Raw genomic sequence first — 57,671 nt, forward strand, 5'->3', positions numbered from 1 at the left:
GAAGCCCCCTTCTTTAAATATCAGATAGTGAAATCCTAAAATTAACGATGTGGTAATTATAGCTACTATAACTGATGGTTCAGTTTCAGGTAAATATACTCTAAACAACATTATAAAAGCAAATCCTACTCCCATCGATGTTAATATAACTGACTTATCTGTCCTGAATCCGAATATTGTTAGTAATAATACTGGGACTACTATACCTGTATAAAAACTTGCAAATTTTTTAACAATATCTAATAAACTAGTTTCGATTAAAGCAATCCTTAATGCTATTAATCCAATTAAAAATGAAAAGGATTTTGCAACAAACAATTGGTATTTAGGATTTTTACTAGGCCATAAATCATTAGCAAAAGTTACTGCTGCTGTATTAATCCAAGAGTCAGCTGTAGACATTGACATTGCTATCACTCCTACTATTAATATTCCTGCTATTCCGGAGAAAATTGAATACTTCTTCACTATAACAGTTACCAAATTATTGGCATCTAAATTAGTATCAATCATAAAAAGTGCAATAGGAATAATAGATGTTAATGCCAGGGCTACCAGTAATACTATCACTGAAAGTATCACTGCTTGCCTAATTTTGGTTAAATCGCTTGCCATGAGTATCCTATGGGCTGTAGGTGGGTTTATAAGGTTTGCAACTAGAAAAAAACATGATAAATTTACTGTTTGCCAAAATGAAACATCTTGTGTATCAAACATTTCTTTAAAATTAAACTGTTTGTGTTTAGTTAATTTTAGTATTTTAGCTTCAGAAACATCAGCAGCGTACAAAATAATCAGACCTATAATAATAATAGCAATACTAAATGTAAGAAATTGTATAATATCTGTATATACGACAGCTTTTATTCCTCCTATAGTAGAATATATTGTAACCAATAATGCTGAAAATACTATAGACATATCCGGGCTGATAGTAGTAAAATACTCAAATATCTTACCAAACGCTTTAAATTGTACGGCTATCATCCCAACTGCATTAATAATAATAGCAAGCGAGATAGTGTATCTAATGCCAACACCATATATTCTACTCATAGCCTCAGCTATTGATATGTTGCCTAGAAAATCTTGCATCCTTGGCACTATGAAAAATGCTAATATTATTAATGCTAGATAAATACTAGAAGTTCTAACTATATCGTATAAACCACTAGTATATTTATTTGATAATCCTATAAAAAAACCACTTCCACTCATATAGGTAGCGACAATAGTAGCAACTAGCGCTCCTGTAGAGAAATTTCTATTACCAAGAGCAAAGAATTTAAATGTCTTCACTGTGAAGATATTCTTTAGTCCTGTCCAGCAGATTATACCGATAAATGCTATTATTATTAATTTATCTGCAAACTCTAATGAGATTTTAACCGATTCCACTATATTATTTCCCTTTTATTAGTAACTTCACCCAGTAAATTATCTATCGTTTTAATATCCATTACAACAATAGTTTTAATTACTACAAAATATTTGTTTCAAATTAATTGTAAAAAAGTAACAATAAAAAATTAATAAGTGTAGAACCTCATAACACTAAGCAAATAAGCAGTAATATGAAGTACTGAAATAAAATTAGGATACACCTAAATTTAATAATAGACTTGAAAGCAGAAAATTTAAATAAGTTACACATCAAATTATTAAAACACTTAATCAACTAATTCTTAATAGTTTAAAATCTGATATTACTCAAGATCAATTTCTAGGTTCAAATCAAAAAAAATATATTCTGATACAGATCAATATGATATAAGTAAAAATTAATAATAGACCAAAATTATATATTTGACTTGACTTTTACCAATGTTATGAAGTACTTACTTGTATTAGTATGTATGAATGTTATTGGGGCTTATCAGTAAATTCATACAGGTTTTATTAAATATTCAATATTTTGATTTATTCAAAATAGAACTGTAATATTTATGATATAGATTGTATTGTATATATAATAAATTGTAAACTTAACCACATATTACCGATAAAATTTATGACAGGATATGTACCTATTGTAGTAGAACAAACATCTAAAGGTGATAGATCATACGATATTTATTCTAGGCTATTAAAGGAAAGAATAGTTTTTGTATGCGGTTCAATTGAAGACCATATGGCTAACTCAGTAGTAGCACAGCTTCTGTTTTTAGAAGCAGAAGACCCAAATAAGGAAATATATATGTACATTAATTCCCCTGGAGGTGTAGTAACTTCAGGTCTCGCTATATATGATACGATGCAATATGTTAAACCTAAAATTGCTACTTTATGCATAGGGCAAGCATGTTCTATGGGTGCTACGTTATTACTTGCAGGGGATCAAAATATGAGATTTGCACTCCCAAACAGTAGAGTCATGATACATCAGCCGTTAGGAGGTTATCAAGGGCAAGCAACTGACATAGCAATACATGCTGAAGAAACTTTAAAGATAAAAGATCTGATTACTCAAATCTACTCAAAACATACCGGGAAAGATACCTCCGAAATAAAGATGCGTATTGAAAGAGATTGTTTTATGTCTCCAGAGCAAGCTAAAGAATTCGGAATTATAGATCAGATAATGTCAAGTAGAGATTTATTTGTAGTATCAAGTTAAATATTAAAGATTTTTTTTGTTGAGTATAGATTAATTTGATTCATTTAAAAGTTAAAAGTTTGTGTTTTTTATTAATTTTATTTGCACTATTAGGCATTTATATTTAGCTTGCAATCACTATGTAATGCAATTACTATTAAACTTAGTGGGTTATTATTTAGTAATGAATAATCCAAACATATTAGTAAATAGGATATGAATAGAAAACCTTCACAAACTACTTTGAGCTGTTCTTTTTGTGAAAAAAATCAGTATGAAGTAAAAAAATTAATAGCAGGCCCTGGGGTTTTCATCTGCAATGAGTGCATTGAGGTGTGCCTCGATATCATGGATGAAAATTCAGATGCTCCAAGGCAAGAATTAATTAATACACTATCTCCCATTGAACTGTCTAATTTACTAGATAAATATATAGTAGAACAAGAAGCTACAAAAAAAACTTTGTCAGTTGCAGTGTACAACCACTATAAACGTTTAGACTATATCAGTAATAATCCTAATAGTGATGTTGAGTTAAATAAATCTAATATCTTACTAATAGGTTCAACTGGTTCAGGTAAAACATTCTTTGCTCAAACATTAGCTAAAATACTTAGAGTACCTTTTACTATAGCAGATGCTACTTCTTTAACTGAGGCAGGATATGTTGGTGAAGATGTTGAAAACATATTATTAAGATTATTGCAGTCAGCTAATTTTAATCTTGAACTAGCCCAACAAGGCATAATATATATAGATGAAATAGATAAAATTGCTAGAAAATCAGAGAATATGTCAATTACAAGGGATGTTTCTGGAGAAGGTGTACAACAAGCATTACTAAAAATTATTGAAGGAACTGTAGCGTACGTGCCTCCTCAAGGAGGAAGAAAACACCCACAACAAGAATGTATTCCTGTTGATACTTCTAATATATTATTTATATGTGGAGGGGCATTCTTAGGGATTGAAGAAATTATAGCTAAACGTAAAAGCAACTCGTCTATAGGGTTTTCAGCAAATCTTGTATCCAATACTGACCCTCATTATAATGCTCTATTAGAAGATTTATCAGTTGAAGATCTAATAAAATTTGGTATGATCCCTGAGTTTATAGGACGTTTACCAGTGATTTCAAGGTTAATGGAACTCGATAAAAATGCTTTGGTGGATATCTTAACTAAGCCTAAAAATGCTATAGTAAAACAATATCAGAAATTATTTGAATTGAATAATGTTAAATTAGTATTTACCCATGAAGCTATTGAGTCCGTAGCTAACAAGGCATTACTAAGAAAAACCGGTGCTAGAGGTTTGAGAGCAATTATTGAATCTTTATTGCTTGATACTATGTATAATATTTCAGATATTGAAGGTAAACAAGTAGTAATCGGAAAAGATGTAATCGAAAATAATGCACAACCGGCTATAAATTCAATTCCTAAAAAAACTGAATCTAGGATAAAGAGTGTTTAACATTTATATTTAATATTAATACTTGTTGTAACTGAACCTTATTTTGTTTTGTGTCTAACACTGAAGAATTACTATTGTTTAGTATTACTGAGTTTATTGTGACTTAATAAAAAATTGCAATAGTTTTATCTGATGTTTGTATTTTCTAATTTATGTTTCAGATATTATTTATAAAAGATGTATAAAATAAAGTTTCACCATATATTATCTGTCATTGAAAGATATGATATTTTATTACTAGATATCTGGGGAGTAATATTTGAAGATAGCAGCGTATATCATGAAGTAATTGAATTTGTAAACCATATAATAAAACAAAAACAAGTATTTTTTATATCTAATGCTCCTAGAATAAAGTCTGCAATAATCTCGGTACTACATAATGTAGGTTTAACAGGAATAAGAGATAGCATGGTAATTACTTCTGGTGAGATAGCACGAAAAAAAATATTGGATATTAAGCAATCCAAAAATATTAAAAACATTAGAATTTATCATTTAGGCAATAATTTACATACAGATTTATTAAATAATATTGATTATACAGCATCTAACAAATTGAGCGATACAGATATTTTATTACTTACATTATCAAAAAACAGCAATGACAATCTTACAGAATTTGATAATTTACTAAAAGAGGCAGCCTTGATGCCTAATATAGTTAATATTTGTGCTAATCCAGATATTGTATCACCTCATCCTGATAGAATAAATTACTGCTCTGGGTATTTTGCAAATATATTAGAACAGCACGGAGGAAAAGTAATTTATACGGGTAAACCTAAACAAGATATATATCTTGAAATACTAAATAATATTCAAAACATAGAACCACAGAAAATTTTAATGATAGGTGATACGTTAGAAACAGACATATTAGGAGCGATGGGATCCAAAATAGATTCTGCAATTGTGATGACTGGAAATATAGAAAAAATACATAAGTCATATAAATCTTTTGAAGAAAAATTGCAGGCAATAAACTCTCATATAGATAAAATTGGTATCTACCCGAACTTTATTACAAAATTAGGACTGCATTCCTAAAAAAAATGTTACAAGAATTTATAATAGATAATTATAAAAATTTTCTAGAAATAACAAAAAATATTGCTATCTCTATTACTAATAATACCGTTATCACGTTTGATGGAGAATTAGGCTCTGGCAAAACATCTTTTTGTCGTGAAATCATAAACCATCTGAGTAAAGATCCAGTACATGTTACCAGCCCCAGTTTTAATATCATTCAAATATACAAACTGCAACAATTTGATATTTATCACTTAGACTTATATAGGTTAAATTCCATTAATGAATTATATGAGATTGGTATAGAAAATATGATCTATACCAATAATGTCCTATTTATAGAATGGCCACAGATAATCAGAAATTTTCTTCCAGAAACTAATAGAATTGAGATAAAAATTCAAATACTTGGATTAAATAAAAGAAAATATATAATTCAAAAAATTTACTGATAATAAATAAAGGTAAATAATTTTTATTATATGTCAGTTTTTTTTACTAAAGCAAGTGACTTTGTAATAAATATTTCTAAATTGCCATCTAAAACTGAATTAGCGTTTGATGTTTCATAATTAGTTCTTAAATCCTTTACCATTTGATATGGCTGCAGTATATATGACCTAATTTGGTTTCCCCAAGATATTTCACCTTTTTCTTTATGTTTTTTGATAGAATCTTCATTCATCTTTTTTTGTTCTATATCAAATAATCTAGATCTCAAAATTTTCATAGCTTCAAGTTTATTTCTGTGCTGAGACCTTTGATTTTGACACTGTACAACTATATTAGACGGAAGGTAAGTAATACGCACTGCTGAATCAGTAGTGTTTACATGTTGGCCACCTGCACCTGAAGAACGATAGGTATCTATCCGTAAATCTTTCTCATCTATATTAATCTTAATATCTTGATCAATCTCCGGATATGCCCAAAAACTTGCAAAGCTCGTCATGCGTTTACCAACAGCATTAAACGGAGAAATACGTACCAATCTATGTACCCCTGTTTCTGTTTTAAACCATCCATATGACATATCACCTACAATCTTTATACAACAAGACTTAATGCCAGCATCTTCACCTTTTACTATATTAAGTATTTCAGATTTGAATCCTTTTTTCTCAGCGAATCTTAAATACATTCTCATCATCATCATAGCCCAGTCGTGGCTTTCTGTTCCACCAGCGCCGGCATTAATCTCTATAAAACAATTATTATGATCATTTATATCATAAAACAGAGAATTCATTTTAAGCATTTCTGCTACCGAATCAAGCTTGCTCATATCAGATACTAAATTATCCATTTCTGCATCATCAATCCCATAATCATCTTCAATAATCTGATATAACTCAACATTATCTTTTAACTGGTTATCAATTTTTTTAAATGAACCAATATTTTTTTCTATAAATATTTTTTCTTTCAGCAAATTACTAGAAGATTTACGGTCTAGCCATAAATCTTCATCGTTTAATTTAGAGTTAATTTCTGATAATCTATTGTAAGATCTCTCTATCTCAAAGAGACCTCTTGATAATATTCAAAGAAGCTTCAATTTTATTTTTTAATATCTCAAAATCCTTTTTCATAACACATGATTATTTTCTGTTTATTATATTAATCTATATAGAAGATAACATCATATCTAAAATATATCTAGTATATGATGTTACCTTAAACTAAAAATTCCTAATTTGCGCTAGCAGAAACATATCTAACTTGGGCATCTGATATACTATGATTGGCTAGCATAGTAGCAAACATAACATCAATTGCTGCTCGATTATCACGTATATTTTCCATTTCTTGTACTGGATTCGATTTTAAATATCCATTTGCAGTATCATTTGTTATATGAACATTTTCAGATAAAATATTTCTATTAGCAGCCAGGTTGGCATTTTCATTACCTACATCTGCCTGAAACTCAAGTACAGTGTTTATAGTATTCGTTAATATTTCTTTTGCCTCTTGCATCTTTACATCAGTTGAAAAATCAAATGCTGTTACAGGTGTAGGAGCAGGTGTAGGAGCAGGAGGAGTAGTCCCAGGAGCAGCAGGAGCAGTAGGTGGTAAAAATATTGAATTCTTAACATCTAAAAGTGTAAATGTATGCTTACTACTGAGCCCTGTAGAGTAATTAATAGTACTACCAAAAATTACTGTATCCTTGAATTTGGTATTATCAATAAGAGCATTAATAGTTGATATCGAATTATTAGCAGCTTTTTCAAAAATTTCTTTACTTACATTATCAGTTGTATTTTCTGCTGCTGTTAATATATTCTTTGACTCCTGTAATAGAATAAGTATTTGTTTAACAGAAGAATCAGCTTGATCTAGCAGATTTTGTGGTAATATCAGTTGATTACTCTGCTCTTGTAATGTTCCAGCATTAATAGCCAAAGCTTTTCCTGTAAACTGGTTACTAGGGGTAGCATCTGTCTTCATTCCACCAGTCGCATTGGTTGTAGATGTTTTATTTCGTTTTAGTACCACATCTATACTGTTAATCAATTGATTCTTCATAGGAGTACTTACTACAGATTCCATAATATACCTCATAATAAATTAATTCTTAAATAGAAAGATATTTATAATAAATATCTTTCTATTGTACTAATGTTAGCTAATTGAATATTAGTTAACAATTAATGCTAATTTAATGATAGCAAGAATCTTAATTTAACACTAATTAATTAATTAATTAGTAGCTTATTAATTATTATATATTGTTTTAAAGAAACAATTAAACAATATACTTCTCAAGTAAATAAATAGAAATATATTTTAAACTGTACTGTAAACAGATTGGTTGAGATACGATCACAAAAATTAGATCTATTAAAGAAATCTCAATGCCAATAACCAAAGGCTAGTTCCACAACCAATCTGGAATATTATAAGATATAAAATTACTTAATATTTCAGTGAAATCAGATACGGTAGATTCTACTTCTACAACAACCACTGCATTATTAATGATTGACCTTACTGCTTTGTCTTCTACAAGATTATGTTTATAATGCTCTAATATCTATACCTAGTATATGATGTAATCCTAAACTAAAAATTCCTAATAAACTGCACTAGCAGAAATATACCTAACTTGGGCATCTGATATACCATGATTGGCTAGCATAGTAGCAAACATAACATCAATTGCTGCTCGATTATCACGTATATTTTCCATTTCTTGTACTGGATTCGATTTTAAATATCCATTTGCAGTATCATTTGTTATATGAACATTTTCAGATAAAATATTTCTATTAGCAGCTAGGTTGTTATTTTCATTACCTATATCTGCCTGAAACCCAAGTACAGTGTTTATAGTATTCTTTAATATTTCTTTTGCATCTTGAATTTTGGCATCAGTTGAAAAATCAATTGCTGTTAAAGGACGAGGAGTTCTACCGCTTGTTGGTAAGAATATTGAATTCTTAATATTTAAAAGTGTAAATGTATGCTTACTACTTAGCCCTGTAGAGTAATTAATAGTGCTACCAAAAATTACTGTATCCTTGAATTTAGTATTATCAATAAGATCATTAATAGTTGATATCGAATTATCAACAGCTTTTTTAAAAATTGCTCTATCTGTAACGTCAGTTGAATTTTCTGCTGCTGTTACTATATTCTTTGACTCCTGTAATATAGAAAGTATTTGTCCAATAGAAGAAGTAGCTTTATCTATCAAATTTTGCGGTAGTATCAGTTGATTACTCTGCTCTCGTAATGTTCCAGCATTAATAGATAAAGCTTTTCCTGTAAATTGGTTGGTAGGAGTAGCATCTGTTTTCACTCCACTAACTATATTGGATGTAGATATTTTATTTTGCTTTAGTACTACATCTATATTGTTAATCACTTGATCCTTCATAGGAGTACTTACTACAGATTCCATAATATACCTCATAATAAATTAATTCTTAAATAAAAAGATATTAATAATAAACACCTTTTTGATGTACTAATATTACTTAACTAATATAGTTAACAATTAAGTACTAATTTAATTATAACAAAAATCTTAATTTAATACTAATTAATTTTTCATGCGTTACTTTAAAGACACAATTTAATAATTAAACAATTAATTAATTAACCAATATATTATAAATATTCAATATAATGTTCAACTCAATAAATAGAAATATATTTTAAACTGCACTGTAAGCAGATTGGTTGAGGTACGATCACAAAAATGAGATTTATTTAAGAAGTTTCAATACCAATAACCAAAGGCTAATCCAACAACTAATCTGGAATGTTATAAGATATTAAAATTACTTAGTATTTCAGTGAGATCAGATACGGTAGATTCTACTTCTACAACAACTATTGCATTATTAATGATTGACCTCACTGCCTTGTCTTCTACAAGATTATGTTTTAAAGACTGCATAGCAGCTCCATTATGTTTATAATGCTCTAATACCTGCTTTTCCATTCCAGGGAATTTCTTGACCTCTTCTAGTAAAGCATTAGAAATATCAGATTTTTCTAACAACATATTGTTCACTTTCAGATATTCTGAAAGCATTAAAGCTATTCTGACCCTACGATAAGCTAATTTCATATACTCTTTATTTGGTTCTTCTTCAGACAGATTTTCTAATTTTTCAATTGAATTTTGAGCAATGTTTTGTGCAACAAATATACTATTAACATCTTTAGCTTGCTTGGTAGTATAAAATATTGATTCCAATCTTTTCTTATTATTTTCTATATCAGTTTGTCTTTGTTTGGTAATTTTTAGTAACTCATTCTGTAAAATTGAGTTTGGAACTAAAAACTTTAATTCTTCATCTAACTTATTAAAAAGATCGACTTTCATTACTAAATAGGATACATCTTGAGCTACTGTCTCCATATTTTTCACAAGTAATTTTCTAAAATTTTCTAAATTATCATATCCCAATTTTTGTACAAACTCATTATCTAGATTAGGTATATTAGCTTTATATAATTTTAATACTTCAACTTCATGACGTACAAATTTCCCAGCTAATTCTGCTACGGGATGGTCCTCAGCAATTTGTAGTTTTAGATCAATTTTATTACCTGCCTTAAGATTCAATAAAGCATTGTCAAACTCTTCAGGAAAACTGTTATCTCCAATAACAATCTCTTGTTCTTTTAATACGGCAGATTCAATTAAAACACCATTATCAGACAAATAAGGAAAATCATTGACGATAATTTTATCAAATTTGCTTGAAGTATCTTCTGACAGTGTATATGTAGCATAGTAACGACTGATTAAATTCATCTGCTCCTGAATATCCTCATCATTGAATTTTACTAGATGTTTTTTTAATGTAATTTGCTTAAAATCAGGCATCAAAACCTCTGGTAATAATTCAAACTGAATTCTAAATTCCAGATCTTGGCCTTCATTATTAACTAAATCCAAAATCTCAGGAGATTTAGTAATTTGAATATTTCTTGCATCAACAATATCTTTAACGGCTTGCTGCACGGTATTATTAATCACATCTGCCCTTAGAGATGTAAGGTATCTCCTTTTTAATATTTCAATGGGCACTTTACCAGCTCTAAAGCCATCTATTTTAGATTTTTTTGCTAATTTACTCAATTCGATATCCAATTTTTTCTGTATTTCTGAACTGGGTATTACAACTTTTAAGTCTAGCTCTAATTCATGATTCTTTAATTCTAAGACATTCATATTTAAGTTACCACTCAAGGAATAAAATGAGGAGAAATCAATTGTACAATTACGAACGTGCGGATAGAGGGATTCGAACCCTCACGTCTCACGACACTAGAACCTAAATCTAGCATGTATACCAGTTTCATCACATCCGCTTAGGCAAGAGCAATTATATTTTAAACAAAATATTTTGTCCATATAATTAATGCCCTTCATAATAAAAGAATTCACATTTACTGTCAAAAATACTTAAATCATTCAATTTACTGTATGAATTTATTATTAATCAAGCTAGCGTAGGTAAAACTAAATAATAATCAATTTAGGTATAAAAATCAATTTTATATTAGTGCATAACTGCGTAGTAGTAGGGTATGATAAATGTTGTATTATACATACACGTGTAGATAGGTAGTGGTGGTACTATTTTTTGCTTTGAGGTATTACTATTATTTCTCCATCAAAGAATTCTAGATGTAAGATATCATATTTTATTGCCTCTAAGGCTGAAAAGATACGGGTTCCTTCAGGGGTCTTTAATAATGTAAATCCTCTACTTAGTAGCTTTCGTATATCAAAATTTTCTAATAACACTTCGGTTAATTTAATTTCATTTAGTGAATCATTTACTACCTTATCTACAGAATGTAGTATAAATTTTATATTTTGGTTAAATACAGCAACTTTATTATTGATTATATTTAATGGTATAGATGCTAAAAGATTAATATTTTTTAATACAAAAGATTGATTTTGAATAATATTTCTAACATAAGTGTAAACAATATCATTAATATGATCTATCATCTGTATATGATTCTCTATAATAGAAACTGGATATTTTGATAATACGATATATGAATCAATGATTTGTTGTTTATAATTCATGTTAAGTTTTACAGCACTATTGATAGAACCATATAATTCACGTATATTATCTTTTAAATTTTGAATTAAGGGTACAGCTAACTCTGCAGCTGCTGTAGGGGTAGGGGCTCTAAGATCTGCCACTAAATCTAATAAACTATGATCAGTTTCATGACCTATAGCTGATATAATAGGTATTTCAGAATGAAACGCAGCTCTAACTACTGATTCACTACTAAAAGATATCAAATCCTCTATTGTACCTCCTCCCCTTGCTATAATAATCAGATCTGGCCTATCTTGAATTTTATTAAAGCCATTAATAGCATTTGTGATATCTGATTCTGATGTATCCCCTTGAACTGCAATGTGCCACACTAATAAACATAGAGGACATCTTGCATTGATCCTATGTACTATATCCTTAATCACAGATCCTTTAATTGAAGTAATAATACCGATTTTCTTTGGTAAAAATGGTATTTTCTTTTTATGTATCTTATCGAACAATCCTTCTTTTTCTAGCCTTTTTTTTCGTTCTGCAATCAGCTTTATAAAATCTCCTATCCCTGCTAGTTGTACTGATTTTGCATATAACTGATATTTGGATTGACCCGAGTAAGATGAGATCTTACCGTATACTATTACTTCTAGGCCATCACTGAGCTCAAAACGTGTTTGAAGCAAATGACTTTTCCAAAAAATAACTGACAATATAGAAAGATTGTCTTTAAGATGAAAATAACAATGCCCAGATGAAGCAAAATGTATTCCAGAAATTTCTCCTTTCACTTGCACTTCAGAAAAATTATTCTCCAAAAGCCACTTGATTTGATTGGAAACTTCTGTTACAGACAAAGTCTTAACAGCATTATCTTCTGGTATATTTAACATTATTTTTTTATTGATTGTTTGTAGGAATAATACAATAGTTATAGAATATTCTACCTAATATGTATAATAACCCATGTAGACATGAATTTTTTTGTTCAATGCTATCGCCATAACACGGATATTTTATACTATACACTAAAGATTACAATATATTTGTATCTACTATTTACGGTAATAAATTTTGAAATAACTGCTGTAGCAACGTCTGATAATAATATAATAAAATTGCAAGATAAGAAATCATCTCTAAAAGCCGATGTTATTGAAATGAATAATAAACTCAACTCAATAGAGGCATCAGGTAATGTTACTATTAGATATAATGGATTCAATATCCATTGTGATAAAATTTCTTATGATATTACCAATGATATCTTAACTGCTAAAGGCAATATATCAATAAGCGACGCTTCAGAGAAAAAAATTCTCGGTTCACATGCAATATTTAAAAATAAACTAAAGAATGTAATAATCAAAGAATTTCAATTATATTTTGGAAACAACATATCATTGGATTCCAATACAGCTGTCATATCAGATACTGATAAAATACAGTTAACTGATAGTGTATTTACTGCATGTCATACTGATGGCAAATGCTCCCCCATATGGTCAATAGAAGCATCAAAAACCAATATAGATCTTCTAACTCATCAAATAACACATAAAAATATGTTTTTTAAATTATATAATATACCTATTTTATATATACCGTACCTAGTACATTATACACCTAATTCTCCTGCTAAATCCGGATTGTTAATACCTTATATTAAAAATGGATCATTTATATTACCTATATATTGGAGAGCAAAGAATAATTTAGACTTTACTCTAAACTTAGGTATAGCAAGAAAATCTCGTTCAATATCACTTGAGACTAGAAATCAATTAAAATTAGGAATCTACACAATATTATTAGATTACAGCCACATTAAGCATAAAAAATCAGAATCTTATCAAGATATTCAATATTATAAGGCTTTTGGGTACAAAAAAGATAACTATTATTTTAAGTTATCAGGAATTTTTCATAATCAGAATCATATATTCGGGTTAGATATTAATGCAACCTCAAGTAGACATTACCTTGAAAAATATCATAACATTAAAGATAAATACCTAGCATCCAAAATATATAGTGAAAGAATTTATAATCTAAATGATTTCTACAGTTTAAATTGTTATATATTTGATAACTTAAGAATAGATTATATGGAACAAAAAAAATCTCAAATTCTACCAGAGTTAATGTTATCAAAGATAATATATCTAAATAAAGAACATGATCTATATTTAAAATTAAATTACGCTAGTAGGTTTAACATAGATAAAATAAAAAATTTATTCCAATCCAACGCTGAATTAACACTAAATAAGCAATTCATAGCACAGCATGGTAGCATAATTGACTTATCCCTGAAATATAAAAATATAATGCAATATATTCATAATAAACAACAAAACACCCACAACAATAAAACTAATTTTAGTAATATACCTGAAGCAAACTTATCATGGAAATTACCACTGATAAAAATGATGAATTCATGTAATAAAAAAGATTCTCATGTTAAAATTGAACCCATGATATCTTTAATTATTAGTAATAAACTGTCTAAAAATCTTGATAATTTATCTGCTATAAATGAACAGATTTATGAACTAAATATAAACAACATCTTTAAAAGATACAGCAATTGTAGCATGTTAAATCAATTAAAATATGATACCCATTGCAATTTTGGAATAAATTTTGATACAAAATATAATAACATCCTCACTTCAGTGTTTCTAGGAGGGTCAAGTTATAAAAATAACAGATACATCACAAATTTTAATATTGTTATTAATAATATTAAATTATTAGATAATATTCAATTATACTATAATGCATTAATGGATAAAAAATTCATACCAATTAATAATGAAATAGGACTCATTATAACTAATAATAGGATATCATTATCTAGTATTTTAAGTAAAATTAACTTAGAAAAATACTCTATCCTACATCATGATATTAGTAAAAATCATAACAAAACATTGAAACAAGCATCGTGTAATATCAAATATCAATTATTCAAGAATTTAAAAATAGGGTTTAGAGCAAGAGCAGAGATTAATAATTTAAAGTTTAATATTTTTCAAAACACTATATTAGTGACATATCTAAACGATTGTGTTACCATGGATGTTGAGTTTTCTAGGAATTCAACCAGAATATTTAGAGATAATATAAAAAAAATTAGAGGCTTCTCTATTTCTCTTGGACTCAAGGCAATTAATATGTAAGATCACTTAGTAGTTTAATTAAATTAATATACAAATAAATGAGAATTGCGTTTTTCTACCTCGTTGTTGAATTATTACTTTCCTTGATGATGTTTGGCATTACTACATACGCAAAGCCAGAAGATTCTGAAATAGTCGCTGTAGTAGATGAGTATCCAGTCACTATGCATGAAATTAATACGACACAAAACTTCTTTTTGGTTATCAGTGGTATAGATACTCTAAGCAAAAAAGATGTATTAGAAAGTATTATAGATAATTTGATTATTATAAAATATGCAGAACAACAAGCAGGTATCACAATAAATAATGCAGATATTGAACACGCAATTAGTATAATGGAGCAACAGAATAAACTAAAACCTGGTACGATACAAAATATTATGAAAGACAGAAATATCGAAGAAAAGTTATTCCATAAAATAATTAAGGCAGATTTGATATTAAGTAAAATTATTTCTAGTCCTAACCTTTTTAGTACCAGTAGCTCTATAAATTTTTCACAAAAAGATATACACAAGATTCAGTCTGATAGCTCAAATTTTGATGTGAAATTTTGGAGTTTTATATCAAAAGATAATAGCAAAGATTCTATAAAAAAATTAACCTCACTACAAAAGACTATACAATCATGTGATAAAATAAATGAAAATTTATATAAACAAATAATTGATACAAATTATCATAACTGTAATTCCGATGTCCTAGATAAAATTACTAAAGTGATAATAAAAGATATTGAAATTGGTACAGCAAGTAGTATATTCAAAAATCAACATGGAAATTTTCAGCTGATATTTTTATGTGATAAAAAATTTTTTCCTGATCAGTCATCTGATTCTCAAGTTATATTGTCAAACATGTTAGAAAGACAACGTTCATCACAGTTTCAAAATTTTTTAACAAGGCTACGTGATAGTACTTATATAAAGATTTTAGTTGATTTATAAATCCCTCCACACTAACATGTTGAATCAAAAACATTAATTGATCGATTGTATAGCGAATGCGCAATAAAAAAAATATACTAATATTAGTGCTGTTAATAATGTTAATAATGCTAATATATCTAACTACGATAGTAAAATTGTCAGCACTCTACTCTTTGTTTTGAGAACAGCCCCCCAGCCCCATACATACCACTGGGCAGGAGAGGTGTACTTACCTATAAGAAAGACTACAAGAATTGTAAGATTAAATTGCTAATTGGTTGAATTGTATATAGGGAGGTTGTTCTGTTTATGAGAATAAATATTCTTATTCTCATAAATTTTATTCCTTAGATAATCGATCATATTTCTGTAAATTGATAAGTAATTTCTCTAGCATATCCAACTTCAACATACATGCAGCATCACTAGGTGCTGTATCTGGATCTTGGTGTACCTCCATAAAAATCCCCGCAATGCCCACTGATATAGCACATCTAGCTAAAACTTCTATGAACTCTCTTTCTCCACCGCTCTGGGAACCAATACCAGGTAATTGTATAGAATGGGTGGCATCAAAAAATACAGGAACGTTATCAATTTTTTTCATAATATGCAATCCTCTCATATCAGAGACCAGATTATGGTAACCAAAAGAAGTACCTCTCTCAGTAAAAATGATATTATTTGTTCCAAAATGCACTAACTTATCATAAACATTCCTCATTTCCCAAGCAGACAAAAATTGGCCTTTTTTAACATTTACAATTTTTTGTGTAACTGCAGCAGCATGAAGTAAATCTGTCTGACGTGACAAAAATGCAGGTATCTGTAATATATCTACTACATCCCCCACTGCTTTGCATTGATATTCATTATGTACATCGGTAGTAATAGAGCATTGAATTTGAGATTTTACCTTAGACAATATCTCTAATCCTGCATCTAAACCCACCCCTCTACTAGTTTTAAAAGAAGTACGATTTGCTTTATCGAAGGAAGATTTATATATAAAGGCAATACCCAATCTATCGGTGATAGCCTTTATTTGATCAGCCATAAACAAGGCATGATTTAAATTTTCAATTTGACACGGACCAGCTATTAAAGTAAAGGGTAATTTATTGGATATATTAAAACCATCTTTAAGTGTGATTTTGCCTTGCATGTCCATGATATTGTATATTCTAGTAATCTTTTGATAAAAAATAAATAATTGTTATTTAGCAATAGGAACATTATCCTGTAGCTTATTCTCTATGGCATCATTTTTTTGTTCTAATTTTTTTGTTAAAGGATCATTTTGCTCCTTATTAATTGCTAAATTAGCTAATATCAAAGCATTGACAAAAAAAATAATTCCTAAAAAACTGGTGGTTTTAACCAAGAGAGTGGATTTAGCTCTAGCACTTAATAATCCCATATTATTAGATTCGCTATTAATTCCTGTAATACTATCAGTTGAAGTATTCTGTAATAATATTACTAATACCAACAGTATGGATACTATTAAATGAACAAAAAGTAAAGAATTCATCATGATGATCTCATATATTTAGATGATTTTCTAAAAAATAACTTAGGTATAAAAATTAATCTTTGTCTAGCATAAACATAATGGCTTCGTTATAAAATATGCAAAAACTAATAAAGTCTCATTTTTAATATAAAAACACACAACATCAATATCATATATTATATTCAACAGAAAATAAACCTAGTGAAATATATATCTAATAAGTTTAAAGAATCAGATAAAAATATCTATAGCACATTAATAAGCTATAATCTTTATTATTTTATACAACTCTAATAACATAACAGATATAACGCAAGCTGTCATAAAATATATTAGTAACTTTAAATATTTAGTTGATTCTAATTCAAGTGCTGTTTGTTTTTTATATTTAACGTTATAAAACAGCAATAATGGTAACAATCCACTAAGATAGGATACACCTATACCTCCTGCAAGCTCTAGAGCCTTATTAAAGATATATGGATTAATCGCTGAAATAATACATGCCGGAACTAACACGATAATAATCCTGAAAACTTTCATTGAATGGAGATTCCAAGTGATAACTAAAATATCATCAATTAATGCCATATTAGCTAAGGATATACCTATAAGTGAAGTACTAAGTGCTAGAAAAGAAAACACCTGAGCAACCACAACATAGCTGCTATTTCCCATAAAATGAAGTATATCAGTAATAGCTAAATCATTCAATAATGCTTGATTCAAGGTATCCTTAGATATAACTCCTATCATTATCATTTGCCAAATCACATACATGATAAGCGCAACAAAAGTACCATAGAATATGGTATTATATATTAATTTTTTATCATACTGCAAGTACTCACATACTATAGGCAATACCGCATGATATCCAAAAACACTAAACAACACAGGTGCAGATAACAACATACCGGAATAGTTCATGAAACTCAATTTTTCCAGTTCTATTTTAGAGAAGGCAGTATAACATAATAAGAAAAAACAAATAATCATTACTATACCAAGTATAGTATTAATATACCCAAGATGCTTTGTCTTTAACATCAATAAAATTGAAAAAACCACTCCAAATATTACATATATCACCCAATTTAAAGAAGTAGTAATACACAAAAAATTAATGAGTACAGGAGAACCAGCACTAAAATAGGCTATTATCAAAACATAATAGAGAAAGATGAAAGCAATACGAGTTATCAGTGCCCAGTTGCCACCTAATCTATCACTGATGATAGATAAAAGATTTTTATTGGGAAAACGTGTAATAACATCTACAAACAACACACCAGTAACATACATAAGGCCCCATACCAAAAATGAAATAATAACACCAGGTATAAAACCTAATACACTAATCACTATAGGTAACCCTAGCATACCAGCCCCTACGGCTGTCCCAAAAATTAAAAATGAAGAATTTATAATCTTGAAAATTAAATTGGATCTTAACACAATACAAGACTTAACATATTTTATTGCCTAAACACACCAGATATCACAAAACTAGATAGAAAATAGTAAAGAGATCAATATATGACTAAAAATAAAAACTGATATTAAAATAAAAAACACTAAGATATCGCAGCTTTTTTCAACTGATCAGAAACGAAATCCCAATTTATCATATATTCTAAATATGTAGTAATATAGTCAGGCCTTCTATTACGATAATCAATATAGTAAGCATGTTCCCAGACATCACATGCTAGAAGAGGAAAATAACTCTTATTCAAACAAATAGGAGTTTCAGCGTTAGAAGTTTTAAGTATTTCTAGTTGATTATCTACAAAAACCAACCAAGCCCAACCACTACCAAATTGGCTAAGTGCAACTTTTCTGAACTCTTCTGTAAACAGCTGGTAACTTGTGAATCTATTTTCAATTAGGTTTAATAACTCAGAGCTAGGGCTTTTCTTAACGGGAGTAATAGAACACCAAAAAAAATTATGATTCCAAATTTGTGCTGCATTATTAAATACCATAGGATCCTTCAAATATGAAATATCGATAATATTTTCTAAAGATTTATTATGATAGCTTTCATTATCTTTGATCAACTTATTCAAATTTACTACATATGCATTATGGTGCTTCCCATGGTGATAATCAAAAGTTTCTGCTGAAAAACTTTCACCAAAAGAATCCTTACTAAAAGGTAAATCCTGCAATAAAAATGGATAACAAGTTTGATTAGCTTTATCACAATAAGAAAACTCTGAAACTACCATCCTAACCTCTCAAATATAATTCATTAACAAAATTAATATATATACAAATAGAAAAATCAGATTACATCATTATAATAATTATAATCCTTAGAATTATCTACTCAACTAATGTGGAAATGCACCTTATATTAACTATAAATAAACTCAAAAATCTCTTAAATCGAATAATTTTCTAGAAACAAACATCTAGCAATGAAACAACTAGATAAATTAGCTAGATAAATAATATACAAATGGGGCGAATGACCGGACTTGAACCGGTGCTTTCAGAGTCACAGTCTGACATTCTAACCAACTGAATTACACTCGCCATCAAGTAAATTTTATAATTAAACTATAAAACCATATATAAAATCTGATAAAAACACCATACATCAGATGTAATACCAAAAGCGAAAACACACACGCCATAGGCGAAATCTAACATAATATGCAAAAATAAACAAGTATATAAATACTCAAATATAAGACCTACAGAAATAAATTACTAATAATTCATTTCTTCTATATTGACTAGAATTACAGGAGATTTCTTTAATTCTTTATAAATAAGTTTGGTTAACATATATTTGATATAGCTATTAATTTGTATTTTTGACATATTCCTTTTAGGATCAGATTCTCTTACTGACATAGCATCTGAAATTTTATCGACAAAATACTTAATTAGATCTGAATCATATTTTTTATCTAGTAATCCTGGGGCAATAAAGCTCGGGCGCCTTAAGATCTTAAAAAATTTATCAGTAAAAATATTGACCAGCACTATACCAGAATTCTGCATTTTAAGTCTTAACTTAAATATATCAGATGTAACAGGCAACATATAATTTCCATCTATTGCTAGATAACCATTTTTAACCTTTCCTAATATATTACTACCATCCATACTAATTTCTACAATATCCCCGTTAGCTACCATCACTGCATCATTCACTCCAGATGATTTAGCAATTTGTACATGTCTATGTATATGTATAGGCTCTCCATGCACAGGTATAGAAATTTTAGGTGAAATTAACGAATACATTTTATCTAGCTCGCTTACTGAAGGATGACCTGAAACATGCACTAGATCATCTTTTTCTGTAATAACATTAATATTTCTCCTAACCAGCTGATTAATTAAACTAAATATTTGCTTTTCATTACCCGGAATAATTTTGGATGAAAAAATTACAGTATCATTCTCATTCATAGTGATCAGCCCGTGTTTATCACTAATAATTTTATTAAATCCTGCTCTTAATTCTCCCTGGCAACCAGTGCTAACTACTAATAACTCATTTCTAGCAAAATTCTTGATATCTTTTTCAGGTATGATAATAGAATCATAATCCAATAAATATCCAGAATTTTGAGCTGCTTGTATCATAATATGCATACTACGACCAACAATCACCACCTTACGTTTTACAGAGCGTGCAGCGTATAATATACTATCAAGTCTTGCTATATTTGAAGCAAAAGTAGTAATAAAAATCATTGATTGACATTTTCCAATTATTTTCAATAGATTTTTTCTTACTTCGCCTTCAGACTTACTAGGGATTTTTTCAAAAACATTTGTAGAATCACAAACTAATGCTAGCACACCCCTTTTTCCGTATTCTTTCAATTTTTTTACATTGCATTTTTCTCTAATAATAGGATCACTATCAAATTTCCAATCTCCTGTATGTAATATATTACCAACCTGAGTAGAAATTAGTATCCCGTGCATTTCAGGGATAGAGTGGTTCAGATGTACCATTTCTAGAGAAAACGGCCCTAAAGTAAAAACACTATCCTCGCCAATTTCATTAATCTGGATATCAGCAGTTTTATCCTGAAAATATTTTAATTTTTCAATTAGTACATTTTTTGTAAATTTATTAGTATATATTGGTACCTGTAAACTATTCCACAAATACTGTATACCACCCAGATGATCTTCATGTGCATGAGTAATAATAATTGCCAATAAATCATCTTTATGCTCTTCTACGAAACTGATATCTGCAACAAGCATATCTACTCCTGGTAGATCTTCATTGGGGAAGCCACTTCCACAATCCACCATGATCCATTTACCATCCAGATGATATAAATTTACATTCATACCTATTTCGTCTGTTCCACCCAAGGGGATAAATAACAATTTATCCTTAAAGTCTTTTATATTATATTCCATAACAATTTATTTTATTTTTATTTATTTTATTCATATAACTAACATCTAACCCAGAAAATTTCTCGATTGAATGATTTCTACTAATCTGATAGCAAAAATTACTATAATCAAATCCTGTATTAATCAGAACTATCTAAATAACAAGAACATTACAACTTGATCTATTTCGTATAAACTAAATATATTCAAGTCATCAATATCTGAGATAGGTATACATAATTTATCAACAATTATTAAATGATCTAACCATACAAATAGCGTAATTTTTTATTATAAATTATCACTAAGTTATCGATTCTAAAACTATTTTGTACCTACATCACTAGTACCTAATAAAGTAATCCTTCAGTAAAAGATTAAATCAATGAACTAATCATAATTGATGATTCTTCTATCTTATTTATTTTAATTCTACAAACAGATACCACAACCAATAAAAGGTAATAGCAAAATTTTATACTGCAATTAAATTTGCATCAAATACAGCAGTGTATTATAATGCAGTTTTAATAGTAATACAAATACTAGTTCTTACACTTTATAGTCAAGTAACAGAAAATGAAAACACAAAATAATAAAATATCAAAAATGAGCTTCGAAGAAGCGCTTGAAGCACTACAAAATATCGTAAAAAATTTTGAATCTGGTAACACTACATTATTAAAAACAATTGAAGATTTTGAAAAAGCTACAGCTCTCAAAAAACACTGTCAAGATATATTAAGTAAATTTCAGTTGAAAATTCATCATATTACACAAAATCATGACAAAGAAACAAAGCTTGAAGAAATCAATTTGTAGGAAGAAAGACAGCGCGGTTACAGAACCAAATCAGCGCTACCATAATAATATAACAAAGCATACATGTTTCTTACCACCACAGCTCATCAAAACAATAAAAAACTAAGACATAAATAATAGACAATGAGCCAACATTAATATTCTATTTACTCGCATTATTAATAGAGAGTAACTTCTTATACAGTGAACTAACCTTTCTAGCGGCGTTGTTCTGCTTAAATATATTTTTAGCTGCAGCTTTCATTATATTAGACTGAGCTATAACAAACAACTTAGATGCTTCTTCTAAATTTTGTTTATTCACAGCTGAAATAAACTTCTTGATATATGTCAATACTTTACTACTTCTTCTTTTTCTAATCTGTTTCTTGCGTAAAGCAGATAACATATTTGAATTAACTCCCATCTGTACTACACTCAATTACTTATTATTTAATTTAGATTTTTCTAAAGTTGTACTAGAGCTTTGGGATCTATCAGATAGACTTAACCCTTTAGCTTCAACATTTCTATCCAAGAACTCAATATAAGCCATCTTAGACATATCTCCATGACGATGCGAATCTTTGATGATTCTTGTATATCCTCCATTACGCTTTTTATAACGAACACCTAACTCAGAGAATAGCTTAGATACAGCATATTTATCGTGAATTTTTTTAGAAATATATCTAATCATATTCAAATTTTTTACTCTAGACTTAGTAACCAATTTCTCTACATATTGTCTCAATAGCTTTGCCTTAGCCAAAGTAGTTCTAATTTGTTCATGCATAATCAAAGATACTGACATATTCATAAGCATAGCAGCCCTATGGCTACTAGTTCTGTTTAAACTTTTACTTTTCAATTTATGACGCATATACTATATTCTAATGATAAATTATAAAATATCTTCATATTTTTTTACTAACTCTTCGAGATTCTCAGGAGGCCATCCCGGAAGTTGCATACCCAAAGTCAAGTTATATTTTAATAATACTTCTTTTATTTCGTTTAAGGATTTTCTACCAAAATTTTGTGCTTTTAGCATTTCAGATTCAGTTTTTGTAACCAAATCACCAATATAAATAATATTATCATTCTGTAAGCAATTCTGTGATCTAACAGAAAGTTCTACATCACTTAGTCTTTTTAATAATAATGGATTAATATCTGACTTTTCTTCAACTGAAATTTTCTCTTCTACTTCATCAAAATTAATAAAGACTTGCATCTGATCCTGCAATATTTTTGCAGCATACCCAATAGCTGATTCAGGTTCAATAGAACCATTAGTTTCAACGGTAAAAATGAGTTTATCATAATCAGTAATTTGCTTTACTCTAGTATTCTCAACTTTGTATGTAACACGCCTTACAGGACTAAACAACGCATCTATTAATATAGTATCTAATGTTGTATTAGTTTCTTCTGCTCTTGAAGAAGCTAATACATAATTTTTACCAACTTCACAAGTTAAATACATTTCTAAGGAAGCATTTTCAGCCAAATGACATATTTTAGCATCTTTGGATACTATCACTACATTACTGTTTTCTTCAATCATTCCTGCAGTAATCACCCCTGGTCCAGAAACTTTTAATTTCAAAATTTGAGGTTCGGAAGTATGCATCTTAACAACTACAGATTTTAAATTCAATATTAAATCTACTATATCTTCCTTTACACCAGGTAGAGTGGAAAACTCATGCAATACTCCAGGTACCCTAATTGCTGTTATAGCAGCACCCTGTAAAGAAGATAACAAAACTCTACGTAAAGCATTTCCAAAAGTCAAACCAAAACCCCTCTCTAAAGGTTCTATCACAGAGTGTACCAGATTACGATTTAGCGAATCCCTATTATACACTACGGTGGGTTTAATTAATGACTGCCAATTTTTATTTATCGATAACATAATATTCTTTATAAAACTATTTGACCTAATTCATCTACAAGATATAACCAAATTGGGAACATAACGACTTAAATTATAATATACCTATACTCTTCTTCTTTTCGGTGGCCTTACTCCATTGTGAGGCACGGAAGAAACATCTATTATTGAAGTTACAATAAAATCCTGATTAAAAACAGCGCGCATAGCAGATTCTCTTTGAGAACCTGCTCCTTTGACTTTTATTGTAACTGTTTTCAATCCGCAAGATTTAGCCCCTATGGCTGCTTTTTCTACAGTAACCTGTGCAGCATAAGGAGTAGCCTTTTTTGCACCTTTAAATCCCTGAGCACCAGCAGTAGCAATAGTCAACACATTACCCCTAACATCAGAAAAGACAACTATAGTATTGTTAAAAGTCGCTTTGATATGCACTACACCCAAAGATATATTTTTTCTTTTTGACAAAGTCCTATTTTTTAATATATTCATCTATTTAATACAACATAATCATTTTTTTAAAGCTATGACCTGACGCGTTTTTCCTTTTCTAGTCCTCGCATTAGAATGCGTATTTTGCCCCCTTACTGGCAAACCTCTAATATGAGCTAAACCTTGGTAAGATCTTATATCCTTTTTTTGTTTTATATTTAAGTGTACTTCCTTACGAAGATCTCCTTCTACCACAAAAGACTTCTCAATGACTGACCTAATAGCCACTAGCTCATCATCTTTCAAATCTTTTACTCTAGAATTTTCAGAAATTCTAACCTGTTTACAAATATTTTTTGCAGCAGTTAAACCTATACCATATACGTATGTCAAACTGATTACAACCCTCTTATTATCTGGAATATTTACACCTACAACTCTTGCCACAAAATACCTGATTTTTTTTCTCTAGTTAATGAAGGAAATAATACAAAAAATTCTACCAATGTCAAACACTTTCTATTATACCATTTATCTCTAATGATAATTGTTCTTGTGTAAGATTAGCATTAACATTAAAACACTTCAAATATTTATGACAATAATCTAACAAAAAAGAAGTATCATTCTTGTAACTATTTACTCTATTGGTAATAGAGTAATCATTATCATCATTACGCAATATAAAATCGTTAGAATTACAATAATCACATTTATTATTAATAATTGTATTACAAAAATAACTATTGTATAATGCTCCGCATAAATTGCAAATATATCTCCCAAGAATTCTCTTCTTCAATAATTCAATAGAAATATCGAAAACCACTACTATAGGCTCAGTATCCAAAACATTCTGATTTATGAAATATTCAGCTTGCATCACTGTTCTGGGGTATCCATCTAATATGAACCCATTATTACATTTATCTGAAATAAAATGATCCATCATCAACCTATTCATCAAATCATCAGGAATCAAATTGCCATTAAGAATCTTACTATTTAACTCTTGTGATTGTAAAGAATCACTATCAATAGATCTTAAAAAACTCTTTAAAAGCTTTCCTGCAGAAAGATGTGGTATACTAATTTTTTTGGATAGAAGCCTCCCCTGAGTACTCTTGCCAGAGCCTGGCATACCAATAAAAATTACTATTTTTTTTGTTATCATTTTTTTAACTTCATTTTCTTAATCAGATTTTCATATTTAGAGCTGAAAAGATATGTTTGAATCTGCGTTAAACTATCCAATACAACATTGACTACTATTAAAAAACTGGTCCCCCCAAGAGCAAAAGCAATTGAATAATTGTTCATTAATAATTCAGGTACAACACAAATAAATGATAAATATACAGAACCAATTGTAGTTAATTTTTTTAATAAATGATTAAAATAATTCATAGTACTAGCACCTGGCCTAATACCAAGTATATATGCACCTTGCTTTTTTAAATTTTGCGCTACATCCTCTGCATTGAAAACAATTTGCGTATAAAAAAAACTAAAAAAGACTATCATTATAATATATAGCATTATGAATAATGGTTTACCATGACCTAGATAATTTGATATGAAAGATGTGATGCCTGGTTTATTAGCACTGAAATTAGCAATGGTAGTAGGAAATAGCAACACAGAGCTAGCAAAAATAGGAGGTATTACCCCAGACGTATTCAATTTTAGTGGCATATGAGTAGATTCTCCACCATATAATTTATTACCCATTTGTCTTTTGGGATAAAAAACTAAAACTTTTCTATGAGCTTTTTCAAAAAACACTATAATTGCTATCATTAACAACACTCCTAGAAATATCAGAACCACGACATACCCACCCATCATGCCCTTTCTTGATAATTCAAAAATATTAATCATAGCACTAGGTAAACCTGAAATAATACCTATGAATATAATTAATGAAGTACCATTACCTATACCTCTAGAAGATATCTGTTCACCCAACCACATCAAAAACACTGTACCTACTATTAAAGTAGTAATAGTAGAAAACCTAAACATACTAATATCAATTACTATAACTGAACCATAAGGCTCAGACATAGATTCCAAACCTAAAGTGATGGCATATGCTTGAAATCCTGCAAATATTACCGTTAAATATCTTGAAATTTGGCTTAACTTTTTTCTACTAGCTTCTCCATCTTTTTTTAGATCTGATAACGGTTTATACGTAATTGTTAATAATTGTACAACTATAGAGGCAGTAATATACGGCATTATTGCTAAAGCAAATATAGACATTCTACCTAAAGAACCACCAGACAACATATTAAACATCCCAAGTATACCCTGCTGATGCCGTTCTGCAATTTGATATAATACATTCGAATCCAAACCCGGTACAGGCACAAAAGCCCCTATTCTATATATCAATAGTATAAATAAAGTAAAGAGAATCCTGCTAATTAAATCATGTTTATTATTCTTTTGCATAACCTACAAAAATCCTAACCCACGTTACATACATATATAAAAATAAATACTATTAGTCTAATATAACCATATTAACTAAAGCTTCCCCTGATTACGAAGCACACAAGCACCACCAAGATCTACTATAAGTTTTTTAGCTGCCTTAGACACAAAATCTACAGATACAGAAATTTTGTATTCAAAACTATTTAAACCCAAAAGAAGCTTGACAGGCGACTTATTACTAGGCTTGATCAGATTACAATCAATCAAAGATTGGACATTAATTTCCTTTTTAATATCCAATCTGTTTTTCTCAATTAACATCTTAATTGTATCCAATGTTACAATTTTTATGGCCTTATAATGAGAAAAAAAACCAACCTTAGGTAATCTTCTAATTAATGGTGTTTGACCACCCTCAGTTTTAATACTAACACCAGAACGTGACTTCTGACCTTTAGCACCCCTTCCACAAGTTTTACCTAAGCCACTACCTATTCCTCTACCCAACCTTTTTCTCACATTTTTATTGACTACAACATTTTGTAGCACATCTCTAATTCGCATAAATCGACACCACTAACAATTAATCTAATATTAAAATAAATATCAAAACAAAACAATAACCATTAACTCAGCAATTGATTTGCTTTACGAATTTTAACAGCTTTTGCAGAATTTAACTTCGATAGTGCATCAAAGGTAGCAGAAATCATGGTATTTTTATTACACGACCCCAAAGATTTTGCTACGATATCCTCTATACCCAAAGAGGCAAAAACCGCTCTCATAGCTCCTCCAGCGATTATACCTGTGCCTGGCACTGCGCTCCTTAACAAAACACTTGCAGCTCCTGATTTTCCTATCACATCATGTGGGATAGTACGATTATTGTATAATGCAATTTTCACGATATTTTTTTTTGCTTCTTTTCTAGCTTTAGTACGAGCTTGCGATATTTCTTTAGCTTTACCATTACCATAACCCACTTTACCTTTAGTGTCACCAACCACTACTATAGAAGAGAAGGAAAAATTTCTTCCACCTTTTACCACTTTAGTTACACGATTAATATCAACTAAATATTCAACTAAGTTATCACTATTTTCATTTTCCGACATATCTTTCTAATATATTGTGATATAAATAAAATTACATAGATTTTAATTAAAATGCTAATGCCTTTCTAACTGTATCTGCAAATGCTTTAATTACTCCGTGGTACCTATAACCGGATTTATCAAAAACAACAGATTTTATACTATGAGTTTGAGCCTGACTAATAAATAATTCACCTAACTTCACGGCACAGTCAATATTTGAATAATTTTTATTTGTCTTTTCGTACATACTTCTAATAGCCTTACTATTAGTGGATACAGATAAAATAACCCTTGAAGTTTCCTGATCTATAACTTGAGCATAAAGATGCCTAGAAGATTTAAAAATAGATAACCTATCCCTCTTAGTAATAGATTTAATTTTATCTCTAACCCTATATTTTCTTCTATTAAATCCTATTTTACTTTTTAACATAACAACAAATTATTTAGTAAATTATTTAGTTTTTCTAGTTTCTTTTCTTTCGATGTACTCTCCTTTACGCGATATTCCTTTGCCTTTATAGGGTTCACTAGGTCTCTGAAACTTTATAAGAGCTACATACTGCCCCAATTTTTCCTTATCAGCAGATTTTACCACAACAATATTAGGTTTAGGAACTAATATTGTTAAATAATCCGGTATAACAATTTTAGTACTGTGACTTTTACCCAACGATAAGTTAAGATATCCTTCTTGTAATATGGCTCTATAACCTACTCCCTTAATTTCAAGTTCTGTAGAGAATCCTTGGCTAACGCCCAACACCATAGAATTAATTATGCTCCTAGCAGTACCGCTCATAGCTTTAGCAAAATTGCTATTATCCGCAGCTACAATTTTTATTAAGTTATTAACATAAGAAATATCAACAGCACGTCCAAAAGCCTTAGTAACTCTACCTACAGGGCCTATACAAGTGATATTACCATGTTCTAAATTAACAGTTACAGAATCCGGAACTATAACAGGAACTTTAGCTATTCTAGACATCCTACTACCTAACTTCTTTAAAAAACTTTACAAACAACTTCTCCTCCTACATTTAATGACCTAGCATTTTTATCAGACATAACACCCTTAGAAGTAGAAAGAATATAAACTCCCATATTATTATAATAATTTTTCAATTTTCTGATAGCAGAATACACTCTTTTACCAGGCTTAGAAACTTTATGTATTTCAAAGATTGCAGCTCGCCCAGATCTAGAATATTTTAACTTAACATCAGTCAAGTTAGTAGATTGATTACTATTAAATCCTATAATATAACCTTCTTCAGCTAATACTGATAAAATACTGACATTTAATTTAGAAGTGATTACAGAAACACTAATCAACTTACTTGACTGAGCATTCCTCACTCGCGTTAACATATCAGATGTAGTATCACTCATAGACATAGAAAAAAACCAATATTATATTTAAATAACTAAAATTACTATTACCAACTAGATTTTATTACACCAGGTAATAAACCTTGAGCAGCATACTCCCTCACAAGATTACGAGATAATGCAAATTTTCTATAACAACCCCTAGGCCTACCAGTGATATTACACCTATTACGAATCCTAACTTTAGAGGAATTTCTAGGCAATTTTGATAACTTAACTACAGCAGAAAAGCGTTCATTCAAATCTCCTGACTTTAAAGATATTATATCTTTGAGTATTTTACGCTTGTTATAAAAAGCATCACACATCTTTTGTCTTTTTATATTTCTATTTATTAAAGCAATCTTAGACATACAATATTCAAATAAACTATTTATATTACAAAATAAATACTAATACAATCCTATTCAAGAGAACAAACAACCATTGTTTATAACATCCCAAAATATCAAACATATATAATTAATTATAGAAAGGCAAATTAAAAGATAATAACAATTTTTTTGCTACTAAATCGTCATTAGCGGAAGTTCCAATATTTATATCCATACCTCTAACTTTATCTACCTTATCATAATTAATTTCAGGAAAAACTATGTGTTCTTTAATACCAAAACTGATATTACCATTACCATCAAAAGATTTCATGGAGAAACCTCTAAAATCCCTAATCCTAGGCAACGCCATCAGAACTAATCTCTCTAAAAAATCGAACATTCTATCATTTCTTAAAGTAACTTTACAACCTATTTTCATCCCTTGTCTAATTTTGAATCCTGCAATAGATTTTTTTGCACAAGTTATATAAGGCTTTTGCCCAGAGATTAAAGCCAAATCATTTGCTGCAGAATTAACAGCCTTAGAATCTGAAACTGCCTCTCCAACACCCATATTTATCACTATTTTCAATAACCTAGGGACTTGATGAAGATTTGTATAACCCAAATCATTTTTTAATGAATGAACCAACTGCTGTTGGTATAAATTTTTAAATCTGATCAACATAATTACACTATATCCTTAATTATTTCTCCAGAAATTTTGGCAAATCTTTGTTTTTTACCATCTTTAGAAATTTTATAACCAATTTTAGTAACTTTATTGCTTTTAGGGTCAATATGAGAGATATTTGAAATATCAATAGACAACTCTTTTGTAATAATACCCCCTTCTCTGTCTTTAGTAGGTTTCAAGTGTCTTTTACATAAATTCACACCAGAAACAACCACCCTAAGTTCACTAGGGATAGATCGTAAAATTGCTCCGATCTTTCCTCTATCTTTTCCAGCAATTACCTTGACTTTATCACCTTTCCTAAATTTCATTTTAACCATTTTACAATACTTCCTCAGCTAAAGAAATTACTTTACTAAAACCACGATGCCTAAGTTCTTTAACTACAGGACCAAAAATTCTAGTCCCTAAAGGTTCATGCTGCTTACTTAACAGTACCACTGCGTTTCCAGAAAACGATATTTTTGTACCATCATTGCGTCTAATACCAGTTTTAGTTCTAACAACCAAAGCCTTATGTACAGAACCTTTTTTTATTTTAGAATTAGGCAAAGCCGATTTAACACTTACTACAATGATATCACATATATCAGAAACCATATGCCCAGATCCTCCTAAAACCTTAATACACATTACTTTTTTGGCTCCAGAATTATCTGCTACTTTTAGTACGGATTGCATCTGAATCATAAAAACACTCTACCAATTTAAAATCGAAAAATAAAATTCTACTTATTTATTAAAATCACTTTTTTTACTGTTCTAAAACAACCCAGTGTTTAAGTTTAGAAATAGGCCTGGACTCGATGATAGCAATCTTGTCCCCCTTTACATGCTTATTCTCAGGATCATGTACTAAATAATTAGAGTTTTTTTTCATAATCTTTTGATAAAGAGGATGTTTGAATTTTCTACTAACAGATACAGAAATAGTCTTATCAGCCTTAGCAGATCTCACTATACCAGATAAAATTCTCTTAGGCATCACTAACACCACTATTTAATTTCTTTATCAAACCTACATTACGCATATTTATAACTGTATTAATTCTTGCAATATTTTTTCTAATCTTTTTGAACTCACTAGTATTAGATAAATCACCAAAAGATTTCTTAAATCTCAATTTGAACAAACCTCTTTTAAAGTCTATCAAATAATTAGTCAATATATCATTACTCTGACTAGACAAACTTTTGGTAGAAAATTTAGATTTATCTAATTTTAATGCGTCTTTAGCCATAATAACGTTTAACTAATTTTGTTCTAACAGATAATTTTGCTCCTGCTACTTTCAAAGCTTGTACTGCTACATCTTCACTCACACCATCTACCTCAAATAACACACGACCCGGAGAAATACGCGCAGCATAATACTCAATATTTCCCTTCCCTTTACCCATACGGACTTCATTAGGTTTTTTAGAGACAGGCACATCCGGAAATATTCTGATCCAAAATTTACCTTGTCTTTTCATTTTTCTTACAGCTGCCTTTCTAGCAGCCTCTATTTGTTTAGCACCAATTCTTAATTGATCTAAAGACTTTAAACCAAATTCTCCAAATGCAACAACGTCGCCAGACTTAGTTTTAGAAGAAACACGCCCTTTTTGGTATTTTTTAAATTTTTGTTTTTTAGGTAACAACATGAAAATAAAAATATATCTTTTAAAAACAACAAATATTAAAATAAAACACTTAAAAATAATAGCTACATGTTATAAAGTTACAAAACTAAATGCAACAAATAAATTAACTTTTTATTTTAAACATTTTATTCACGGTGAGTTCCTATGTCAGAATCATACTCTCCTCTATATATCCAAAGCTTCACCCCTATTACACCATACATAGTCATAGCTTGTGCTTTCGCATAATCTATATCTGCTCTCAAAGTATGTAGTGGCACACTACCTTCACGATACCATTCTGTTCTAGCTATTTCTGCTCCTGCTAACCGACCAGAACATTCTACCCTAATTCCCTTCCCACCTTGTTTTAAGCAATTCTGCATTGCTGTTTTCATAGCTTTACGGAAAGATACACGATTTTCTAACTGAGAAGCAATAGACTGAGCAACAATATTGGCATCCAAGGCAGGTTTTTTTATTTCATAAATATTGATCATGATATCATTATCAACTATTTTATTTAATAATTCTTTAAGTTTTGCAATATCATTACCACTTTTACCAATAATTATACCAGGTTTTTTAGCATGAATATTAACTTCTACACTAGAACTAGAACGTTTTATACAAATATTGCTAATTTGAGCAGTACGAAATTTTGATTTAATAACATCACGTATCTTGAGATCTTCAAATAATTTTTTGGAATAATCTTTATCTGCATATAAGATAGAACTCCAGTTACGATATAAAGTAGGAGCTGTTCTAAAACAATTTGGATTAACTTTTTGTCCCATATGTCAATTTACTGTTACTGTTTATACAAAATAATGCCCAATTTACTAAAGGGTTTATTGATCTTTACTCTTCTCCCTTTAGCCCTAGCTCTGACTCTTTTCATCACAATAGACTTAGATACTAAAACAGATTTAATAAATAAATTATCAACATCTAACCCATAATTGTTATCAGCATTAGCTACAGCTGATAATAAGCACTTTTTAACGTCAGATGCAACCCTCTTTTTTGAAAAAGTCAGTTGTATTAACGCATCTGAAACTTTCATTCCTCTAATAAGAGAAGCTAACAAATTTAATTTTTGCGGCGCCGTACGCAAAGATTTTATAGAAGACCTAACTAATTGTTCAGACATCAAAACACTCCCACATTCTAATTTCACTAAATAACCAATACAAAAACTAGAGTAAACCCAAGCAACAAAATATTCCTAATTAACTTTTACTAAAACACACCTTAATGGAAATCACTTACGCTTAATTTTTTTATTTGCTCCATGTCCATGATATGTTCTAGTAGGAGAAAATTCTCCAAATTTATGCCCTACCATATCCTCAGTTACTAAAACTGGAATAAATTTTTTACCATTATATACTGAAAAAGAAAAACCCACAAAATCAGGTAATATAGTTGATCTTCTAGACCACGTCTTAATAACCTCTCTTTTACCAGAAAGTATAACTTTTTCTATTTTTTTTAATAAATAACCATCAACAAATGGCCCTTTCCATACTGATCTCGACATATAGCATTACTTACAATTTAACTATTGCGTTTTTTAATAATAAACTTATCAGTAAGTTTATTATTACGAGTTTTTTTACCTTTAGTCATTTTACCCCATGGAGTAACAGGATGCCTACCACCAGAAGTTTTACCTTCCCCACCTCCATGAGGATGATCTACCGGATTCATGGCTACACCTCTGACTACAGGTTTTTTTCCTAACCACCTATTCCTCCCTGCTTTACCTAAATTCACATTGCACTGATCGATATTAGATAATACTCCTATCGATGCCCTACAGCATAAATGCACTAATCTCCTAGAACCAGAAGGTAACTTTAATTGAGCATATCCATTATCCTTAGCTACAATACAAGCATAGCTCCCTGCAGATCTAGCAATCTGCCCACCTTTACCAGGAATCATTTCAATATTATGAATATCTACACCTACTGGTATATTTTCTAAAGTCATTGAATTACCAATTTTGATATCCACATTTTCACCAGAAATCACTTGATCACCTTCTGATAATCCATCAGGAGCTAATATATATGAACAAGTATCATCTTGATATTGCACCAAAGCAATAAATGCTGTTCTATTAGGATCGTACTCCAACCTCCTCACCGTACCTAAGACATCAGTTTTTTGTCTCTTAAAATCAATAAATCTATATTTTCTCTTATTACCTCCCCCTTTATGCCAAGAAGTAATTCTTCCTAAATTATTTCTACCACCAGATTTTGCGATACCTACGGTTAAAAACTTTTCAGGACTACCCTTCCATAAAGATCTTTTATTAACTAAAACTACGCCTCTAGTTGAAGAATTGATTGGATTATATTTAATTAATGCCACTTTAATTTACCTCAGCACTAGCTAAATCTATAGAATATCCAGGAGATAAAGTTACTATAGCCTTCTTGATATCGCTTCTCTTACCATATACTCCCTTAAATTTTTTTATTTTTCCTTTAATATACAACATATTTATAGAACTAATTTTTATATTAAATATGGATTCCAACAATTTCTTAAGTGATTTTTTTGTAACCAAATTATCAACATGAAAAACGTATTTATTATTCTCTGAACATTTAGTAGATTTCTCAGTGATTATAGGTTTTTTAATGAGATCATACCCTTTATAAAATTTCATCCTAACCTTTTTTCTAAAATATGTAAAGCATCCTTGGACAACAATATATAATCATTATTAACAATATCATATACATTCACACCCAAAACAGGTGCTATGGAGACCCCCGCAAGGGATCTTGCAGAATATTTTAAATTAGCATCTTCATCAATGCCAGAATGAATAATAAAAAAATTACCTTTACCAAATGTATTTAGAGTTTTTAATAAAGATTTAGTTTTTATATCCAAATCTTTAAAAGAATCGATAATATACAAAGCTTTTTCTTGTGATACCAAAGACAGTGCATGCTTTAACCCCAGTAATTTAACTTTTTTTTGTATCCCAATTACGTGACTTCTTACCACAGGGCCATGAGCTACCCCTCCTCCCCTTAATATAGGAGACCTAGCATTACCTTGTCTTGCATTACCAGTTCCCTTTTGTTTAAAAGGCTTCTTAGTACTACCAGAGACCTCTGATGAATTTTTAACTTTATGAGAACCAGATCTTCTTTTGGCAAGTTGCCAATCAATCACAAACTTAATCAAGTCATAGCGCACATCCAGTCCAAAAATATTCTGGTTTACAGATATTTCTTGTAACACTTGATTATTTAAATCTAACAAATCAACTTTCATTCCTATTAAAACAAACTAAACTATTAAACCATATAACAATCCACTAATTAAAGATTGTATTTAATTAATACCAAGCAATATTCAAAATCTTACTTTATCACAACTATTTTTTTCACAGCATCTTTCAGATAAACATACGAATTTTTTGCTCCAGGAACACTCCCTTTTATCACAATAACATTTTTATCAGAATTAATGGAAACCACTTTTAAATTTTGCTTAGTCACCATTTTACATCCCATATGACCCGCCATTTTTTTATTTTTAAATACCTTACCAGGATCCTGGCATCCACCTGTAGAACCATGAGATCTATGAGATACAGAAACACCATGAGTTGCTTCAAGCCCAGAAAATCCATGTCTTTTTATTCCACCGGCGAAACCCTTACCAATAGAGTATGCAGAAACATCTAAGAACTGACCTTCTGAAAAATAATCTGCGTTTAATTCTACTCCAACATTGATCATACAATCTTCAGATACAGGAAATTCTTTAATTTTTGTTCTTGACTGAATCCTCAATGTACTAAAAAAAGACTGCAAAGGTTTAGACAATTTGTTACTATCTACTATAGTAGAGGCTATGACTAAGGCATTATAGCCATTTACACTAACTGTTCTATGAGCCGCAACAACACAGCTATCAATTTGTAAAAAAGTCACACAAATCATACTATGATCCTTTGTAAATACAGAGCTCATTCCTATTTTTTTTGCTATCAATCCACTTCTCATAATCACAATATTGTTAGTCACACTTAATTAATCAATTGAATATCAACATCAACACCAGAAGCAAGGTTAATCTTTTTTAAAGCATCAACAGCTTGAGTAGTAGGGTGATTAATTACTAAAAGCCTTTTTTGAGTACGAATTTCAAACTGTTCTCTAGATTTCTTATCGACATGAGGAGACCTATTAACAGTAAATCTTTCGATTGACTTTGGTAAGGGTATAGGCCCACTAACATTTGCTCCAGCTCTTTTTATAGTAAATAGCATATCTTTAGTAGCTTTCTCAAGTAAACGATGATCAAAAGATCGCAATTTAATTCTTATTTTTTGATTATCCATTTTTACTTAAAACTAATTAACAACAACTTACAACTCATATGGGATATCACTACCTAAACATTGCACTACTACTACCAACATCCATGATTTAGTACGGATAATGATGCTACCAATTAACTAATAACTAAGAAAATAAACTTATACACCAAAATTCACTAGTTATCAAGAAAATATTGAAACACTAATATACTAAAACACTCAAGTCAAAAACTCTCTTAGCTATAGGTTAGTAAAATCAAAATCAAACAACTAATAATAATTACTAATCACTATACTCATTAGCCTACTTCAGGTTATAACTACCACAGACCACTATTTCAATATATTTAATACAACACCTGCTCCTACAGTTTTGCCTCCTTCTCTTATAGCAAATCTTAACCCTATGTCCATAGCGATAGGCACTATCAATTTTACTATAATTTTGGTATTATCCCCAGGCATTACCATCTGCACTCCTTCTGGTAAAACAATTTGCCCTGTAACATCAGTAGTACGAAAATAAAATTGAGGTCTATAATTCTCAACGAATGCGGTATGACGACCACCTTCTTCCTTTTGCAGAACATAAATTTCAGCTTCGAATTCTGTATGTGGAGTTATAGCCCCTGGTTTAGATAACACCTGACCTCTTTCAACATCTTCTCTCTTTATACCACGCAACAATATCCCTGCATTATCACCTGCAATTCCTTCATCCAAAATTTGTTTAAACATCTCTATTCCAGTACATGTAGTTTTTTGAGTTGGTCTGATACCTACCAACTCAATTTCATCACCAGATTTAATTTTTCCCTTTTCTATTCTTCCAGTTACTACTGTACCTCTACCCGGAATAGAAAAAATATCCTCTACAGGCATTACAAAACTTTTATCTTCTTCACGTACTGGTTGAGGAATGAATGAATCTATAGCATCCATCAACTCTTGAATACATTTATCATCTTTACCTTCTAACACCTGTAATGCGGACCCTCTAATAATAGGAGTTTTATCTCCAGGAAATCCATATTTTGAAAGCAATTCACTAATTTCCATTTCTACTATTTCTAGTAATTCTTCATCATCAACTTGATCGACTTTATTTAAAAACACAACAATTTGCGGTACACCAACTTGCCGTGCTAACAATATATGCTCCCTAGTTTGAGGCATAGGACCATCAGAAGCAGAAACCACTAATATAGCTCCATCCATCTGAGCAGCTCCTGTTATCATATTCTTTATATAATCAGCATGACCAGGACAATCCACATGAGCATAGTGTCTAGCTTTAGTTTCGTATTCTACATGAGCAGTTGAAATAGTGATGCCTCTTTCTTTCTCTTCAGGGGCGCTATCTATCTCATCATATTTCGTAGCATTCGCGTAACCTTGCTGTGCCAAAACTTTAGTAATTGCAGCAGTTAAAGAAGTCTTACCATGATCCACATGACCAATAGTACCAATATTACAATGAGGTTTAGTACGCTCAAATTTTTGTTTAGCCATAACTAACTTATACCATTAATTGAGTTATTTAAATATTTAATAACAACAAGCACAAAGTGTACAATTATCTAATTAATCAATAAAACTATAGTAACATAAACTAAATACCTATAAGGTTATATTATTAAATGACCACCGATTCAGATACTAAAACCTTCTGGAGCGAAATTTAACTTAGATATAATAACCCAAATAACAAGCAAGCATTTAGTAACCAACAAACAACATCCTTAATATCTAAGATAAGCACCAATAATGCTAAATACATCTAAACAAGATACCAAGTTACAATACAAAGTGTAAGAAAGAATCTATATAAATATTTTAATAGATCCAACTTAACCTTAAACTAAATATAAATCTGTTGCTATACAACTTATACCGAAGATAATAAGTTGGGCAAGAATAAATGTCAACCAAAATATATAAATAAAAAAATCAAAATATAACAAACATCACCATCAATTAGATACTGTTAAATACAACAACCAACCTAAACAAGGTAATACATTATATCTAAAACTCAATTATATAATGAGTGGAGCGAATGATGAGAATCGAACTCATATAACTAGCTTGGAAGGCTAGGGTTTTACCATTAAACTACACTCGCAAAATCAAGTAAATCAACAATCTGATTAGATATAATAAACACCAGCTAAATGTAACCCAACTCAAAATATGCACAAATCACTATTAATAGATCCCTAAATAACTGGTAATCCGCTTAATTGATCATATTTGCATTGCAAATTTGTTGAATTTTGGCATAATATCAAAATCAAGCTATTTTAGTTAATATCTGGTAATTTAGAACATAAAAAATACACAAACTGGTGGAGAGAGAAGGATTCGAACCCTCGAACGCAGATGCGGTCAGATTTACAGTCTGATGCCTTTAACCACTCGGCCATCTCTCCTTTTTTATTACAGATACAACACATACCTTGTATAACAAACTATAATTGATGTCAAGGATTTCCTGCAATTGATTAAGCCAATAAACTACTATGAAAAAAAATGCGTATAATAAAATTGCTACATATAATATGTACGGAAAACATGCTGTATTTGCTGCATTAAAAAACAGCAACAGAAAGATAAATAATATCTTTTGTACAAAAAATATTTATAACAAGCATTACGATACACTGAAAGAGTTTTCTGTAACGATAAATAATAACGAGCAACTAAATATAAAAACAGGTAATCAAAATATACATCAAGGTATTGTTGCAAACGTAAATCCACTATGCTCTAGCAATTTTGATTCTTTAGATATAAATCATAGTGAAATAGTAATTTTAGACCATATACAAGATCCACATAATCTAGGCAATATCATCAGAAGTAGCGCAGCATTCGGTATAAAAAATATTATTATTACTAATGACAATTCTACACCAGAAAATGCGTTAGTAGCAAAAGCAGCTTCAGGATGTTTAGAATCGATTAATATTATCAAAGTTGTTAATCTTAGAAATGCTATTATCAAGCTAAAGAAACTAAATTTTTGGATAATTGGATTAGATAATAAATCAAGTAAAGCTATAGAATTATATCAAATATCACCTATAAAAAAATATGCTATAATAATTGGATCAGAATTTAAAGGAGTAAGAAGGTTAACACTAAATTCATGCGATATAATAGCAAAAATTCCTATTATAAAAACAATAGAAAGCTTAAATGCAGCCAGCGCTGCTGCTATATCTCTATATCAACTCACTAACAAAAACAATAAATCAACATAACAGAATTTATAAAATATATGCTTATCCCAAAATGTAGCATAGATTGGATTGGACATCAATTATATATAGAGAATTTATATATAGAGAATCTTGTTGCTATCGACTCAAATATTTATTGATATCACACAATTGCTATGCAGATTAAAAAGGAGATATAATATCTAAAAACTGTGACATAGTAGTTGGCTGTTGTACATCACTTACTACGCCAACTCCACCGTAAGCAATTCTAGCCTCTGCAATTTTGTTTGAATTTATTGAATTATCACTAGTAATATCTTTAGGGCGCACTATGCCTACAACTCTAACCTGCCTTAATTCATAGTTCACCCTAATTTCTTGATTACCATGGATTACCAAATTACCATTTGGCAATATTTTGATTACAGTGGCTGCGATCTCAGTATTAATCTCTTCTTCACGTTCTATATTACCAGTACCTTTATGGTTATAATTAGTATTAGTATTTACCAGTTTTTTTGTATCAACTTTGTTGTTCCAAAATTTTTTCATAGCAAGTTCTGCACCAAACAGGTTAGTAATACCTAAGTCTTTTTTGGATGAGCGAAAATTTTTAGTTGAATTATTTAAACTAGCACTATCCTTAATTTGTACTATCACTCGTAAAATATCACCTGTATTCCAAGATTTATTATCCTGAAAGAACTGTACTGAACCACAACCCCACAAGGAGTTGGTATATTTAACACGATTTCTTCGTTTTGATTCTTGATGCGAAGCTAATTTTGAATCATTATTTTCCACTACAGACAAATTAGAAAAACTAGGAGCCTTACCTAACCTACTCAGCCTTTCTAATGTATCTGAACATGAGCACAAAAAAAATAATAAACTTACAAGATGAACTACTCTAAACATTTGATAACTACTGAGATATTTCTACTGTATTACTAGCTATAACCTTTGCAATTAGGATTTTACCAGAGCTATTGTTTTTAACTTTAATAATATCATCCATACTACCTGAAGCAAGTGCAGTGCCTGAAACTTTGAGGCTTATAGACCCAGAATTATACAATATATCCACTATATCTTTTGTTTTTACAAGATAAGGATTTCTTATATCATTGATTGTAAAAAATTTATTTGCAAAAATATCATGCGATGCTTGTTTTCCTACGATATCAATATCTTTGCATAGATATTCTTTTTTCAACTTAGACTGCCCCAATTTAACGTGAATTAAGTCTGATACATCTATAATACTACCAATTTTTATATGATGTTTAGATATTGGAATATTTTTTAATAACTCATAAGATCCTGAAATTTTAGATAAGACATCATCCTCATTATAGACAATAATTCTAAATTTTTGATTCGTCAAATCTATGTTATCCAACTTGATCTGCTTAAAATTATCTAAATATTTGTCGATATTTATATTAGATGTATATTTTAATAACATATCAACATCATTTTCTTCAAACTGACCCACTATCAATTTTTTCACCTCAGAATCTAATAAAGATTTACAAAAAACCTGAAATGGTGAAAGTAAAAAAATAATCAAATATACCAAAACACAAATATTTAACATATTATTAATCTCTATGATTTGATGCTATTCCTATCTTTAGAGATCTCATCCTGAACTCTAATCACCCTAAGATTCAATTCATATTCTCTTTGTGCAGTAATCAACTCTACCATTGCATTTGCTACAACAACATTTGATTTTTCTATGCAACCTTGTAAAAATTTTGATTCTAGATTTGCAATTTCGTTAGCTTCTCCAGAACCAGTAGTACTAACATACATGTTATCCCCTATACTCTCTAAACCATCCTCGTTTGCAAAATTAAAAAGCCTTAATTGCCCTAATTCGGTTACATTAACTGAATCAGTATCTTTCACTGTAATAGTACCCTGTCTAGAAATACTAATGTCTGATAAATTCACATCTGTAGCAATAGCAACATCATTGAGCAAAGTATAGCCTGAATTAGTTATGACAGACCCTGTACTAGAACGTTTAAAAGAACCGTCTCTAGTATATCCTACTCTACCGTTAGGTAAAGATATAGCAAAATATCCAGAACCCAAAATAGCAACATCTAAATTATTGTTGGTATTTTGCATTTTACCTTGTTGATAATTCCGAGTGATACCTACCACCTTGGCACCAGATCCAACCTGGATATTTACAGGCTTTAAATCTGAATTCTGAGATTCAGCTACACCTGAACGTTGTAATGTGTTATAAAACAAATCTGCGGTACGAACATGTGATTCTTTATATCCAGCAGAATTGATATTTGAGACATTATTAGCAATCGCAACAAGCCTAGCCTCTGCAGCGATAAGACCTGTGCTAGCTATACTCAATAACATATCCATATTCTTTACCTTTTTTATTTATTAATCTAGAATAATCTTATTATTCACAATTTTATTTTATTTGTAATTTATTCATCAAACTTCTATCTAATTGATTTAAGTCTGATATTAAACCATTAACATCACTTACAGATCTTTGTATTTCTATCATATCTTTCATAGAAATTGCAGAATTAACGTTAGAAGTTCTAAAGGCTCCAGATATTACCTGATAATCTTCACGCACTACCTCATCAACCCCGATATACATACTATCACCTTGTGCTACTAGAGAATTAATATCATCAAATGAAAACACCCCTACCTTATCTAAAGGATCATTATCTACAACAATAGTACCATCTTCACTAATTGAAATAGACTCAAACACATCTGGTAAGCTAATCACAGAATTCCCAACACTAGCATAGGGATATCCATGCACATTCACTAAAACTGCATTATTGTTAACTAGCATTCTGCCATCTAAAGTATAGCGAGGGCCATCAGGAGTCAGTAACTTAAAATAGTCATTATAATTCTTAGTAGCAATATCTAATGGCCTGTCAGTAGTTTTTAGATGCATCTGACGCTTTGAGAAATAATTACCAGATATTTGAACAAAAAAATTTCCATTTAATCTATTTGGACCAGAATAAGCAGGAGAAACCACATAGTTATAAGCAAAATTATTCTCTTGATACCCAGGAGTAGAAATATTTGCTACGTTATTTGCAATCAACTCTAATTGTCTATGCTTTACAATTTGGTTTGATAAACCAATATAAAAACTATTATTATTAGAAAGCACAATTTTCAAATCACAGCAAAATAGAGTAACAACAAGCCAAAAAACACAAAAATATTTTTTATGCATATATTTATACAGATCAATATCTCTTAAATCAAACACACGCTATGCGCTCCGTATACATCGCAGTACAAATGCTATAAAATAATTTACTACAGATCAATAAATTCATGCCTACTGTATCGAAATAATATCGTAATACACTATTACTGTAGTATATTTACATATATTTTTAGATTGTAAAATATACGAGCAGATTAATTAAACTTAGTATGATAGGAGATAATTTTAGAGTTTGACATATCATATATTAGTGATAGTATTACTGTTAAATATTAAGTCAACTCTGAAATATATCACATTCCTTTGTATATTTTGGATGTAGCTTAATTAACAGTGATAATAGACGGGGCATAGCACAGCTTGGTTAGTGTGTCTGGTTTGGGACCAGAAGGTCGTGAGTTCGAATCTCTCTGCCCCGACCATCTTTGGTAGCTGTATACCTTAAGGTATTAGATAATAGTTGCAGTAACGCAATATAGAATAAAACAACTCTCTGTTTGTATCAAATTAACCCGAATCATTTTCTATAATACATATATCAATGTTATGAATAAAAAAAGTTCAATATCATCAGAAGTCAGCCCATTAAGTGGAAATGAAATTAAAAAATTGGTAGTAATGTTACATGGGCTTGGCTCAGATGGTAATGATATGATTAGCATAGTACCGTTTTTTCAACAAGATATAACAGATGCTTTATTTTTTGCTCCAAATGGTATTGAAGCTTATGATGCTGGGAATTTTGGAATGCAGTGGTTTAGTGCTATAAATAAATCAGAGCATGCGATGCAACTGTTATTACAGAATAATATCTCAAAAATATATGAAATTATATCTAAAAAACAAGTAGAGTTATCTTTAACCAATAGAGAAACAATAATCATAGGATTTTCTCAAGGGAGCATGGTGGGGTTGTATCTAACACTGACACAACAAATGCCCTTTTTAGCTATGATAAGCTTTTCAGGCAAATTGATAACACCTAGAACCGTAACTAATCATATAACTCCAATATGTTTAATTCACGGAAGCACAGATAAAATTATTACTCCAGATCATACTAGTGCTACATCTGAATTTTTAAATAAATATAATATATATAATTCTAAATTGATTATTCCTAACTTAGGACATTCAATAGATTTTGAAGGAATAAATTTCGCGATAAAATTTCTGAATCTTATAAAATAGCTATTGATAATGCTATTGATAATGCTATTGACATTTAAATCTAATAGTCATAGAATGCGCCTTAGTTTTCTTAAATAATTCTATATTAGTCATCTTTCATTAGTATAAGTAAATTATCCATGATATTGTAGGAACTATTGCTAGAAACAAATAATAGGATAATAGCTATAATAATATTTTATGATAGAAAGTTAATATTTGTTGCACCCTTAGCTCAGCTGGATAGAGCAACGGATTTCTAATCCGTGGGTCAAAGGTTCAAATCCTTTAGGGTGCGCCACAGCTAGCTTGTATATGTTTAAATGTTATTGTTTCCTGTTCTGCAGGGCTATGATTGAAATGATAATGACACCTGTTATCAATTTTAGATCTGAAGCTGAAAACCCTAAGCTTAGCGCTAAAGATTGAGTTTGCTGATACAATAAAGAACCTAGAATAGGAACAAAAACTAATTTCTTTGTACTATCACTTCCGATAATTTGTTCTCCGAGCATCATAGCGGCTAGAGAATGGATTATAATACCGTTACCCATATTAATATCTATATAACCTTGTATTTGTACTACTAAAGCCCCAGACAATCCGCATAAAACATTAGCTAAAAACATTCCAAAAAATATATTTTTATTAATATGTACAGACTTCATTGAAGCAAAAATTGGGTTCAAACCTACTACCCTAAACCTTAATCCTTTTTCGGTATGCAAAAATAAATAAATGCCAATCATTATGAACAAATTTAATAATATCGAACATATGACCTGTATTAGAATACCCTCCGATAAGTTAGGGAATATTCTACTATAGCCGAAAAGTGAAATATTGGGTTTCCCCATTAGATGTAAATTAATACTATAAAATATACTGCTAGTAATAATACCTGCTAATAAGCTATTGACTTTATATTTTAAATGTAGAAATACTGTAATAATACTACTACATCCTGCAATAATAGATGATAAAACTAATGATAAAAATGGATGAAAATCTAGTAAAATTAGTACACCACATAAAACCGCACCAAAAGGATATGAGGCTTCAGCTGTCAGATCTGGTAAAGCTAGCAATTTAAAAGGTATAATGATGCCAGTAACCAAAATTGCAAGAGTAAGCCCTTGTAATATACTAGTAGGAACAAGAAAAATAAAATTTTGTATTACTAACATTTAGGGCTCCCATACAAATAATTTACTATATCTTGTGATTTAATGTTTTTCTTTGCACTAGCATTAATGTCAACTACTACACACCCAGAATCCATAACAATTAACCTATTACCATATTTTATTGCATAATCAATATTATGCGTAACCATTAATGTAGTAATTATATGTTTTTCAATTTGTTGGCTAGTATATTGCATTATTTTACTACTTGTACCAATATCTAAGGCACTTGTATGTTCATCAAGTAACAACAGTTTTGGAATAGGGTAAAGTGACATAAAGGTAGCGACTGCTTGCCTTTGCCCCAAAGATAAAATTGATATTTCATCCATCAAAAATTTTTCTAATCCTAACCCTAAATTTTTTATAGACTCTATAATTTTGTCTATATTTTTTTTATAAAATACAAATTTTGCATCTAATCCCCTAATATTGCTTACAGCAATATTTTCCAGCATACTCAATCCTGATACCGTACCTTTTGTCACATCTTGCGCTACCCCACTGATCATAGCAGACCTTTCACATAAAGATTTTTTATCAATTCTCTGAGTATCCAAAAAAATTTGACCAGAATCTAAAGAATATTCACCAGATATTATTTTCATCAAAGTTGATTTACCAGAACCATTATTACCAATAATTACTACAAACTCTCCTTTTGTGATGCTTAAATTAATGTTATTTAATACTATTGAACCAGCTTTAAAGGACTTTTTTACATTATATAGCTCTAACATATTAATCTACAATAAATATATTATCTAAGTTATTAGGGATATTAAATCCTATTTCTATAGCTTTTTGTTTACTAATAAAAGCTGTGTAATCAGATTTTTCTGGATATATTATCGGAATTGTTGAAACTGATTCTCCTATTAAAATTCTATTAACGATTTTTGCTACATTAAAACCAATATGCAAATAATCCACACCATAACTAGCGAAAGCATTATGTAGTTTTACATCTTCTCCGTTGAAATTAAAATGTGGTATCTTCATTAAATCAGCACTAGAAGCAATGGCGACAAGAGCTGATTGCACTACACCACTAGAGCCAGTATATAAGCAATCGACTTTATCTCTAAACATTATCATTCTGCTGAACGCATCCCTTGTATGATCCAACGAAACAGCAAGCAATTTTAATCCCAATTTTTGAGTAGCGGATTCTAGCATTTCAAGCATTGCAAAATCATTAGCTTCAGCAGTAGAGTACAGCACTCCAATATTTTTTGCTTTAGGTATCAACTTCAAAATATATTCTAATACTATAAATAGATCGTTCTTGTCTGAAGCTCCTGTTATATTATTATTGGAAGAACCATCAAAAGTTAACCCTGCAGTATCTGGATCTGTAACATTCGCAAATACAATAGGAATATCTTTTACCAAGTTCTTAGCTGCTTGCGCTACAGGAGTAGAAATCGCTATCAACACATCTGGCCTACTAGAAATGAGTTTAGTAATCATCTGCGTAATTGAAGAAATATCATAATTTACATCTGTGATCTCATATCTAATATTTTGATTTTCTTTGTAGCCTAATTTTTCTAAATTTGACTTAATACCACTAATAGTGTCAATCAAAGAAGAGTGAGGACCATAATTAGCAATTGCAATCAATGGAGTATTAACTCTATTTTCAGTAGAAATAATATATGGAATAAAAATTACTAATAAAACTACTAATGCTAAGCAATAAACAATTAATTTTTTATTTTTATGATATAGACTAAACATATAACGCACCATTAAATCAACATATTGACAAGAAACAACGAAAGATTAAAATTTCCAATGCAAGTGCCAGCTATGTATAATAAAATGGTAAGCCATGATTGTTATAAAACTAAGAAAATATGAAATATAATAAATGAAACAAAAAACTCTCTACCATATTTATAGCTTAATCAGAATAATCACAATTTTGCTTGTAATATCTCATTAACTATTTTAGGATCAGCCTTCCCTTGGAAATGCTTCATTACTTGCCCTACAAAAAAACCAAATAATTTAACTTTTCCATTTCTATAATCTTGTACTTCATCAGAAAACGAATCCAAAATGTTGTCTACTACAGAGGATATTTCTTCCTGATCTGAAATTTGTAATAATTTATACTCTTTTACTATCGCATTAGGATCCTTAGCAGTAGTAAACATAATATCGAATACCTGCTTAGCAATTTTCCCAGAAATCACATTATCCTTTAGTAGATGCAACATAGAATTGAGCATTTTAGGTGTTACATTACACTCTGCTATCGTAATAGAAGATTTATTAAGGCTAGCAAATAGTTCACCTATAATCCAATTTGCAATAATCTTAGGGTCAAGCACTGAATCCAAAACGGATTCAAAATAATTTGCTATAGCCAGATCTGCAGTTATAATTTTTGCATCTACGAAATTGATACCAAAATCTTGAACATATCTGGTAACTTTTTGTACAGGCAGTTCAGTAATAGTGCCACGGATAGATTCAACTAATTCTTCAGATACTTCAACGGGTAACAAATCAAAATCTTGAAAATATCTATAATCATTAACATCCTCTTTATTACGCATAACGCGCGTTGTCAGACTGATTGTATCAAATAACCTGGTTTCTTGTATTACTGAACCACCAGAATTAATGATATTAAACTGCCTTTCAGCTTCAAATTCTATAGCCTTCACTATATTACTAATAGAATTAATATTTTTAATTTCACAGCGTGTTCCAAGAGATGTATCTAACTTTCTCTTAATAGATATATTTACATCACACCTCAACGACCCTTCTTCCATATTTCCATCGCATGTACCTATGTATTGTAGAATGGAACGCAAATTTTTTACATATTCACTTGCCTCATAAGCAGACGAAATTAAAGGAGCACTAACTATTTCCATCAATCCTATTCCTGCACGATTAAAATCCAATTTAGTATAGCTATCATGATCATGAATACTCTTGCCGGCATCTTGTTCTAAATGGATACGTGGTATATCAATTTTTTTTTCAACCCCAGATTGGTCATAAATCATCAAATATGCGTGCTGCACTATAGGCAAATAAAATTGAGAAATTTGGTATCCTTGTGGTAAATCAGGATAAAAATAATGTTTTCTATCAAATATGGATTTATTATTAATATTTCCATTCAAAGCCAACCCAGTTTTAATAGCTTGGTGTACACAATATTCATTTAATACAGGCAATGTACCAGGCATGGCGACATCCAGCAAAGAAACACATGAATTGGGGATAGAGCCAAATTTCGTAGATGATTCTGAAAATAATTTGGATTTCGACAAAATTTGTGCATGAATTTCTATTCCTATAGTCAACTCAAATTCAGACCTATCAAAATTAAGGGATCCCATACGAAAAACTATTTTCCTATACTAAAAACAAATATATTTTTGTAACAAACATCATAATAATGGAAGATACAAGACTTAATTACAATATCAAAAATATCATAAAAATACCTATAGCACCAAATAGCATTAATTACAAAAACAAACGAAGTCTGAATATCTTAAATCAAGTATAACTTAAGCACCTAAAATAATACAAACAAATAAAACACGTTATAAAAAAACAAGATACACTCAGTCAAACATACAACAACAAACGCTGAGTCATATAAAAAAACACCTTAACGCTTAGAGAACTGAGTGCTTTTACGCGCTTTATGTTTACCATATTTTTTTCTTTCAACTATACGAGTATCCCTTGTCAAATAACCCATAGAGGATAAAGTAGGACGCAAATCAGGTAACATAGCAAGTAAAGACTTAGCAATTCCATGTATTATAGCATCAGCCTGACCTGTTGTACCACCACCTTTCACGGTACATTTGATATCATATTGGCCATTAAAACCTAAATCTGAAAAAACCTGCATTATACTCTTAACATATAACTCACGTGAAAAATATTCTATTAAATTCTTATTATTCACTACAACATTACCAGAACCAGGCTTGACCCAAACTCTGGAGATAGCATTTTTTCTTTTACCAGTACCATAACCGACATCATTATTAACGGTAGCAACACCACTAACATCACCAGTACCACCTGCATCAGCGAAAGATAATTTTTCTTCTGTAGGCTCTATACTAGTTTCCTGTACATTATTCATACTAAAACTTCACTCATTATAAATTATTGTTTTTAGAATTTTTAGGATTCATAGCAGCAAAATCATAAAATTTCGGAACTTGAGCCTGATGTGGGTGATCTGGGCCAGAATATATATGTAAATCCTTTAGTTGGTTTCTACCTAAGACTGTCTTAGGAAGCATGCGCTTAACTGACATTTCAAGTAACCTTTCAGGAAATTTTGAAGATAAAATACCAAGAGCAGTATTAGACTTAATACCTCCTGGATATCCTGTATGATGATAATAAATCTTTCCAGATTTACCATCTAGTTTTTTACCTGACAAATGAATTTTTTTTGCATTTACCACTACTATACAATCCCCACAATCCATATGCGGAGTGAACATAGATTTATGCTTTCCTCTCAATAACAGTGCTATAACACTAGATAACCTACCTAACACCAACTTATCAGCATCTATTAAGAACCAAGATTTTTTTATGTCTGACAATTTAGCAGAATAACTCTTCATCTAACACCTATACTAATTCCTACTGACCTAACTCACCTACAGATTATCGAAATACTAAATACAGAAACCTATCCAATTTTTATATAGATAACTACATTATACATATGAGATATATCTCCAGCTGTATACAAAGATCATCACGCAAAGCAGTTTAATAAGATTTTGGAAAGAAGTCAATAGACTTAGCAGATAAAAAATTAATACTTGTAAAGTTAAATAGAAAAATCAATCCAGTAAACAAAATAACTTACTATCTAAGGTAGGTATTACCTAATAATTATCATTATTGAGTATGTAGAAATTCTAAGATATGCTGCAGAACTTGTTTGACCAAACACATATAATCACTACAATGATATTATCATAAATAATTCATCTGATTAGCACTAGCTTTCTTATTATTCAATAATATATCCAACAATCTGTTTTGTTATTGCTTGTACAAATTACTTATATATTTTATCAATATACCTTATCTGGATACAGAAATTCTTTAGAATTCACTTCAACAGATTTATATATACTTATATCACTAATACTAAAACTATTTAATTATCTAATGGAGGTAATTAAAAATAATTTGGACAAATTTAGTAACATTATCGTTAGTAATTAATGCCATAATAACCTCTATAGCGATAAGTACTATTATAATTATTTCAAGTCTTGTAGAATGCTTATAATTAAGCTCATTAGATAAAACATTATATAATTCATAAATCATATTTAGCCTGTGATTTAGTATATTTTGCCTTACCTGTATATCTTGAAATTCTGCAGTCATCAAATACAGTGGCTCAAAACTAGGCCTACGCCAGAAAAATTCTGGTGTATCTAATATATCACTGTGTAAATTTACCAAATATCTTTCACTAAATAGTAACCCAATTTGCTTAGAGATTTCTTTCTTAGATAATTTTACACTTCCATTATCATAAAGATCCTTATGTATTGAATTTGTACTTTCTAATAAATTCGAAACAGATAATTCAAGGCTTTCCAGTTTAATGGATTGTGCTAAGGCATAAGAAATAGAAAGTTTAATAAAAACTGAATCTTGGTGTAAAATTATCTTATTCTGTTCTTCATCTATATATGTTTTGTTAGATTCATAATCATAATCGAAATATATAAAGTCTAGAAAAGAATCTTTCACTAGCCCTTCAGCAAAACTTGAGTATTCTTGTATTATTTCTCTTTCACTATCTTCACTACTTCCCCAAATAACTATACAACCAAAATCAAATACAAAGATTTCAACTGAAGCGATCTTAATATGTACAGCATCACCAAATATCTGAGAATGACAATTCTCTTTTTTATTCAAATATTTTACTAGATTTTTTAGGTCATAAAATTTTGATACACAATAAGAAGAACACCTCATATAATTTTTTGTTAATTAGACAAATATCAACACTGATTTAATATAAATACCACACTAGATACAGCGCTAATAATAAAATTATTACTACAAACTAGAACTATTATAGTTATATAAATCAATAACGAATTAATAACATGTTATGTTATAATCATCTCAAAGTATACAACAAATATTAAATTTACCTGGTCGATTTTGATGGATTCTCATCATGTTTAAGATGTTTAAGTGATTTTTACTTTAAGCTCTGAAATTTTGGATTAATCATATGCTGATATCGTACATGTCTCACTAAACTTTTACATATAGAAACAAATTTGGTTTTATCTTCAGGCGAAAAATAATTTTTCACATATTCTCTAATATTTGAAAGAAAGTTCCAAGAGAGATCCAATTGCTCAGAGTTAGATAAATTATTGAAATCAACATTATCCACACCAGAATTACAAGGTGAACGTAATATATCTTGTAACCTTTTCCTCAGTAACAAATCACTTATCACCCGAATTACGGCCCATAGAATAATAACTAAAAATACACCAAACAAAATCATCTAAATTAAGTTTGATCGCATAACACAACCAAAAATCTAACTAATTTTTCTAAAACACATTAAAATGAACTAATCAACCTCTAAATTAGACCATAAAAATACAGTGCACTACCAAAAGGCAACACACCAACTATAAGCCAGAAAACTCTATGGAGTTAATGATACTATATGGTTATCTACGAGCAAATAATTTTTCTATATCATTTAAGTATAACTTTACGTAAGTAGGCCTACCATGATTGCATTGAGCAATAGAAGGAGTAACTTCCATCTGCCTTAGCATTGCATTCATTTCATCAATAGATAATACTCTATTAGCTCTAATTGAGTGATAACACGCATAAGTTTCAGTGATATGTTCAATGAGTTTAGATAATGCTACTTCTTCTCCTATAGAAAATAAATAATCCCCTATATCTAATATTAAAGTACGAATATTTTTTTTACTGATTAAACTAGGTATTTCTAACACTTGAATAGATAATTCACCAACCATCTTTAAAGATAAACCTAACTTTGCTAAATCATTTTTGTGTTGATCAATTAGCATACATCTTTCAGTATCAGGTAGTTCTATAATTTCTGGTACTAACAACATTTGTTTAACTAATCCATTTTTACTGATTTGAGATTTTATTTTTTCATAATTGATTCTTTCATCGACTGCATGCTGATCAATTATAATCAAAGAATCAGAACTTTGAGAGATAATATAGCTATCATATATTTGGGCTTTAGCTGCCCCCATAGGATAATTCATAAATTCTAAATATCTATCATCAACAGTTTCTGATTTAGATTTAGGCTGAATATTTTGGTACAATATTGATTGCAATTGTACTTGCTGTTCCTGATTAGATCTAAATTTTTGTTTAGAAACTGGCAATGAACTACTACTATGATAATTCACATGAAATAAATTTTGCTTATTGCTATTATTATTAATACTACTATCCTTTGACCTATTTTGTTCTCGAAAAACATCCATCTTTTTTGAATCACTTAAAGATTCTTCATTTGAAATAGTAGAATACTCATTAACAATTGGCTTATAATACATATTACCACTATCTGCCATAAGTTGCAGTGCTTTATCAGCAATAGTGCTAGATACAACATGTGATTTAGATGATAAGGCGTTTTTAATAGATTCAATCATTAGCATTTTAATAAAATTTGGATCATGAAATCTTACTTCAGTTTTAGCAGGATGCACATTAACATCTAATAGATCGGATCCCAATTCAATAAATATTACTGATAAAGGATAGCGATTATTCATAATAAGGTCTTGGTAAGCTATTTTTAGAGCTATAGAAAGCAATCTATCTTTTATCGGTCTATTATTAACAAATAAGAACTGATCCTCTGACGAGGCCCTGTGTAAAGTAGGTAAACTGATATATCCATATATCTTAACCCCTAACCTATTATGAGATACCCAAACAGAATTTTCTATGAATTCTCTACCAAGTATATTCTGAACCCTATCTTTAAAAGATTTATCAATAATATCTGGAGGAGAATCTTTCACAATATCATTAGATAGTAATTTCAAAATATTTTTATTTTCATGCATTACATCAAAAGTTATCATAGGGTAGCTTAATGCCAATTTCTTGATAACCTGTAGAATAAGGTTAAGTTCAGTTCTGTCAGTACGTAGAAACTTTAGCCTAACAGGGATAGAAAAGAATAAATCTCTGACTTCAACTCTGGTACCAGTATTAGTTGCAACTACTTCTTGTGTATCTATTACACCTGCTATGATAGATAATTTATATCCTAGATCCTGGCTACTAGTTTTAGTGATAATATTAAGTTTACTCACTGCTGCTATAGAAGGCAAAGCCTCTCCTCTAAACCCAAAACTCAAAATATTGAGCAAATTGCTTTCATCCAACTTAGATGTAGCATGTCTTTTTACTGATAACAATAGATCCTCTCGATCCATACCACAACCATTATCAGAGACTATTATCAAATTTTTACCTGCCCTGTGAAGAGCAATATTAATCTTAGTCGCTTCTGCGTCTATAGCATTTTCCACCAATTCTTTGACTACAGAAAACGGACGTTCTATCACTTCTCCGGCTGCAATTTTATTAATTGTATCGTCTGATAAAACTCTAATACTCATTTACTTAATCGATATTTAATATCAATTCAAATTGAATTTGAAATTTAATGATACATAATTAAAAATTAGAAAACATTTTCTTTATATCATCCACCTGCATAGTATTTTTATTATCAAGTTTAGAAATTTTTTTTGTTATATCCTGCATTTTCTTAAACTGTTTCAAAAGAGAATTCACTTCCTTAACAGAAGTGCCTGATCCACTAGCTATTCTGTTTTTTCTTGAAACATTCAGTATATTAGGATTCTGTTTTTCTTTTTTTGTCATAGAATTAACTATAACTAAATGAGTGGATAATAAATTTTTCTGCTCAGAATTTTGAGAAAAATTGTTAGAAATCTTATTGATACCTGGTAACATATGCAAAATTTTTGATATGCCTCCCATATTATTAATCATTTTTATTTGTGATACATAATCATTTAGATCAAGCTTACCATGCTTCATTCTAGATACAGTATTTTGCAATTCATCTTGTTCTACAGCCTTTTCTGCACTTTCAACTAATGATACAACATCCCCCATACCTAATATTCTAGATACAATTCTCTTAGGTTCGAAATTCTCAAAATCCTTGAGTTTTTCACCTGTACCTAAAAATTTAATAGCCTTACCAGTAACATGCCTAATACTCAATGCTGCTCCACCTTTAGCATCTCCATCTATCCTAGACAATATTACTGAAGTAATATCTAATTTATCATTAAAATCTCTAGCAATATTGGTGGCATCCTGCCCTGTCATAGAATCGACAACTAAAAACACTTCTGAAGGTAAAAGCAACTTCTTAAGAGATACCGCCTCATCAATCATTTCATCATCTATATGCATCCTACCTGCAGTATCGTAGATTATCGTATCATAATCTTCAAGACGAGATTTTACTAGAGCTCTCTCAGCTATGGATATAGGATTCTGGCCTGCCACTATCTCTAGAGAATCCACAGAAATTGATTGGGCAAGAATCCCCAATTGTTCCTGCGCAGCTGGCCTATATACATCCAGAGATACGAGTAAGATCTTTTTATTATCGTTTTTTAGTTTTAGAGCTAATTTTGCAGCTGAAGTAGTTTTACCACTACCTTGTAATCCTACAAACATGACATTGTTTTTTCCAACAGAGATATAATCAGAGTCACTCTTTTCAGTTGGAGTCAAAAAATTAACCATTTCATCATGAATTATTTTAATTATCATATTTGAAGGAGATATAGACTGTATGATTTTCTTACCATATGCTTTATCTTTGATAATACTAATGAATTCTTTTACTGTATCTAAAGCAACATCAGAAGATAACAGAATACTCCTAATTTCTCCTATTATTTCATCAATGTGATTTTCATTAATGATGCCACGACGTTTGATTTTATCAAAAACCTTATTAATATTGTTGGTTAGCAGTGAGAACATGTAATTTGAAACTAAAATAAGTTGATTTTTATATTGATTAATTTAGTATAAACACCAAAGGTTAATACCATAGTAAATCAATATTACCGATGTAATCAATATAATTCGTTACATGCTACAACTATAATTAAATAAATTTTTATCAAAGGACATGAAAGAAATAAATAGGATTAAACAATCCAAAATTATAAAATATAGTGAACTCAATATACAACCTAAAGATATAATAGAAGACCTAAAGAAATATGGTACATCTGTAAATATACTGAGGCAAGATACTATAAAAAATCAAAAAAAACATTTGGTAGTATTAGGGGGGGGGATGTCCTCTGAAGCAGAGATATCGTATAAATCTGCAGCCGGAATAATAGAGATACTAATTAACACAAATTACTATGTATCATTTGTAGATATGGGGCGTGATGTATACGAAGCTCTTGTTAAACTGGAGCCCGATATAGTTTTCAATGCACTCCATGGTACATATTCTGAAGATGGGTGTATAGCAGGATTATTAAATATTATGAAAATACCATATACTAGCTCCGGGGTACTCACTTCTGGTATGTTGTTTAACAAAAATATTGCAAATATTATTTTTAAATTTAATAACGTTATTACTAATGATTATACTATAATTTCTAAAAATGATCATATAATTGGGCATCCAATAGATCCTCCATATGTTATAAAGCCTCTATCACAAGGTTCAAGTATCGGAGTAGAGGTAATATTTGAGTCTGATAATTTCTGCTTTAGCAATTATCAATTTAAATATGGTGATCAAGTAATAGTAGAACCATATATTAAAGGGAGAGAATTACAAGTGGTAGTATTAGATGGTAAAGCGCTAGGGATTGCTGAAACACCAGTAGCAAAAAATAAAAGATTCAGAGATTATGAAACAAAATATTTTGGTCCATCAATACATATGCTACCCGCCCCAATTAATAAAGATTTATACTCTCAAATACTAAAAATTTCTGAGAAATTGTTCAATATATTACAATGTAAATCCATAATCAGAATAGAGTTCATATATGATGAAAAAAATAATAAATACTACTTACTTGAAATCAACACCAATCCTGGTATATACCAATCTTCTGTTTCCAATAAAATTGCAAATTTTTATGGTATAACATATAAAGAACTAGTATTAAAAATACTTGAAACAGCATCATTTGAAAATGAATAAAACTAACAGATTAAAACACAGTAAAGATAGTATCAGTTTTATTAGATCCTTGTATAGTTTTTATTATAAAATTAAATTTTTTTTATTATTAGTAACAATCACAATAATATGCTTATCCATTTTCACCGACATATTTGATAATACTAAAAAATCTGTAATAAATTATCTTAACATCTTAAGTTATAAATATGGATTTAAAATACAATTTTTAATCATTGAAGGACAAAAAAATATTACGGATAAAGAATTGCTAGGATTATTTAAAAATCAAACTCAAACATCAATTTTAAATATTGACTTAGAAAATATAAGAGCATGCTTAGAAAAAAATGCTTTTATAAAACACGCAATAATAGAAAGAAGATTACCAAATACGATACATATTGCGATAACAGAAAAATCACCTGTTGCAATATGGCAATATAATAATTCTATAAATCTAGTGGATGATAATGGAGAAATAATCTACGTAAAAAATATAGAAAAATATATAGAGAAATATAGCAATTTAATACACATAATAGGTAAAAGCGCAAATATAGAAGTAACGAATCTTATTAATGACCTTAAAATATACCCTAGTATATACCAAAAATTACTCTATGCTACAAGATACGGAGAACGTAGATGGGATCTAATACTAGAACAGAATATCACAGTAAAAATGCCTGAAAAAAATTTTAAAAATGCCTATATTTATATATATAAGCTCTATAAGAACAGCAAATTATTTGAATCAAATTACAAAATTTTGG

64 protein-coding genes and 6 tRNA genes (1 of these 70 running past the window's edge) are annotated in these 57,671 nt (G+C 29.8%); 13 read left to right on the forward strand and 57 right to left on the reverse strand.

Annotated features, from left to right (window positions below; all coding sequences use genetic code 11):
- Window positions 1-1,398: sodium:solute symporter family protein (locus IHI24_RS03025; RefSeq protein ID WP_194966594.1), on the reverse strand; the 1,398-nt coding region annotated here is incomplete at its 3' end.
- A 613-nt stretch (window positions 1,399-2,011) separates the two neighbouring features.
- On the opposite strand from IHI24_RS03025, the gene IHI24_RS03030 reads away from it, so the two are divergent.
- The 4 genes from IHI24_RS03030 to tsaE all read left to right on the forward strand — a co-directional run bounded on the left by IHI24_RS03030 (window position 2,012) and on the right by tsaE (window position 5,559).
- Entirely contained in the window at window positions 2,012-2,617 is a 606-nt protein-coding gene (locus tag IHI24_RS03030; RefSeq protein WP_194966595.1) for an ATP-dependent Clp protease proteolytic subunit, read from the forward strand.
- Between the two features lie 195 nt (window positions 2,618-2,812).
- A complete protein-coding gene (gene clpX / locus IHI24_RS03035; protein ID WP_194966596.1) occupies window positions 2,813-4,072 on the forward strand; it encodes an ATP-dependent Clp protease ATP-binding subunit ClpX in 1,260 nt (419 codons plus the stop codon).
- A gap of 177 nt (window positions 4,073-4,249) precedes the next feature.
- Window positions 4,250-5,122 carry a TIGR01459 family HAD-type hydrolase gene (locus tag IHI24_RS03040; RefSeq protein ID WP_194966597.1) on the forward strand — a complete coding sequence of 291 codons (873 nt, stop codon included), beginning with the start codon at window positions 4,250-4,252 and terminating at the stop codon, window positions 5,120-5,122.
- A gap of 5 nt (window positions 5,123-5,127) precedes the next feature.
- Complete coding sequence (tsaE, locus tag IHI24_RS03045; protein WP_194966598.1) at window positions 5,128-5,559, forward strand: tRNA (adenosine(37)-N6)-threonylcarbamoyltransferase complex ATPase subunit type 1 TsaE; 432 nt, start codon at window positions 5,128-5,130, stop codon at window positions 5,557-5,559.
- Between the two features lie 26 nt (window positions 5,560-5,585).
- Here tsaE and prfB read toward each other — a convergent pair.
- The 6 genes from prfB to xseA form a co-directional block, all read right to left on the reverse strand.
- Window positions 5,586-6,699 (reverse strand): peptide chain release factor 2 gene (gene prfB, locus IHI24_RS03050; RefSeq protein WP_228777148.1). Its coding sequence is split into 2 segments (ribosomal slippage): window positions 5,586-6,629 and window positions 6,631-6,699, totalling 1,113 coding nucleotides; the frame shifts between segments, so codons are not numbered across the junction.
- 100 nt (window positions 6,700-6,799) lie between these two features.
- A complete protein-coding gene (locus IHI24_RS03055) occupies window positions 6,800-7,663 on the reverse strand; it encodes a hypothetical protein (RefSeq protein ID WP_194966599.1) in 864 nt (287 codons plus the stop codon).
- Between the two features lie 523 nt (window positions 7,664-8,186).
- Entirely contained in the window at window positions 8,187-9,017 is an 831-nt protein-coding gene (locus IHI24_RS03060) for a hypothetical protein (protein ID WP_194966600.1), read from the reverse strand.
- A 366-nt stretch (window positions 9,018-9,383) separates the two neighbouring features.
- Window positions 9,384-10,805 (reverse strand): trigger factor, encoded by a 1,422-nt coding sequence (gene tig, locus IHI24_RS03065; RefSeq protein WP_194966601.1) that lies wholly within the window; start codon window positions 10,803-10,805, stop codon window positions 9,384-9,386.
- Window positions 10,806-10,863: 58 nt separating this feature from the next.
- Window positions 10,864-10,945: transfer RNA gene (locus IHI24_RS03070), tRNA-Leu, on the reverse strand.
- Between the two features lie 268 nt (window positions 10,946-11,213).
- Window positions 11,214-12,551, reverse strand: coding sequence for an exodeoxyribonuclease VII large subunit (xseA, locus tag IHI24_RS03075; RefSeq protein WP_194966602.1), 1,338 nt, complete (start codon window positions 12,549-12,551; stop codon window positions 11,214-11,216).
- Window positions 12,552-12,632: 81 nt separating this feature from the next.
- Here xseA and IHI24_RS03080 point away from each other — a divergent pair, with 81 nt between their 5' ends.
- Both IHI24_RS03080 and IHI24_RS03085 read left to right on the forward strand, forming a co-directional pair.
- On the forward strand, window positions 12,633-14,846 hold the full coding sequence (locus IHI24_RS03080; protein WP_194966603.1) for an LPS-assembly protein LptD: 2,214 nt from the start codon (window positions 12,633-12,635) through the stop codon (window positions 14,844-14,846).
- A 38-nt stretch (window positions 14,847-14,884) separates the two neighbouring features.
- The gene (locus IHI24_RS03085; protein ID WP_194966604.1) at window positions 14,885-15,796 is read left to right on the forward strand and encodes a SurA N-terminal domain-containing protein; all 912 of its coding nucleotides are present in this window, start codon (window positions 14,885-14,887) and stop codon (window positions 15,794-15,796) included.
- Window positions 15,797-16,118: 322 nt separating this feature from the next.
- On the opposite strand, the gene kdsA is transcribed toward IHI24_RS03085, so the two are convergent.
- The 6 genes from kdsA to IHI24_RS03115 all read right to left on the reverse strand — a co-directional run bounded on the left by kdsA (window position 16,119) and on the right by IHI24_RS03115 (window position 21,701).
- Window positions 16,119-16,943: a 3-deoxy-8-phosphooctulonate synthase gene (kdsA, locus tag IHI24_RS03090; protein WP_194966605.1), complete on the reverse strand. Its 825-nt coding sequence runs from the start codon at window positions 16,941-16,943 to the stop codon at window positions 16,119-16,121.
- A gap of 51 nt (window positions 16,944-16,994) precedes the next feature.
- Complete coding sequence (gene secG, locus IHI24_RS03095) at window positions 16,995-17,315, reverse strand: preprotein translocase subunit SecG (RefSeq protein ID WP_194966606.1); 321 nt, start codon at window positions 17,313-17,315, stop codon at window positions 16,995-16,997.
- Window positions 17,316-17,549: 234 nt separating this feature from the next.
- Window positions 17,550-18,752: an aromatic amino acid transport family protein gene (locus IHI24_RS03100; protein WP_194966607.1), complete on the reverse strand. Its 1,203-nt coding sequence runs from the start codon at window positions 18,750-18,752 to the stop codon at window positions 17,550-17,552.
- 119 nt (window positions 18,753-18,871) lie between these two features.
- Window positions 18,872-19,528: a superoxide dismutase gene (locus IHI24_RS03105; RefSeq protein ID WP_194966608.1), complete on the reverse strand. Its 657-nt coding sequence runs from the start codon at window positions 19,526-19,528 to the stop codon at window positions 18,872-18,874.
- Window positions 19,529-19,762: 234 nt separating this feature from the next.
- Window positions 19,763-19,838 (reverse strand) — tRNA-His (locus IHI24_RS03110).
- Window positions 19,839-20,015: 177 nt separating this feature from the next.
- Window positions 20,016-21,701 (reverse strand): ribonuclease J, encoded by a 1,686-nt coding sequence (locus IHI24_RS03115; RefSeq protein ID WP_194966609.1) that lies wholly within the window; start codon window positions 21,699-21,701, stop codon window positions 20,016-20,018.
- Window positions 21,702-22,259: 558 nt separating this feature from the next.
- Between IHI24_RS03115 and xseB the strand changes: the two genes are divergently transcribed.
- Entirely contained in the window at window positions 22,260-22,502 is a 243-nt protein-coding gene (gene xseB / locus IHI24_RS03120; protein WP_194966610.1) for an exodeoxyribonuclease VII small subunit, read from the forward strand.
- A 142-nt stretch (window positions 22,503-22,644) separates the two neighbouring features.
- Here the strand turns inward: xseB and rpsT are convergent, their stop codons facing one another.
- The 30 genes from rpsT to IHI24_RS03270 all read right to left on the reverse strand — a co-directional run bounded on the left by rpsT (window position 22,645) and on the right by IHI24_RS03270 (window position 39,188).
- Complete coding sequence (gene rpsT, locus IHI24_RS03125) at window positions 22,645-22,908, reverse strand: 30S ribosomal protein S20 (RefSeq protein ID WP_194966611.1); 264 nt, start codon at window positions 22,906-22,908, stop codon at window positions 22,645-22,647.
- A 15-nt stretch (window positions 22,909-22,923) separates the two neighbouring features.
- A complete protein-coding gene (gene rplQ, locus IHI24_RS03130) occupies window positions 22,924-23,364 on the reverse strand; it encodes a 50S ribosomal protein L17 (protein ID WP_194966612.1) in 441 nt (146 codons plus the stop codon).
- Window positions 23,365-23,385: 21 nt separating this feature from the next.
- Window positions 23,386-24,402 (reverse strand): DNA-directed RNA polymerase subunit alpha, encoded by a 1,017-nt coding sequence (locus IHI24_RS03135; protein WP_194966613.1) that lies wholly within the window; start codon window positions 24,400-24,402, stop codon window positions 23,386-23,388.
- An 84-nt stretch (window positions 24,403-24,486) separates the two neighbouring features.
- Window positions 24,487-24,873, reverse strand: a complete 387-nt coding sequence (rpsK, locus tag IHI24_RS03140; protein ID WP_194966614.1) for a 30S ribosomal protein S11 — start codon at window positions 24,871-24,873, stop codon at window positions 24,487-24,489.
- A gap of 18 nt (window positions 24,874-24,891) precedes the next feature.
- Entirely contained in the window at window positions 24,892-25,260 is a 369-nt protein-coding gene (gene rpsM / locus IHI24_RS03145; protein ID WP_194966615.1) for a 30S ribosomal protein S13, read from the reverse strand.
- 61 nt (window positions 25,261-25,321) lie between these two features.
- Window positions 25,322-25,987: an adenylate kinase family protein gene (locus tag IHI24_RS03150; protein ID WP_194966616.1), complete on the reverse strand. Its 666-nt coding sequence runs from the start codon at window positions 25,985-25,987 to the stop codon at window positions 25,322-25,324.
- A complete protein-coding gene (gene secY, locus IHI24_RS03155) occupies window positions 25,984-27,273 on the reverse strand; it encodes a preprotein translocase subunit SecY (protein ID WP_194966617.1) in 1,290 nt (429 codons plus the stop codon). The genes IHI24_RS03150 and secY overlap by 4 nt, the downstream gene beginning before the upstream one ends.
- A 75-nt stretch (window positions 27,274-27,348) precedes the next feature.
- Window positions 27,349-27,822 (reverse strand): 50S ribosomal protein L15, encoded by a 474-nt coding sequence (rplO, locus tag IHI24_RS03160; RefSeq protein ID WP_194966618.1) that lies wholly within the window; start codon window positions 27,820-27,822, stop codon window positions 27,349-27,351.
- A 62-nt stretch (window positions 27,823-27,884) separates the two neighbouring features.
- Window positions 27,885-28,376: a 30S ribosomal protein S5 gene (rpsE, locus tag IHI24_RS03165; protein WP_194966619.1), complete on the reverse strand. Its 492-nt coding sequence runs from the start codon at window positions 28,374-28,376 to the stop codon at window positions 27,885-27,887.
- Between the two features lie 46 nt (window positions 28,377-28,422).
- On the reverse strand, window positions 28,423-28,791 hold the full coding sequence (gene rplR / locus IHI24_RS03170; RefSeq protein WP_194966620.1) for a 50S ribosomal protein L18: 369 nt from the start codon (window positions 28,789-28,791) through the stop codon (window positions 28,423-28,425).
- Between the two features lie 21 nt (window positions 28,792-28,812).
- Entirely contained in the window at window positions 28,813-29,349 is a 537-nt protein-coding gene (gene rplF, locus IHI24_RS03175; protein ID WP_194966621.1) for a 50S ribosomal protein L6, read from the reverse strand.
- A gap of 17 nt (window positions 29,350-29,366) precedes the next feature.
- Complete coding sequence (gene rpsH, locus IHI24_RS03180) at window positions 29,367-29,759, reverse strand: 30S ribosomal protein S8 (protein WP_194966622.1); 393 nt, start codon at window positions 29,757-29,759, stop codon at window positions 29,367-29,369.
- 41 nt (window positions 29,760-29,800) lie between these two features.
- The gene (gene rpsN, locus IHI24_RS03185) at window positions 29,801-30,106 is read right to left on the reverse strand and encodes a 30S ribosomal protein S14 (RefSeq protein ID WP_194966623.1); all 306 of its coding nucleotides are present in this window, start codon (window positions 30,104-30,106) and stop codon (window positions 29,801-29,803) included.
- A 109-nt stretch (window positions 30,107-30,215) separates the two neighbouring features.
- Window positions 30,216-30,758: a 50S ribosomal protein L5 gene (rplE, locus tag IHI24_RS03190; RefSeq protein WP_194966624.1), complete on the reverse strand. Its 543-nt coding sequence runs from the start codon at window positions 30,756-30,758 to the stop codon at window positions 30,216-30,218.
- A 2-nt stretch (window positions 30,759-30,760) separates the two neighbouring features.
- Window positions 30,761-31,087, reverse strand: a complete 327-nt coding sequence (gene rplX / locus IHI24_RS03195; protein WP_228777149.1) for a 50S ribosomal protein L24 — start codon at window positions 31,085-31,087, stop codon at window positions 30,761-30,763.
- A gap of 1 nt (window position 31,088) precedes the next feature.
- Window positions 31,089-31,457, reverse strand: a complete 369-nt coding sequence (gene rplN, locus IHI24_RS03200; RefSeq protein ID WP_194966625.1) for a 50S ribosomal protein L14 — start codon at window positions 31,455-31,457, stop codon at window positions 31,089-31,091.
- Between the two features lie 64 nt (window positions 31,458-31,521).
- Window positions 31,522-31,752 carry a 30S ribosomal protein S17 gene (rpsQ, locus tag IHI24_RS03205; RefSeq protein ID WP_194966626.1) on the reverse strand — a complete coding sequence of 77 codons (231 nt, stop codon included), beginning with the start codon at window positions 31,750-31,752 and terminating at the stop codon, window positions 31,522-31,524.
- The gene (gene rpmC / locus IHI24_RS03210; protein ID WP_194966627.1) at window positions 31,745-32,008 is read right to left on the reverse strand and encodes a 50S ribosomal protein L29; all 264 of its coding nucleotides are present in this window, start codon (window positions 32,006-32,008) and stop codon (window positions 31,745-31,747) included. Before rpmC ends, rpsQ begins: the two co-directional genes overlap by 8 nt.
- On the reverse strand, window positions 32,001-32,414 hold the full coding sequence (rplP, locus tag IHI24_RS03215) for a 50S ribosomal protein L16 (RefSeq protein ID WP_194966628.1): 414 nt from the start codon (window positions 32,412-32,414) through the stop codon (window positions 32,001-32,003). Before rplP ends, rpmC begins: the two co-directional genes overlap by 8 nt.
- Before the next feature lie 125 nt (window positions 32,415-32,539).
- Complete coding sequence (rpsC, locus tag IHI24_RS03220; RefSeq protein ID WP_194966629.1) at window positions 32,540-33,193, reverse strand: 30S ribosomal protein S3; 654 nt, start codon at window positions 33,191-33,193, stop codon at window positions 32,540-32,542.
- A gap of 14 nt (window positions 33,194-33,207) precedes the next feature.
- On the reverse strand, window positions 33,208-33,549 hold the full coding sequence (gene rplV / locus IHI24_RS03225) for a 50S ribosomal protein L22 (protein ID WP_194966786.1): 342 nt from the start codon (window positions 33,547-33,549) through the stop codon (window positions 33,208-33,210).
- A 111-nt stretch (window positions 33,550-33,660) separates the two neighbouring features.
- The gene (gene rpsS, locus IHI24_RS03230) at window positions 33,661-33,939 is read right to left on the reverse strand and encodes a 30S ribosomal protein S19 (protein WP_194966630.1); all 279 of its coding nucleotides are present in this window, start codon (window positions 33,937-33,939) and stop codon (window positions 33,661-33,663) included.
- A 17-nt stretch (window positions 33,940-33,956) separates the two neighbouring features.
- The gene (gene rplB / locus IHI24_RS03235) at window positions 33,957-34,781 is read right to left on the reverse strand and encodes a 50S ribosomal protein L2 (protein WP_194966631.1); all 825 of its coding nucleotides are present in this window, start codon (window positions 34,779-34,781) and stop codon (window positions 33,957-33,959) included.
- A gap of 1 nt (window position 34,782) precedes the next feature.
- A complete protein-coding gene (rplW, locus tag IHI24_RS03240) occupies window positions 34,783-35,082 on the reverse strand; it encodes a 50S ribosomal protein L23 (protein WP_194966632.1) in 300 nt (99 codons plus the stop codon).
- A complete protein-coding gene (gene rplD, locus IHI24_RS03245; protein WP_194966633.1) occupies window positions 35,079-35,702 on the reverse strand; it encodes a 50S ribosomal protein L4 in 624 nt (207 codons plus the stop codon). The genes rplW and rplD overlap by 4 nt, the downstream gene beginning before the upstream one ends.
- Before the next feature lie 89 nt (window positions 35,703-35,791).
- A complete protein-coding gene (rplC, locus tag IHI24_RS03250) occupies window positions 35,792-36,439 on the reverse strand; it encodes a 50S ribosomal protein L3 (protein ID WP_194966634.1) in 648 nt (215 codons plus the stop codon).
- A gap of 23 nt (window positions 36,440-36,462) precedes the next feature.
- Window positions 36,463-36,777 carry a 30S ribosomal protein S10 gene (gene rpsJ / locus IHI24_RS03255; RefSeq protein WP_194966635.1) on the reverse strand — a complete coding sequence of 105 codons (315 nt, stop codon included), beginning with the start codon at window positions 36,775-36,777 and terminating at the stop codon, window positions 36,463-36,465.
- Between the two features lie 312 nt (window positions 36,778-37,089).
- Window positions 37,090-38,268, reverse strand: a complete 1,179-nt coding sequence (gene tuf / locus IHI24_RS03260; protein WP_194966636.1) for an elongation factor Tu — start codon at window positions 38,266-38,268, stop codon at window positions 37,090-37,092.
- A 539-nt stretch (window positions 38,269-38,807) separates the two neighbouring features.
- A tRNA-Gly gene (locus IHI24_RS03265) sits at window positions 38,808-38,881 on the reverse strand.
- Between the two features lie 221 nt (window positions 38,882-39,102).
- Window positions 39,103-39,188: transfer RNA gene (locus tag IHI24_RS03270), tRNA-Tyr, on the reverse strand.
- Window positions 39,189-39,278: 90 nt separating this feature from the next.
- On the opposite strand from IHI24_RS03270, the gene rlmB reads away from it, so the two are divergent.
- A complete protein-coding gene (gene rlmB, locus IHI24_RS03275; protein WP_194966637.1) occupies window positions 39,279-40,022 on the forward strand; it encodes a 23S rRNA (guanosine(2251)-2'-O)-methyltransferase RlmB in 744 nt (247 codons plus the stop codon).
- A 141-nt stretch (window positions 40,023-40,163) separates the two neighbouring features.
- Here rlmB and IHI24_RS03280 read toward each other — a convergent pair whose 3' ends face one another.
- Genes IHI24_RS03280 through IHI24_RS03295 form a run of 4 tightly spaced genes read right to left on the reverse strand, consistent with a single transcriptional unit; the run spans window position 40,164 to window position 43,275 of the window.
- Window positions 40,164-40,901: a flagellar basal body L-ring protein FlgH gene (locus IHI24_RS03280; protein WP_194966638.1), complete on the reverse strand. Its 738-nt coding sequence runs from the start codon at window positions 40,899-40,901 to the stop codon at window positions 40,164-40,166.
- A 7-nt stretch (window positions 40,902-40,908) separates the two neighbouring features.
- A complete protein-coding gene (gene flgA / locus IHI24_RS03285; RefSeq protein ID WP_194966639.1) occupies window positions 40,909-41,583 on the reverse strand; it encodes a flagellar basal body P-ring formation chaperone FlgA in 675 nt (224 codons plus the stop codon).
- A gap of 11 nt (window positions 41,584-41,594) precedes the next feature.
- A complete protein-coding gene (locus IHI24_RS03290; RefSeq protein WP_194966640.1) occupies window positions 41,595-42,383 on the reverse strand; it encodes a flagellar hook-basal body protein in 789 nt (262 codons plus the stop codon).
- 52 nt (window positions 42,384-42,435) lie between these two features.
- Window positions 42,436-43,275: a flagellar hook basal-body protein gene (locus tag IHI24_RS03295; protein WP_194966641.1), complete on the reverse strand. Its 840-nt coding sequence runs from the start codon at window positions 43,273-43,275 to the stop codon at window positions 42,436-42,438.
- Between the two features lie 305 nt (window positions 43,276-43,580).
- Here IHI24_RS03295 and IHI24_RS03300 point away from each other — a divergent pair.
- The 3 genes from IHI24_RS03300 (at window position 43,581) to IHI24_RS03310 (ending at window position 44,707) form a co-directional block, all read left to right on the forward strand.
- Window positions 43,581-43,658 (forward strand) — tRNA-Pro (locus IHI24_RS03300).
- A gap of 124 nt (window positions 43,659-43,782) precedes the next feature.
- Window positions 43,783-44,427: an alpha/beta hydrolase gene (locus IHI24_RS03305; RefSeq protein WP_194966642.1), complete on the forward strand. Its 645-nt coding sequence runs from the start codon at window positions 43,783-43,785 to the stop codon at window positions 44,425-44,427.
- A gap of 203 nt (window positions 44,428-44,630) precedes the next feature.
- Window positions 44,631-44,707, forward strand: a tRNA-Arg gene (locus IHI24_RS03310).
- Window positions 44,708-44,732: 25 nt separating this feature from the next.
- On the opposite strand, the gene IHI24_RS03315 is transcribed toward IHI24_RS03310, so the two are convergent.
- The 10 genes from IHI24_RS03315 to ffh form a co-directional block, all read right to left on the reverse strand.
- Window positions 44,733-45,593 carry an ABC transporter permease gene (locus IHI24_RS03315; RefSeq protein ID WP_194966643.1) on the reverse strand — a complete coding sequence of 287 codons (861 nt, stop codon included), beginning with the start codon at window positions 45,591-45,593 and terminating at the stop codon, window positions 44,733-44,735.
- Complete coding sequence (locus IHI24_RS03320) at window positions 45,587-46,333, reverse strand: ATP-binding cassette domain-containing protein (RefSeq protein ID WP_194966644.1); 747 nt, start codon at window positions 46,331-46,333, stop codon at window positions 45,587-45,589. The genes IHI24_RS03315 and IHI24_RS03320 overlap by 7 nt, the downstream gene beginning before the upstream one ends.
- 1 nt (window position 46,334) lies before the next feature.
- Window positions 46,335-47,336 (reverse strand): ABC transporter substrate-binding protein, encoded by a 1,002-nt coding sequence (locus IHI24_RS03325; protein ID WP_194966645.1) that lies wholly within the window; start codon window positions 47,334-47,336, stop codon window positions 46,335-46,337.
- Window positions 47,337-47,515: 179 nt separating this feature from the next.
- Complete coding sequence (gene gatB / locus IHI24_RS03330; protein WP_194966646.1) at window positions 47,516-48,964, reverse strand: Asp-tRNA(Asn)/Glu-tRNA(Gln) amidotransferase subunit GatB; 1,449 nt, start codon at window positions 48,962-48,964, stop codon at window positions 47,516-47,518.
- 278 nt (window positions 48,965-49,242) lie between these two features.
- Entirely contained in the window at window positions 49,243-49,731 is a 489-nt protein-coding gene (gene rpsI / locus IHI24_RS03335; protein WP_194966647.1) for a 30S ribosomal protein S9, read from the reverse strand.
- A gap of 16 nt (window positions 49,732-49,747) precedes the next feature.
- The gene (gene rplM / locus IHI24_RS03340) at window positions 49,748-50,227 is read right to left on the reverse strand and encodes a 50S ribosomal protein L13 (RefSeq protein WP_194966648.1); all 480 of its coding nucleotides are present in this window, start codon (window positions 50,225-50,227) and stop codon (window positions 49,748-49,750) included.
- Window positions 50,228-50,783: 556 nt separating this feature from the next.
- Complete coding sequence (locus IHI24_RS03345) at window positions 50,784-51,614, reverse strand: RMD1 family protein (RefSeq protein WP_194966649.1); 831 nt, start codon at window positions 51,612-51,614, stop codon at window positions 50,784-50,786.
- 232 nt (window positions 51,615-51,846) lie between these two features.
- Window positions 51,847-52,164 carry a hypothetical protein gene (locus IHI24_RS03350; protein WP_194966650.1) on the reverse strand — a complete coding sequence of 106 codons (318 nt, stop codon included), beginning with the start codon at window positions 52,162-52,164 and terminating at the stop codon, window positions 51,847-51,849.
- 172 nt (window positions 52,165-52,336) lie between these two features.
- Window positions 52,337-54,304 carry a DNA mismatch repair endonuclease MutL gene (gene mutL / locus IHI24_RS03355; protein WP_194966651.1) on the reverse strand — a complete coding sequence of 656 codons (1,968 nt, stop codon included), beginning with the start codon at window positions 54,302-54,304 and terminating at the stop codon, window positions 52,337-52,339.
- 58 nt (window positions 54,305-54,362) lie between these two features.
- Window positions 54,363-55,718: a signal recognition particle protein gene (gene ffh, locus IHI24_RS03360; protein ID WP_194966652.1), complete on the reverse strand. Its 1,356-nt coding sequence runs from the start codon at window positions 55,716-55,718 to the stop codon at window positions 54,363-54,365.
- Between the two features lie 151 nt (window positions 55,719-55,869).
- Between ffh and IHI24_RS03365 the strand changes: the two genes are divergently transcribed.
- Together IHI24_RS03365 and IHI24_RS03370 are read left to right on the forward strand one after the other, a co-directional pair.
- Window positions 55,870-56,916: a D-alanine--D-alanine ligase gene (locus tag IHI24_RS03365; RefSeq protein ID WP_194966653.1), complete on the forward strand. Its 1,047-nt coding sequence runs from the start codon at window positions 55,870-55,872 to the stop codon at window positions 56,914-56,916.
- Window positions 56,909-57,671, forward strand: the 5' portion of a protein-coding gene (locus IHI24_RS03370; protein ID WP_194966654.1) for a cell division protein FtsQ/DivIB. The gene runs 44 nt beyond the window's last position; the window shows 763 of its 807 coding nt (coding positions 1-763); the start codon lies at window positions 56,909-56,911; its stop codon lies off the right edge, out of view. The genes IHI24_RS03365 and IHI24_RS03370 overlap by 8 nt, the downstream gene beginning before the upstream one ends.

The sequence above is a fragment of the Rickettsia endosymbiont of Cardiosporidium cionae genome (assembly GCF_015476335.1).
GTDB lineage: Bacteria > Pseudomonadota > Alphaproteobacteria > Rickettsiales > Rickettsiaceae > JADHZC01.

Coding starts and splice junctions, on each gene's coding strand:
- IHI24_RS03320 (WP_194966644.1), bottom strand. CDS start 46,333: ATGTTAGAGCTATATAATGTAAAAAAGTCCTTTAAAGCTGGTTCAATA.
- clpX (WP_194966596.1), top strand. CDS start 2,813: ATGAATAGAAAACCTTCACAAACTACTTTGAGCTGTTCTTTTTGTGAA.
- rplQ (WP_194966612.1), bottom strand. CDS start 23,364: ATGCGTCATAAATTGAAAAGTAAAAGTTTAAACAGAACTAGTAGCCAT.
- secY (WP_194966617.1), bottom strand. CDS start 27,273: ATGCAAAAGAATAATAAACATGATTTAATTAGCAGGATTCTCTTTACT.
- secG (WP_194966606.1), bottom strand. CDS start 17,315: ATGATGAATTCTTTACTTTTTGTTCATTTAATAGTATCCATACTGTTG.
- IHI24_RS03060 (WP_194966600.1), bottom strand. CDS start 9,017: ATGGAATCTGTAGTAAGTACTCCTATGAAGGATCAAGTGATTAACAAT.
- IHI24_RS03365 (WP_194966653.1), top strand. CDS start 55,870: ATGAAAGAAATAAATAGGATTAAACAATCCAAAATTATAAAATATAGT.
- IHI24_RS03085 (WP_194966604.1), top strand. CDS start 14,885: ATGAGAATTGCGTTTTTCTACCTCGTTGTTGAATTATTACTTTCCTTG.
- rplF (WP_194966621.1), bottom strand. CDS start 29,349: ATGTCTAGAATAGCTAAAGTTCCTGTTATAGTTCCGGATTCTGTAACT.
- rpsQ (WP_194966626.1), bottom strand. CDS start 31,752: ATGCCTAAGAGAATTTTATCTGGTATAGTGAGATCTGCTAAGGCTGAT.
- rpsK (WP_194966614.1), bottom strand. CDS start 24,873: ATGAATATATTAAAAAATAGGACTTTGTCAAAAAGAAAAAATATATCT.
- gatB (WP_194966646.1), bottom strand. CDS start 48,964: ATGGGATCCCTTAATTTTGATAGGTCTGAATTTGAGTTGACTATAGGA.
- IHI24_RS03280 (WP_194966638.1), bottom strand. CDS start 40,901: ATGTTTAGAGTAGTTCATCTTGTAAGTTTATTATTTTTTTTGTGCTCA.
- rplD (WP_194966633.1), bottom strand. CDS start 35,702: ATGAAAGTTGATTTGTTAGATTTAAATAATCAAGTGTTACAAGAAATA.
- IHI24_RS03055 (WP_194966599.1), bottom strand. CDS start 7,663: ATGGAATCTGTAGTAAGTACTCCTATGAAGAATCAATTGATTAACAGT.
- rplV (WP_194966786.1), bottom strand. CDS start 33,549: ATGTCTGAACAATTAGTTAGGTCTTCTATAAAATCTTTGCGTACGGCG.
- flgA (WP_194966639.1), bottom strand. CDS start 41,583: ATGTTAAATATTTGTGTTTTGGTATATTTGATTATTTTTTTACTTTCA.
- IHI24_RS03030 (WP_194966595.1), top strand. CDS start 2,012: ATGACAGGATATGTACCTATTGTAGTAGAACAAACATCTAAAGGTGAT.
- IHI24_RS03315 (WP_194966643.1), bottom strand. CDS start 45,593: ATGTTAGTAATACAAAATTTTATTTTTCTTGTTCCTACTAGTATATTA.
- IHI24_RS03350 (WP_194966650.1), bottom strand. CDS start 52,164: ATGATTTTGTTTGGTGTATTTTTAGTTATTATTCTATGGGCCGTAATT.
- tuf (WP_194966636.1), bottom strand. CDS start 38,268: ATGGCTAAACAAAAATTTGAGCGTACTAAACCTCATTGTAATATTGGT.
- rpsI (WP_194966647.1), bottom strand. CDS start 49,731: ATGAATAATGTACAGGAAACTAGTATAGAGCCTACAGAAGAAAAATTA.
- xseA (WP_194966602.1), bottom strand. CDS start 12,551: ATGTTAAATATACCAGAAGATAATGCTGTTAAGACTTTGTCTGTAACA.
- kdsA (WP_194966605.1), bottom strand. CDS start 16,943: ATGCAAGGCAAAATCACACTTAAAGATGGTTTTAATATATCCAATAAA.
- IHI24_RS03325 (WP_194966645.1), bottom strand. CDS start 47,336: ATGTTTAGTCTATATCATAAAAATAAAAAATTAATTGTTTATTGCTTA.
- rplM (WP_194966648.1), bottom strand. CDS start 50,227: ATGAAGAGTTATTCTGCTAAATTGTCAGACATAAAAAAATCTTGGTTC.
- xseB (WP_194966610.1), top strand. CDS start 22,260: ATGAAAACACAAAATAATAAAATATCAAAAATGAGCTTCGAAGAAGCG.
- rpsJ (WP_194966635.1), bottom strand. CDS start 36,777: ATGGATAATCAAAAAATAAGAATTAAATTGCGATCTTTTGATCATCGT.
- rpsC (WP_194966629.1), bottom strand. CDS start 33,193: ATGGGACAAAAAGTTAATCCAAATTGTTTTAGAACAGCTCCTACTTTA.
- rplO (WP_194966618.1), bottom strand. CDS start 27,822: ATGCGAATTAGAGATGTGCTACAAAATGTTGTAGTCAATAAAAATGTG.
- rpsT (WP_194966611.1), bottom strand. CDS start 22,908: ATGGGAGTTAATTCAAATATGTTATCTGCTTTACGCAAGAAACAGATT.
- IHI24_RS03105 (WP_194966608.1), bottom strand. CDS start 19,528: ATGGTAGTTTCAGAGTTTTCTTATTGTGATAAAGCTAATCAAACTTGT.
- IHI24_RS03345 (WP_194966649.1), bottom strand. CDS start 51,614: ATGAGGTGTTCTTCTTATTGTGTATCAAAATTTTATGACCTAAAAAAT.
- ffh (WP_194966652.1), bottom strand. CDS start 55,718: ATGTTCTCACTGCTAACCAACAATATTAATAAGGTTTTTGATAAAATC.
- IHI24_RS03150 (WP_194966616.1), bottom strand. CDS start 25,987: ATGATAACAAAAAAAATAGTAATTTTTATTGGTATGCCAGGCTCTGGC.
- rplX (WP_228777149.1), bottom strand. CDS start 31,087: ATGGTTAAAATGAAATTTAGGAAAGGTGATAAAGTCAAGGTAATTGCT.
- rplP (WP_194966628.1), bottom strand. CDS start 32,414: ATGTTGTTACCTAAAAAACAAAAATTTAAAAAATACCAAAAAGGGCGT.
- rlmB (WP_194966637.1), top strand. CDS start 39,279: ATGAAAAAAAATGCGTATAATAAAATTGCTACATATAATATGTACGGA.
- IHI24_RS03115 (WP_194966609.1), bottom strand. CDS start 21,701: ATGGAATATAATATAAAAGACTTTAAGGATAAATTGTTATTTATCCCC.
- IHI24_RS03290 (WP_194966640.1), bottom strand. CDS start 42,383: ATGGATATGTTATTGAGTATAGCTAGCACAGGTCTTATCGCTGCAGAG.
- IHI24_RS03080 (WP_194966603.1), top strand. CDS start 12,633: ATGAATTTTTTTGTTCAATGCTATCGCCATAACACGGATATTTTATAC.
- rpmC (WP_194966627.1), bottom strand. CDS start 32,008: ATGGCTAAAGACGCATTAAAATTAGATAAATCTAAATTTTCTACCAAA.
- rplR (WP_194966620.1), bottom strand. CDS start 28,791: ATGTTAAAAAGTAAAATAGGATTTAATAGAAGAAAATATAGGGTTAGA.
- rplW (WP_194966632.1), bottom strand. CDS start 35,082: ATGAAATTTTATAAAGGGTATGATCTCATTAAAAAACCTATAATCACT.
- rpsH (WP_194966622.1), bottom strand. CDS start 29,759: ATGTCTATGAGTGATACTACATCTGATATGTTAACGCGAGTGAGGAAT.
- IHI24_RS03135 (WP_194966613.1), bottom strand. CDS start 24,402: ATGTTATCGATAAATAAAAATTGGCAGTCATTAATTAAACCCACCGTA.
- rplE (WP_194966624.1), bottom strand. CDS start 30,758: ATGTTGATCAGATTTAAAAATTTATACCAACAGCAGTTGGTTCATTCA.
- rplC (WP_194966634.1), bottom strand. CDS start 36,439: ATGAGAAGTGGATTGATAGCAAAAAAAATAGGAATGAGCTCTGTATTT.
- tsaE (WP_194966598.1), top strand. CDS start 5,128: ATGTTACAAGAATTTATAATAGATAATTATAAAAATTTTCTAGAAATA.
- mutL (WP_194966651.1), bottom strand. CDS start 54,304: ATGAGTATTAGAGTTTTATCAGACGATACAATTAATAAAATTGCAGCC.
- rplN (WP_194966625.1), bottom strand. CDS start 31,457: ATGATTCAGATGCAATCCGTACTAAAAGTAGCAGATAATTCTGGAGCC.
- tig (WP_194966601.1), bottom strand. CDS start 10,805: ATGAATGTCTTAGAATTAAAGAATCATGAATTAGAGCTAGACTTAAAA.
- IHI24_RS03040 (WP_194966597.1), top strand. CDS start 4,250: ATGTATAAAATAAAGTTTCACCATATATTATCTGTCATTGAAAGATAT.
- rpsN (WP_194966623.1), bottom strand. CDS start 30,106: ATGTCTAAGATTGCTTTAATAAATAGAAATATAAAAAGACAAAAGATG.
- rpsE (WP_194966619.1), bottom strand. CDS start 28,376: ATGTCGGAAAATGAAAATAGTGATAACTTAGTTGAATATTTAGTTGAT.
- IHI24_RS03305 (WP_194966642.1), top strand. CDS start 43,783: ATGAATAAAAAAAGTTCAATATCATCAGAAGTCAGCCCATTAAGTGGA.
- rpsS (WP_194966630.1), bottom strand. CDS start 33,939: ATGTCGAGATCAGTATGGAAAGGGCCATTTGTTGATGGTTATTTATTA.